50 protein-coding genes and 1 rRNA gene (1 of these 51 cut by a window edge) are annotated in these 56,659 nt (G+C 72.1%); 20 read left to right on the forward strand and 31 right to left on the reverse strand.

The features are described 5' to 3' along the window. Positions 1–2: 2 nt before the first annotated feature. Positions 3–119 (forward strand): 5S ribosomal RNA (gene rrf / locus ACFPM7_RS25055). A gap of 356 nt (positions 120–475) precedes the next feature. Here rrf and ACFPM7_RS25060 read toward each other — a convergent pair. After that, on the reverse strand, positions 476–940 hold the full coding sequence (locus ACFPM7_RS25060; RefSeq protein WP_378250221.1) for a MarR family winged helix-turn-helix transcriptional regulator: 465 nt from the start codon (positions 938–940) through the stop codon (positions 476–478). A 107-nt stretch (positions 941–1,047) separates the two neighbouring features. Here ACFPM7_RS25060 and ACFPM7_RS25065 point away from each other — a divergent pair, with 107 nt between their 5' ends. Then, positions 1,048–1,617 carry an isochorismatase family protein gene (locus ACFPM7_RS25065; RefSeq protein WP_378250222.1) on the forward strand — a complete coding sequence of 190 codons (570 nt, stop codon included), beginning with the start codon at positions 1,048–1,050 and terminating at the stop codon, positions 1,615–1,617. Positions 1,618–1,730: 113 nt separating this feature from the next. On the opposite strand, the gene ACFPM7_RS25070 is transcribed toward ACFPM7_RS25065, so the two are convergent. The 5 genes from ACFPM7_RS25070 to ACFPM7_RS25090 form a co-directional block, all read right to left on the reverse strand. Further along, positions 1,731–3,335, reverse strand: a complete 1,605-nt coding sequence (locus ACFPM7_RS25070) for a glycosyl hydrolase family 18 protein (RefSeq protein WP_378250223.1) — start codon at positions 3,333–3,335, stop codon at positions 1,731–1,733. A gap of 125 nt (positions 3,336–3,460) precedes the next feature. Further along, complete coding sequence (locus ACFPM7_RS25075) at positions 3,461–4,957, reverse strand: glycoside hydrolase family 3 N-terminal domain-containing protein (RefSeq protein ID WP_378250224.1); 1,497 nt, start codon at positions 4,955–4,957, stop codon at positions 3,461–3,463. Then, entirely contained in the window at positions 4,957–5,790 is an 834-nt protein-coding gene (locus tag ACFPM7_RS25080) for a carbohydrate ABC transporter permease (RefSeq protein WP_378250225.1), read from the reverse strand. Before ACFPM7_RS25080 ends, ACFPM7_RS25075 begins: the two co-directional genes overlap by 1 nt. Beyond that, complete coding sequence (locus ACFPM7_RS25085) at positions 5,791–6,777, reverse strand: carbohydrate ABC transporter permease (protein WP_378250226.1); 987 nt, start codon at positions 6,775–6,777, stop codon at positions 5,791–5,793. Then, complete coding sequence (locus ACFPM7_RS25090; RefSeq protein WP_378250227.1) at positions 6,774–8,072, reverse strand: sugar ABC transporter substrate-binding protein; 1,299 nt, start codon at positions 8,070–8,072, stop codon at positions 6,774–6,776. Before ACFPM7_RS25090 ends, ACFPM7_RS25085 begins: the two co-directional genes overlap by 4 nt. 174 nt (positions 8,073–8,246) lie before the next feature. Here ACFPM7_RS25090 and ACFPM7_RS25095 point away from each other — a divergent pair, with 174 nt between their 5' ends. Next, positions 8,247–8,993 carry a GntR family transcriptional regulator gene (locus tag ACFPM7_RS25095; RefSeq protein WP_378250228.1) on the forward strand — a complete coding sequence of 249 codons (747 nt, stop codon included), beginning with the start codon at positions 8,247–8,249 and terminating at the stop codon, positions 8,991–8,993. Between the two features lie 79 nt (positions 8,994–9,072). Here ACFPM7_RS25095 and ACFPM7_RS25100 read toward each other — a convergent pair whose 3' ends face one another. From ACFPM7_RS25100 to ACFPM7_RS25115, 4 genes are all read right to left on the reverse strand, one after another. Continuing rightward, complete coding sequence (locus ACFPM7_RS25100; RefSeq protein ID WP_378250229.1) at positions 9,073–10,557, reverse strand: beta-N-acetylhexosaminidase; 1,485 nt, start codon at positions 10,555–10,557, stop codon at positions 9,073–9,075. Between the two features lie 101 nt (positions 10,558–10,658). After that, positions 10,659–11,609, reverse strand: coding sequence for a lactonase family protein (locus ACFPM7_RS25105; protein ID WP_378250230.1), 951 nt, complete (start codon positions 11,607–11,609; stop codon positions 10,659–10,661). Continuing rightward, positions 11,606–13,162: an N-acyl-D-amino-acid deacylase family protein gene (locus ACFPM7_RS25110; RefSeq protein ID WP_378250231.1), complete on the reverse strand. Its 1,557-nt coding sequence runs from the start codon at positions 13,160–13,162 to the stop codon at positions 11,606–11,608. Before ACFPM7_RS25110 ends, ACFPM7_RS25105 begins: the two co-directional genes overlap by 4 nt. A gap of 10 nt (positions 13,163–13,172) precedes the next feature. Next, positions 13,173–14,444, reverse strand: a complete 1,272-nt coding sequence (locus ACFPM7_RS25115) for an alanine racemase (RefSeq protein ID WP_378250232.1) — start codon at positions 14,442–14,444, stop codon at positions 13,173–13,175. Between the two features lie 145 nt (positions 14,445–14,589). On the opposite strand from ACFPM7_RS25115, the gene ACFPM7_RS25120 reads away from it, so the two are divergent. The 5 genes from ACFPM7_RS25120 to ACFPM7_RS25140 all read left to right on the forward strand — a co-directional run bounded on the left by ACFPM7_RS25120 (position 14,590) and on the right by ACFPM7_RS25140 (position 18,075). Then, positions 14,590–15,558, forward strand: coding sequence for a sugar kinase (locus ACFPM7_RS25120; RefSeq protein WP_378250233.1), 969 nt, complete (start codon positions 14,590–14,592; stop codon positions 15,556–15,558). Then, positions 15,555–16,310, forward strand: a complete 756-nt coding sequence (locus ACFPM7_RS25125) for an IclR family transcriptional regulator (RefSeq protein WP_378250234.1) — start codon at positions 15,555–15,557, stop codon at positions 16,308–16,310. Before ACFPM7_RS25120 ends, ACFPM7_RS25125 begins: the two co-directional genes overlap by 4 nt. 1 nt (position 16,311) lies before the next feature. Further along, positions 16,312–16,713, forward strand: coding sequence for a RidA family protein (locus ACFPM7_RS25130; protein ID WP_378250235.1), 402 nt, complete (start codon positions 16,312–16,314; stop codon positions 16,711–16,713). Between the two features lie 146 nt (positions 16,714–16,859). Continuing rightward, positions 16,860–17,636 carry a sporulation protein gene (locus ACFPM7_RS25135; protein WP_378250236.1) on the forward strand — a complete coding sequence of 259 codons (777 nt, stop codon included), beginning with the start codon at positions 16,860–16,862 and terminating at the stop codon, positions 17,634–17,636. 49 nt (positions 17,637–17,685) lie between these two features. Continuing rightward, positions 17,686–18,075 carry a pyridoxamine 5'-phosphate oxidase family protein gene (locus tag ACFPM7_RS25140; protein WP_378250237.1) on the forward strand — a complete coding sequence of 130 codons (390 nt, stop codon included), beginning with the start codon at positions 17,686–17,688 and terminating at the stop codon, positions 18,073–18,075. Here the strand turns inward: ACFPM7_RS25140 and ACFPM7_RS25145 are convergent. Beyond that, entirely contained in the window at positions 18,059–19,894 is a 1,836-nt protein-coding gene (locus ACFPM7_RS25145) for a DNA/RNA non-specific endonuclease (protein ID WP_378250238.1), read from the reverse strand. The genes ACFPM7_RS25140 and ACFPM7_RS25145 overlap by 17 nt on opposite strands. Positions 19,895–20,186: 292 nt before the next feature. Here ACFPM7_RS25145 and ACFPM7_RS25150 point away from each other — a divergent pair, with 292 nt between their 5' ends. From ACFPM7_RS25150 to ACFPM7_RS25165, 4 genes are read left to right on the forward strand one after another with little or no spacing between them, the layout of a single operon-like run. Next, positions 20,187–22,670, forward strand: coding sequence for a sensor histidine kinase (locus ACFPM7_RS25150; protein ID WP_378250239.1), 2,484 nt, complete (start codon positions 20,187–20,189; stop codon positions 22,668–22,670). Between the two features lie 43 nt (positions 22,671–22,713). Then, the gene (locus tag ACFPM7_RS25155; protein WP_378250240.1) at positions 22,714–23,172 is read left to right on the forward strand and encodes a roadblock/LC7 domain-containing protein; all 459 of its coding nucleotides are present in this window, start codon (positions 22,714–22,716) and stop codon (positions 23,170–23,172) included. 9 nt (positions 23,173–23,181) lie between these two features. Beyond that, the gene (locus tag ACFPM7_RS25160) at positions 23,182–23,553 is read left to right on the forward strand and encodes a DUF742 domain-containing protein (protein ID WP_378250241.1); all 372 of its coding nucleotides are present in this window, start codon (positions 23,182–23,184) and stop codon (positions 23,551–23,553) included. Then, complete coding sequence (locus ACFPM7_RS25165; RefSeq protein WP_378250242.1) at positions 23,534–24,124, forward strand: GTP-binding protein; 591 nt, start codon at positions 23,534–23,536, stop codon at positions 24,122–24,124. Before ACFPM7_RS25160 ends, ACFPM7_RS25165 begins: the two co-directional genes overlap by 20 nt. A gap of 160 nt (positions 24,125–24,284) precedes the next feature. Here ACFPM7_RS25165 and ACFPM7_RS25170 read toward each other — a convergent pair whose 3' ends face one another. Beyond that, positions 24,285–25,646, reverse strand: coding sequence for a tryptophanase (locus ACFPM7_RS25170; protein ID WP_378250310.1), 1,362 nt, complete (start codon positions 25,644–25,646; stop codon positions 24,285–24,287). Positions 25,647–25,704: 58 nt separating this feature from the next. Continuing rightward, complete coding sequence (locus ACFPM7_RS25175) at positions 25,705–26,703, reverse strand: tryptophan dimethylallyltransferase family protein (RefSeq protein WP_378250243.1); 999 nt, start codon at positions 26,701–26,703, stop codon at positions 25,705–25,707. Between the two features lie 529 nt (positions 26,704–27,232). Here ACFPM7_RS25175 and ACFPM7_RS25180 point away from each other — a divergent pair. Continuing rightward, positions 27,233–27,874 carry a DUF998 domain-containing protein gene (locus ACFPM7_RS25180; RefSeq protein WP_378250244.1) on the forward strand — a complete coding sequence of 214 codons (642 nt, stop codon included), beginning with the start codon at positions 27,233–27,235 and terminating at the stop codon, positions 27,872–27,874. On the opposite strand, the gene ACFPM7_RS25185 is transcribed toward ACFPM7_RS25180, so the two are convergent. Further along, entirely contained in the window at positions 27,840–28,634 is a 795-nt protein-coding gene (locus ACFPM7_RS25185; protein WP_378250245.1) for an LmeA family phospholipid-binding protein, read from the reverse strand. The genes ACFPM7_RS25180 and ACFPM7_RS25185 overlap by 35 nt on opposite strands. Positions 28,635–28,766: 132 nt before the next feature. Between ACFPM7_RS25185 and ACFPM7_RS25190 the strand changes: the two genes are divergently transcribed. Genes ACFPM7_RS25190 through ACFPM7_RS25200 form a run of 3 tightly spaced genes read left to right on the forward strand, consistent with a single transcriptional unit; the run spans position 28,767 to position 31,973 of the window. Continuing rightward, entirely contained in the window at positions 28,767–29,966 is a 1,200-nt protein-coding gene (locus ACFPM7_RS25190; protein WP_378250246.1) for a PP2C family protein-serine/threonine phosphatase, read from the forward strand. Beyond that, complete coding sequence (locus tag ACFPM7_RS25195) at positions 29,959–31,539, forward strand: sensor histidine kinase (RefSeq protein WP_378250247.1); 1,581 nt, start codon at positions 29,959–29,961, stop codon at positions 31,537–31,539. Before ACFPM7_RS25190 ends, ACFPM7_RS25195 begins: the two co-directional genes overlap by 8 nt. Continuing rightward, on the forward strand, positions 31,536–31,973 hold the full coding sequence (locus ACFPM7_RS25200) for a response regulator (RefSeq protein WP_378250248.1): 438 nt from the start codon (positions 31,536–31,538) through the stop codon (positions 31,971–31,973). The genes ACFPM7_RS25195 and ACFPM7_RS25200 overlap by 4 nt, the downstream gene beginning before the upstream one ends. Here ACFPM7_RS25200 and ACFPM7_RS25205 read toward each other — a convergent pair whose 3' ends face one another. The 3 genes from ACFPM7_RS25205 to ACFPM7_RS25215 all read right to left on the reverse strand — a co-directional run bounded on the left by ACFPM7_RS25205 (position 31,974) and on the right by ACFPM7_RS25215 (position 34,703). After that, a complete protein-coding gene (locus ACFPM7_RS25205) occupies positions 31,974–33,377 on the reverse strand; it encodes an SDR family NAD(P)-dependent oxidoreductase (protein WP_378250249.1) in 1,404 nt (467 codons plus the stop codon). It lies immediately after the preceding gene. A 107-nt stretch (positions 33,378–33,484) separates the two neighbouring features. Next, a complete protein-coding gene (locus tag ACFPM7_RS25210) occupies positions 33,485–33,964 on the reverse strand; it encodes a DUF6319 family protein (RefSeq protein WP_378250250.1) in 480 nt (159 codons plus the stop codon). A 73-nt stretch (positions 33,965–34,037) separates the two neighbouring features. Then, on the reverse strand, positions 34,038–34,703 hold the full coding sequence (locus ACFPM7_RS25215; RefSeq protein WP_378250251.1) for a biliverdin-producing heme oxygenase: 666 nt from the start codon (positions 34,701–34,703) through the stop codon (positions 34,038–34,040). 93 nt (positions 34,704–34,796) lie between these two features. Between ACFPM7_RS25215 and hrpA the strand changes: the two genes are divergently transcribed. The 4 genes from hrpA to ACFPM7_RS25235 all read left to right on the forward strand — a co-directional run bounded on the left by hrpA (position 34,797) and on the right by ACFPM7_RS25235 (position 44,716). Further along, positions 34,797–38,687: an ATP-dependent RNA helicase HrpA gene (hrpA, locus tag ACFPM7_RS25220; RefSeq protein WP_378250252.1), complete on the forward strand. Its 3,891-nt coding sequence runs from the start codon at positions 34,797–34,799 to the stop codon at positions 38,685–38,687. A 107-nt stretch (positions 38,688–38,794) separates the two neighbouring features. Beyond that, complete coding sequence (locus tag ACFPM7_RS25225) at positions 38,795–40,783, forward strand: glycosyl hydrolase family 28-related protein (protein WP_378250253.1); 1,989 nt, start codon at positions 38,795–38,797, stop codon at positions 40,781–40,783. 96 nt (positions 40,784–40,879) lie between these two features. Then, positions 40,880–44,230, forward strand: coding sequence for a TM0106 family RecB-like putative nuclease (locus tag ACFPM7_RS25230; protein ID WP_378250254.1), 3,351 nt, complete (start codon positions 40,880–40,882; stop codon positions 44,228–44,230). Between the two features lie 228 nt (positions 44,231–44,458). Next, entirely contained in the window at positions 44,459–44,716 is a 258-nt protein-coding gene (locus tag ACFPM7_RS25235) for a hypothetical protein (protein WP_378250255.1), read from the forward strand. A 12-nt stretch (positions 44,717–44,728) separates the two neighbouring features. Here ACFPM7_RS25235 and ACFPM7_RS25240 read toward each other — a convergent pair whose 3' ends face one another. From ACFPM7_RS25240 to ACFPM7_RS25305, 14 genes are all read right to left on the reverse strand, one after another. Next, positions 44,729–45,127, reverse strand: coding sequence for a VOC family protein (locus ACFPM7_RS25240; RefSeq protein ID WP_378250256.1), 399 nt, complete (start codon positions 45,125–45,127; stop codon positions 44,729–44,731). A gap of 12 nt (positions 45,128–45,139) precedes the next feature. Next, the gene (locus ACFPM7_RS25245; protein ID WP_378250257.1) at positions 45,140–45,985 is read right to left on the reverse strand and encodes an ABC transporter permease; all 846 of its coding nucleotides are present in this window, start codon (positions 45,983–45,985) and stop codon (positions 45,140–45,142) included. Further along, positions 45,970–46,797: an ABC transporter permease gene (locus tag ACFPM7_RS25250; RefSeq protein ID WP_378250258.1), complete on the reverse strand. Its 828-nt coding sequence runs from the start codon at positions 46,795–46,797 to the stop codon at positions 45,970–45,972. The genes ACFPM7_RS25245 and ACFPM7_RS25250 overlap by 16 nt, the downstream gene beginning before the upstream one ends. Before the next feature lie 9 nt (positions 46,798–46,806). Beyond that, positions 46,807–47,850, reverse strand: a complete 1,044-nt coding sequence (locus tag ACFPM7_RS25255) for an ABC transporter substrate-binding protein (protein WP_378250259.1) — start codon at positions 47,848–47,850, stop codon at positions 46,807–46,809. Between the two features lie 15 nt (positions 47,851–47,865). After that, a complete protein-coding gene (locus ACFPM7_RS25260) occupies positions 47,866–48,750 on the reverse strand; it encodes an ABC transporter ATP-binding protein (protein WP_378250260.1) in 885 nt (294 codons plus the stop codon). A 96-nt stretch (positions 48,751–48,846) separates the two neighbouring features. Further along, complete coding sequence (locus ACFPM7_RS25265) at positions 48,847–49,284, reverse strand: GlcG/HbpS family heme-binding protein (RefSeq protein ID WP_378250261.1); 438 nt, start codon at positions 49,282–49,284, stop codon at positions 48,847–48,849. A gap of 1 nt (position 49,285) precedes the next feature. After that, positions 49,286–49,948, reverse strand: coding sequence for a GntR family transcriptional regulator (locus tag ACFPM7_RS25270; protein ID WP_378250262.1), 663 nt, complete (start codon positions 49,946–49,948; stop codon positions 49,286–49,288). 73 nt (positions 49,949–50,021) lie between these two features. Then, on the reverse strand, positions 50,022–51,431 hold the full coding sequence (locus tag ACFPM7_RS25275; protein ID WP_378250263.1) for an MmgE/PrpD family protein: 1,410 nt from the start codon (positions 51,429–51,431) through the stop codon (positions 50,022–50,024). Next, a complete protein-coding gene (locus tag ACFPM7_RS25280; RefSeq protein WP_378250264.1) occupies positions 51,428–52,288 on the reverse strand; it encodes an HpcH/HpaI aldolase/citrate lyase family protein in 861 nt (286 codons plus the stop codon). The genes ACFPM7_RS25275 and ACFPM7_RS25280 overlap by 4 nt, the downstream gene beginning before the upstream one ends. Next, the gene (locus tag ACFPM7_RS25285; protein WP_378250265.1) at positions 52,285–52,755 is read right to left on the reverse strand and encodes a MaoC family dehydratase; all 471 of its coding nucleotides are present in this window, start codon (positions 52,753–52,755) and stop codon (positions 52,285–52,287) included. The genes ACFPM7_RS25280 and ACFPM7_RS25285 overlap by 4 nt, the downstream gene beginning before the upstream one ends. Then, positions 52,745–53,542, reverse strand: coding sequence for an enoyl-CoA hydratase/isomerase family protein (locus tag ACFPM7_RS25290; RefSeq protein ID WP_378250266.1), 798 nt, complete (start codon positions 53,540–53,542; stop codon positions 52,745–52,747). The genes ACFPM7_RS25285 and ACFPM7_RS25290 overlap by 11 nt, the downstream gene beginning before the upstream one ends. Further along, a complete protein-coding gene (locus tag ACFPM7_RS25295; RefSeq protein WP_378250267.1) occupies positions 53,539–55,113 on the reverse strand; it encodes an AMP-binding protein in 1,575 nt (524 codons plus the stop codon). Before ACFPM7_RS25295 ends, ACFPM7_RS25290 begins: the two co-directional genes overlap by 4 nt. After that, a complete protein-coding gene (locus ACFPM7_RS25300) occupies positions 55,097–56,581 on the reverse strand; it encodes an AMP-binding protein (protein WP_378250268.1) in 1,485 nt (494 codons plus the stop codon). Before ACFPM7_RS25300 ends, ACFPM7_RS25295 begins: the two co-directional genes overlap by 17 nt. Further along, positions 56,578–56,659 carry the 3' end of a thiolase family protein gene (locus tag ACFPM7_RS25305; protein ID WP_378250269.1) on the reverse strand. The gene runs 1,049 nt beyond the window's last position, so the window shows 82 of its 1,131 coding nt (coding positions 1,050–1,131); its start codon lies beyond the right edge, outside the window; it ends in the stop codon at positions 56,578–56,580. Before ACFPM7_RS25305 ends, ACFPM7_RS25300 begins: the two co-directional genes overlap by 4 nt.

Here is a 56,659-nt window from a genome sequence, read left to right on the forward strand (position 1 = left end):
GTTTCGGTGGTTATAGCGGCAGGGAAACGCCCGGTCCCATTCCGAACCCGGAAGCTAAGCCTGCCAGCGCCGATGGTACTGCACTCGTGAGGGTGTGGGAGAGTAGGACACCGCCGGACTTCTTTACCAGAAGGCCCGTTCTCGTATTGATCTGAGTTGATCAGATTGGTACGAGGGCGGGTCTTCTGGTTTTTGCGTTGTGCAGGTCCGGTACTGGAGCAACTCCACCCCATCGGACAGATGGCAGAGGCGTGTGGCGTTGAGTGGGTGGTCGGCAGCCGAGGACCTGGAGAAGGGAGCCCGCTCGCGTGGGGCGAGCGGGCTCCCTGGTGTCTCGTCGGCTCTGTCGTCGGTCGCGAGGGACCGCCATGTGCGTCAAGTCAAACGTTGTCCACAGCTCGGCTGGCTGGCCTGGCTGCTCTCAGCTTCGCCTCAATAGCCTGGCGGCCGGGGGCCGGACAGTTCAGGCGGCGGGTCAGCGGCGGGCTGTGGCTCGGTCGCCGGTCATGGCTCGGGCGATCTCGTGGAGGACTCGGCGGGCTGCCAGGAGGTCTGCGGGGTCGCAGCGGGTTAGGGCGTCTAGGGCGTCTCGGGTGGTGTCGTCCACGGCTGAGCCGCCTAGGTCGACTGCTCGTTCGCGCACTGAGAGCAGGACTCGGCGGCGGTCGTGTTCGTCGCGGGAGCGGGTTACCAGGCCGGCGCGGACAAGGCGGTCTACCAGGGCGGTGACGGAGGCGGAGTTGAGGCCCAGGCGGCCGCAGAGCCAGCCGGGGGTGGCTGGGTAGTTGGTGCGGCGGGCTTCCAGGAGGTGGATGAGGGCGCGCAGGTCCGTGGGGTGCAGGTCGTGCTCCGCTGCGAACCGGGCGTCGAGGAGGTCGAGGCGTGCGGCGATGGTGCGCAGCAGGCGGACGGTGTGCAAGCGGGGGTCGAGGTCTTCCACCCGGGCCCTCCTTCGGGTCGGGATCGGCGGGGGCGTGAGCACGGCCACGTACTCCCGGGCCGCCAATGCAAGTTAGGCTAACCTAAGTTGAGTATGGAGGTGCCAGCATGGCCGTCCCCCTCGTCGAGCCGTATGACATGGCCGCCGCGGCGAAGCTGCCCCGCAACACCGTTGCCTGGCAGGTGTCCGCGGATCGGGCGGTGCTCGTCATCCACGACATGCAGGACCGGATCGTCGGGTCGTTCGACGGGAGCCGGTCGCCCGCGGTTGAGCTGGTGCACAACGTCGGCAAGCTGCGCGACACCTGCCGGGACCTGGGGGTGCCGATCGTCTTCACCGTGCGCGGCACCGCTGCCGGGCGGCCGACGGTCGAGCCGGGGGAGGGCGACCTGGTGGTCGACGCCGAGGTGGGGGAGCCGTACGCGGCGCTGCGCGATGTGCTCGACGCGCACGCGCGCGATCAGCTGGTCCTCGTCGGAGTCCGCGCGCACGCCGCCTGCCTGATGGCGGCGGGCGGGCCGTACCTGGCGGGTTCCCAGGTCTTCGCCGTCGCCGACGCGATCGCCGATCTCTCCCTCGACGAGCACCGCCAGGCGATCAGCTCGGCGGCCGAGTACGGCGCCATGACCACGACCGCAAGCAGGGTCATCGGCGAGCTGCTCGGCGTCCTGACCTGACGGCCGCCGCCCCGGACCGCGGCGGGGCGGACGCCATGCGGGTGAGCGGCCCGCCAGGAGAACCTGGCGGGCCGCCCACATCCGGCCCGTCCCGGCCGGAGTCGCGTGCACTACTAGCCGCGAACCGCGGTGATCAGCTCACCGTTGGTGGTGTCGCCGGACAGCTCCCAGAAGAACAGTCCGCCGAGACCCTGCTGGTTGGCGTAGCCGCGCTTGCCCGCGATGGTCGCCGGGGTGTCGTAGCTCCACCACTGGTTGCCGCAATGCGCGTACGCGGTCCCCGCCACGGTGCCGTTGGCCGGGCACCGCGACTTGAGCACCTTGTAGTCCTCGATGCCCGCCTCGTACTGGCCGGGCGCCGCGCCGGTCGCCGAGCCGCCGGGGGCGGACTGGGTGACCCCGGCCCATCCTCGGCCGTAGAAGCCGATGCCGAGCAGCAGCTTGTTCGCCGGGATGCCCTTCGACTTCAGCTTCTGGATCGCCGCGTCGGAGTTGAAGCCCTGCTGCGGGATGCCCGGGTACGACGTCAGCGGCGAGTGCGGGGCGGTCGGGCCCTGCGCGTTGAACGCGCCGAAGAAGTCGTAGGTCATGGGCATGTAGAAGTCGACGTACTGGGCGGCGCCCGCGTAGTCGGCCGCGTCGATCTTGCCGCCGTTGCTGCCGTCCGCGGTGATGGCGGCGGAGACCACGTTGCTCGGGCCGAAGCGGGCCCGCATGGCCTGCATCATGTTCTTGAACGCGGCCGGTCCGCTGGTGTCACAGGTCAGACCACAGGCGTTCGGGTACTCCCAGTCGATGTCGATGCCGTCGAAGACGTCGGCCCAGCGCGGGTCCTCGACCAGGTTGTAGCAGCTGTCGGCGAACGCGGCCGGGTTCTGCGCCGCCTGGCCGAAGCCGCCGGACCAGGTCCAGCCGCCGAACGACCAGATGATCTTGATGTTCGGGTACATCTTCTTCAGCTTGCGGAACTGGTTGAAGCTGCCGCGCAGCGGCTGGTCCCACGTGTCGGCGACGCCGTCGACGCTGTCCCCGGCGGTGTAGGCCTTCTCGTAGTCGGCGTAGGAGTCACCGATGACGCAGCGGCCGTTGGTCACGTTGCCGAACGCGTACATGACGTGCGTCAGCTTCGAGGCCGAGCCCGAGGTGTGGATGTTCTTCACGTGGTAGTTGCGCCCGTAGACGCCCCACTGCGCGAAGTAGCCGATGACCTTCTGCCCCGGCGGCGGCGGGGTGGTGGTGGTCGTGGTCGGCGGCCGGGTGGTGGTCGTCGTGGTCGTCGTGGTCGGCGGCCTGGTGGTCGTCGTGGTGGTGGGCGGGGTGCCGCCCTCGCACGACGCGCCGTTGAGCAGGCAGTTGCTCGGCGACGAGGAACCGGTGGCGTTGAAGCCGAAGGACACCGACGCGCCCGGCGCGATGGTGGCGTTCCAGCCCAGGTTGGAGAAGGTGTAGCGGTTCCCGGACTGGGTGCGCTGGGCGTCCCAGGACGAGTTGATGGAGCCGGAGGCCAGGGTGAACTCGACCCGCCAGTTCGTCAGGGCCGTGGTGCCGGTGTTGCGGATCGTGTACTTGCCTTCCCAGCCCGACCCCCAGTCCTGGGTCTTCTGGAACTCGGCCTTGGGCGCCGGGGAGCCGCTGGCGGGAGCCGCGACGAGCAGGCCGAGGGATACCGCGGCGGCGGCGACCAGGGCCGCCGTCACGTGCCATCGGGTTCTGGACAACGTTCACCTCGCAGGGAGAGGGGATCGGAGATGGTGAGTTGACTGTGGTCCAGACCAAAGATCCGAACAAGGTCTAGACCATTGGTCTCACTCGAATGGAGTAGTGCTCCGAGTGGGACCGGGGGTCATCGCGCGCAGGCGGCGGCCACCAGTTCGGCGGCGGCCAGCAGGCTCGGGCGGGACGACCCGAACGTGTCGATCCGGGCGGTGGCCCCGAGGTCGGGGCCGGGAACGCCGGTTTCCACGTGCACGGTCACCGGATTGGTACGAACCAATTCGGAGACCAGGGACCGCACGGCGGGGTGGCGGTGCGCGTCGCGGGTCACCACGACGACAGCCGACGCCGACCGGGCGGCCCCCAGCGCGTCCGCCGAGGCAGCGGCGTCCACGCGGAGGGTGGTGCTGTTCGGGACCAGGCGGGCGACGTGCTCGCCGAGGCCCCACGGCACGTACCCGGCGGCGATGGTCGGATCGACCTCGACGTCGAGCACCAAGGGGTCGTGCAGGTCGGGCACACCGGTGGCGCGGATCGCTCTGCGCGCCGCGGTGATGCCCAGCTCGGCGCGGTGGGCGGAGGACGGTGCGGTCGTCCTCCCCGGTGCCGTGCCGAGGGCTCTGGTGCGGGCGGCGGCCTCGGCGAGGCGCTCCTCGGCCAGCTCGCCAGCGGCCACCGCCGCGACGATCCGGTCGACGAGTCCGGCCACCACGCCCGCGTCGGCGACCTCGCCGCCGACGCACAGCGCGTCCGCCCCGGCCCGCAGGGCGCGCACGGCGGCGGCGGTGAGGCCGTCGGCGTCGCCCAGCGTCCCGGCGACCGCGCCCATCTCCAGCGCGTCTGTGATGACCGCGCCGGTGAAGCCCAGCTCCTCGCGCAGCACGCCGTTGATGGCGGCGGCGTTGAGCGTGACCGGGTCCTCGCCCCACTCCCGGACCACCAGGTGCCCGGTCATCACTGCCCGCACCCCGGCGGCCAGCGCGGCGCGGAACGGGACCAGTTCCGCGGCGCGCAGCTCGTCCGGGGTGCGGGGCAGGACCGGCAGCGCCACGTGCGAATCCGCCGTGGCCGCGCCGTGGCCGGGGAAGTGCTTGGCGCACGCGGCGACCCCGCCGCGCTGGTGCCCGCGCACGTACGCCGCGACGTGCGCGGCGGCGTCGTAGGGGTCCGAGCCGAAGGAGCGCACGCCGATGATCGGGTCGTCCTGGGTCAGGGTGAGGTCCGCGCACGGGGCGAGGTTCACCGTGACGCCGCAGGCGGCGAGCCGGGCGCCGAGCGCCGCGCCCACCTCGGCGGTCAGCCGCAGGTCGCCCGCCGCGCCCAGGGCGAGCGGGCCGGGCACGTCGCTGCCGGTGGCCGCGTCGAGGCGGGTGACGTCGCCGCCCTCCTCATCGATGCCGACGACCACGTCCGCGCGCTCGGCGCGCAGGGCCGCGGTCAGAGCCGCGACCTGCTCGTCGTCGACGACGTTGCGGCCGAACAGGACCACGCCGCCCAGTCCGGCCGCGACCCTGGCGCGTACCCAGTCCGGTGCCGTGGTGCCCGCGAAGCCGGGCAGCAGCACCGCTTCGGCGAGCGCGCGCAGCGAGCCGTCCACTCCGGACAGATGTGCTTCGGTCGCCGTCATCAGCCCTTCACCGCCCCCGCCGTCGCGCCGGAGACCAGCTTGCGCTGGACCAGCATGAAGAAGATCAGCGCGGGCACGGCGTAGATGACCGACGCGGCCATGATGCCGCCCCAGTCGGTGCCGAACGCCGTGCGGAACGACGACAGCCACACCGGCAGCGTCTGGTTGTCCTTGTCGCGGATGAACACCAGCGCGAACAGGAACTCGTTCCACGCGGTGACGAAGCTGAACACCGAGGTGGCCACCAGGCCGGGGCCCAGCAGCGGCAGCGTCACCCTGCGGAAGACGCCCCAGCGCCCGCAGCCGTCGACCATGGCGGCCTCTTCCAGCTCCACCGGGATGCCCTTGACGAACCCGCGCAGGGTCCAGATCGTGAACGGCAGGGTGAAGGCGACGTAGACCAGCAGCAGCGACGGCAGCTTGTCGAGCAGGTTGGCGTCGCGCATGATCAGGTACAGCGGGACGAACAGGGCCTCCAGCGGGGCCAGCTGGAAGATGAGCACCAGCAGCACGAAGCCCTTGCGGCCGCGGAAGCGCATGCGCGCCAGCGGGACCGCGGCCAGCAGGCCCGCGGTGAGCGCCACGGCGACCGCGCCGAGGGTCACGATGAGGCTGTTGGTGAGGAAGGTGGTGAAGCCTTCCTTGGAGAACGCCGACGTGAAGTTGTCGAAGGTGATCGACAGCGGGATCAGGTCGTAGTCGGGGGAGAGCACCTGCGCGGGGGTCTTCAGCGACGTGGTGATCATCCAGTAGGTCGGGAAGAAGAAGAACACGGTGGCCACGACGCCGAGCACCGCGAGCCAGATCCGCTGCGAGCGGGTCTTGTGCAGCATCTACAGCTCCGTTTCCTGCGAGCGGACCAGCAGCCGCATGTACCGCCACGTCACGATGACCAGCACGATGAGCATCAGCACGGCGACCGCGGCGGCGACGCCGAACCCGCTGCCGGAGATGCCCTTCAGGTACAGCAGCACGGGCAGCGTGGTGCTCTCCCCGTCCGGGCCGCCCTGGCGGATCGCCCAGACCTGGGTGAAGACCTTGAAGTCCCACAGCACCGACAGGAACGTCACGATCGCCAGCACCGGCTTGAGCGCGGGCCAGCTGACCGCGGTGAACGCCTGCCAGCCGGTCGCGCCATCGATGGAGGCGGCCTCGTAGAGGTCCTTGGACGCGCCGAGCAGACCGGCGTACAGGGTGAAGGCGATGAACGGCACGGCCTGCCACAGCACCAGCAGGCCGATCACCGTCAGGGTGCTGGGTCCGGTGCTGAACCAGGAGTGGCCCTGGAAGCTGTCGAAGCCCAGCAGCACCAGGGTCTTGTTGAGGATGCCGTACTGCTGGTCGAACATCCACTGGAAGACCGTGGTGGTGGCGATGATCGGCGTCGCCCAGGCCAGCACGAGGCTGATCTGCAGCGCCATGCGCACGCCCTTGCTCAGGTGGCGCATCAGCACCGCGATGCCCAGGCCGATGAGCACGGTGGCGGCGACGACCGCGGCGGTGAAGACCACCGTCCGCAGCACGATCGTCCAGAACTCAGGATCGGACAGCACCTCGACGTAGTTGTCGAAGCCGGTCCAGATGACCTCGCCGCGGACCAGCTCGCCGAGGTTGAGCTCCCGGAAGCTGATGGCGATCACCTGCAGGGCCGGCCAGCCCAGCAGGGCGATCAGGAACACCAGCGCGGGAGCGAGCATCAGGTAGGGGATGGCCCGCTCGCTCAGTCCCAGGAAGCCCTGGCGCTTGCGCGGGCCGGGCCGCCCGGCCCGCGGGGACTTCCCCGCGGGCCGAGCGGTCCGCTCCGAGGTCGTGGAGGTCATGACTCGGAGAAGGCCTTATCGAGCACGCCGTTGGCGTCGGCGGTGGCCTGCTCGATCGGCTTGGCGCCGGTCAGGTAGGCGGTGAGCATGTCCTTGAGCGGGTTCTGGCCCGCCTCGATGGTCGCCCAGCCCGGGGTCGCCGGGACGCCCTTGCCGTTGGCCGATGCCTTGGCCATCGCGGCGCTGACCGGGCCACTGGCCTCCAGGGCGGAGACGTCGGTGGAGGTGCCCGGGATCATGCCCGCCTTGGCGAACTGCGTCTGGTACTTGGTGCTGGACAGCATGGCCAGGTACTTCTTGGCCAGGTCCTGGTCCTTGCTGTTGGCCGGGACGGCCAGGTTGGAGCCACCCTGGAAGACCGGCGCGGAGCCCGCCTTGCCGGGGATCGGGAAGGCGCCGGTCAGGTCGGTCAGCTTCGGGTCGCTCTTGGCGGCCGTGGCGACCTCCCACGGGAGACCGATGAACATGGCGACCTTGCCGCCGCCGTAGATGCCCGCCTGCTCGGGGGTCTGCTCGTCGGCGTCCTTGGGCGCCTTGGTGCCCGAGGCCTCGACCAGCTGCTTGTAGAACTCCAGGCCGGCCTTCGCCTGCGGGCTGTCCAGCGACGCCTTGAAGGCGTTGCCGTCCTGGGTGGCGATGTCGCCGCCCTCGTCCCAGATGAAGGACAGCAGGGTGTACCAGTTCTGGCCGGGCAGGTACAGCGCCTGGAAGTCCTTGTCCGAGCCGAACTTGGCCTTCAGCTTGTCGATCGCGGCCAGCCACTCGGTGCGGTTGGCCGGGGGAGCGGTGATGCCCGCCTGCTCGAACATGTCCGTGCGGTAGAGCACGACGCGGTTGGCGGCGTAGAACGGCACGGCGTACTGCTTGCCGTCCCAGGTGGCCGAGCCGGTCAGACCGGAGAGCCACTGGTCCTTGTTGAAGCTGCCCGCGTCGGCGGAGACGTCCAGCAGCACGCCCTCGGCGGCGAACTTGGGCGACTGGGTGTTGCCGATCTCGATGACGTCAGGGGCGTCGTTGCTGGCCAGCGCGGTGGTCAGCTTGTCCTGGATGCCGTTCCACTGCTGGACCTCGTACTTGACGGTCACGCCGGGGTTGGCGGCCTCGAACTCCTTGTGCAGCTCGTTCGTGAGGGTCTCGGGGGCCGACCCGTTCATCAGCCACACGGTCAGCTCGCGGGGGCCGCTCGGCGCGGGGTTCTCGCCCCCGGTGTCCCCGCCCGAACCCGCGCAGCCCGCCAGCATCAGCGCTGCCGCGGCGACCGCACCCCCGACCACTGACTTCGACCAACTTCTCACTTGGGGTACTTCCTTTCGCACTGCCCGCCCCGCGAACGAAGGGGCTTGAGTGGTTTAGACCATTGCGGTTAGAGTGGTCGGTAGTTCTCGGGCTTGTCAAGATAAATGCGGAACCGTGACCTTCCGCCCCGCGGCGGCCCACCCTGCCCATCGGTGTGCGACAAGGAACTCCCCATGGCTGACATCCTCGGCGACAATGGCCGCAAAACGGCGCGTACGCCGAAGCACTGGGCGCTCAAGGACGGCCTGGTATCCCTCGTCGCCGACGCAGGCCCCGGCGGCCCGCTGCCCGGCGAGCGCGCCCTCGCCGAGCGCTTCGGCGTGTCGCGGACGACCGTCCGCAAGGCGCTCACCGAGCTGATGGCCGAGGGCAGGCTGACCCGCGTGCACGGCAGCGGCACCTTCGCGGGGGCCGGTAAGGTGACCCAGCGCCTGCAGCTGTCCTCCTACACCGAGGACATGCGCTCGCACGGGCTCAACCCGACATCCGCCCTGCTCGAAGCCACTGTGGAGATCGCGGAACCCGACGTCGCCGCCTTGCTGGCGGTGTCGGAGGGCAGTGCGGTCCTGCGCTTGCGGCGGCTGCGCAGCGCCGACGGCGAGCCCATGGCGATCGAGACATCGCGGCTGCCGCTGAGCCGCTTCCCCGGCCTGGAGGAGCGCGTCGGGGACACCTCGCTCTACGGCGTGCTGTGGGAGCACTACGGGGTGCAACTGGGCCACGCCGAGGAGACGATCGAGACGGCGCTGGCCACCCCGGCCGACGCCGCGCTGCTCGGGAATGAGGTCGGGGCGGTCATGCTTCGGTTGTCGAGGCATTCTTTCGACACCGACAATCGTCCGGTCGAATGGGTGAGATCGGTATACCGCGGCGACCGCTACAAGTTCGTCGCCACCCTTGTTTCGCCGCGTCCCCAGTAATGGGCTCAGCGATTTTCCGCCCGGTCGAATGCGGCCGGGCCACTTCTGCGCGAATCGATCGAAAGCCCCTCCTCTGCGCTCAGCGCCGCCTGCCGGGCACGCCCGGCCGCCGCTGCCACGGCCGCGGCCCGTCCGGCGCGCGGTACTCCACTCCTAGTGCGTCCAGCCTCGGCAGGTGGTGCTCGGCCAGTCGCCTCGGGAACCCCGCGGGGTCCCGCAGCTCCTTCGCCGACCAGACCACCTCGGCGAACGCGGCGAGCCGGGGGAAGGCGGCGTAGTCCACCCGGCGCGGCGAGTCGAGGTGCTCGGTCCAGATCTGCGCCTGTGCGCCCAGGACCCGGTGGTGGGCGTCCTCCGGCAGCTCGGCCGGGATGGGCTCGTAGGCGTAGACGTCTTCGGTGGTGCGGGCGAAACCGACCGGGATCGGCTCGTCGGGGTGCTCGGACTGGCGGTGGTCGAGGTAGACGTGCTGCTCGGGGCACATGACCACGTCGTGGCCCGCGACCGCGGCCGCGGTCCCCGCCTTCTCGCCGCGCCAGGACGCGACGAGGACCCCCGGGCTCAGCCCGGCGTGGTCCATCACGTCGTCCCAGCCCAGCGTGCGGCGGCCGTGCTCGGCCAGGTGCCCGCCCAGCGTGCGCAGGAACCAGCCCGGGATCGCCTCGACCGACTCCAGGCCGAGGGCGGCGGCCTGCTCGCCGCGCCAGCGGCCGGTCGGGACCTCGTCGCCGCCGAGGCAGACGACGGGGGAGTCGAAGACGTCGACGACGTGGTCGAGCACGGTCTTGTAGAAATCGATGACCGCCCGCGTCGGTGCGAGTGTGTGCTCACTCACTCCCCACGCGTGCCACACCTCGACTGGTTCACCGGTGGAGCCCAATTCCGGATAAGCGGCTATCGCGGCCTGGCTGTGGCCCGGGACATCGACTTCGGGAACGACGGTGATGTGCCGCTCGCGCGCGTAGGCGACGATCTCGCGGAGGTCGGCGGTGGAGTAGAAGCCGCCGTGCGGGCGGCCGTCGTGGGTCGGGTCCCCGTCGGGCTGCCTGCCCGTCCACGAGCCCTTGCGCCACGCGCCGACCTCGGTCAGCCGCGGGAACGCCGGGACCTCAAGGCGCCAGCCCTGGTCGTCGGTCAGGTGCAGGTGCAGGACGTTGAGCTTGTGCGCGGCCATCAGGTCGAGGAACCGCAGGACGGAGGACTTGGGCAGGAAGTGGCGGGCGACGTCGAGCAGCACTCCGCGCCAGGCGAAGCGCGGGTGGTCGGCCACCTCGCCGCAGGGCAGCTCCCACGAGCCGCGGATGTCGGCGGCGCGGAAGGCGTCCGGGCCCAGCAGTTGGCGCAGCGTGCGGGCCGCGTGCGCCGCGCCTGCCGCGTCGACGGCCACGGCCCGGACGCCGTCCGGTGTGATGGAAAGCCGGTATGCCTCAGAATGTGGTGACAGTCCCGGGTCGATGACCACAGTGGAGGGGGTGGCGACCGCCGACGGGCTCGCCACGGCCAGTGCCCCGCCGGTCGCCAGCGCGGTGACCGGGCGGGGGAGCAGGGTGTCGAAGGCGTTCATCTCCGATCCTCCCCGCTGTTGCGTCAGGCGCAACCAAAGTTTCACTGGCGGCAATGCAGAGGATGGTAGAACCTGCTCAACCCGGACACAAGGAGGCCGTCCTAGGCGAACTCCACCGCGCACGCTCCCCGCACCGCGAGGCTTCCGGCCGCGTCGCCGAGCACCCCGGTCGCCGGGTCGCGCGGCAGCCACGTGACTGTGTTCGAGCGCTGGTTCGCCACGTACAGCCACCTCCCCGTCGGGTCGATCGCGCAGTGCCTCGGCCAGTCGCCGCCCGTCGGGACGCTCTGGTCGAGCCGCCCGTCCAGGGTGAGGCGGGCGACCACGTTCTCGCCACGGTTCGTCGTATAGATGTGGTTGTCCGCGAGGACAATCTCGGCGGGGAAGGTCTCCGGCGCGCCGGGCGCGGTCACCAGGTCGTGGCCCACCGGGGTGAGAGCGCCGTCCCGCCAGTGCAACCGGGTCACCCCGGGCACGTACTCGCCCAGCAGGTAGGCACGCCCGCCCTGAAGGGCACTGTCCTGGAACGCGATGTGCCGGGGGCCGGTGCCCGCGGGCAGGTCGCAGCGGGCATGCTGGACCAGCTTCCCGCCGTCGACGCGGTGGGTGAACACCGCGTCGGCGCCGAGGTCGACCGCCACCAGCCAGCCGTCCTGGGACACCACTTGGTGCGCGTGCGGCTCGTCGGCCTCGTGGCGCAGCACGTCGGTGCGCTCGCCGGTGGCCAGCTCGTGCAGGGTGACCGTGCCGTCGCCGTAGTGGGCGACCGCCAGGTGCTCGCCGTGCACGCACAGGTGCGTCGGCCCGGACTGCCCGGTCGGGAAAGTCCGGCGGATGGACGGGTTCGCCGGGTCGCTGATGTCCAGCTCGGTGACCGCGCCCTCGGCCGCCTCCACCACGGCGTAGAGCGTGCGCCGGTCGGCGGAGAAGGCCAGGAAGGACGGCTCGCGGGCGGGGGCGGAGCCGACGGCGGTGAGCGCGCCGGTCTCGGGGTCGGCTGCGGCGACGGTCAGGCCGTCGCCCTCGATCGAGCCGATGTATGCGGTGGTCACGGGGTTCCTCGGCGGATGCTGTGGCCCGGAAGGGCGCCGGTGGGGCGGCCGTCGGCGATGACGGCGGTGCCGTTGACGAGGACGTGCGCGATGCCTGCCGCCGGGGTGCGGGGCTCGGCGAAGGTCGCGGCGTCGGTGATCGCGCCCGCGTCGAACAGCACGATGTCGGCGGCGCTGCCGACGCTGATCGTGCCCCGGTCGGTGAGGCCGAGGCGGCGGGCGGGGCGCCCGGTGAGGTGGTGCACGCAGTCGACCAGGTCGAGCACGCCTTCCTCGCGGACGTAATGGCCGAGGTAGCGGGGGAAGGTGCCCCACGCCCTCGGGTGCGGGCGGTCCCCGACCAGCAGGCCGTCGCTGCCGCCGGTGTGCGCCGGGTGGCGCATGATCGCCCGCACGTTCTCCTCGTGCCCCACGTGCATGAGGCAGGAGACGGCCAGGTGCTCATCGGCCAGCAGGTCGGCGAAGAAGCCGAACGGGTCGGGGTGCGCGCCGACGCGGGTGCCGACGTGGCGGCGGTTGCGGTCGAGCCGCACGCCGCTGACCTCGATCGCGGTCCAGTCCACCGGCACGCCGTGGCAGCCGTCGGAGCCGGTCACCTCCAGTTCGTGGCGGATGCGGGCGCGCTGGTCCGGGTCGCGCAGCCGGGCGACGGTGGCCTCGGGGCCGCCCGCCGACGCCCACCCCGGCAGCAGTGCGGCCAGCGTGGTCGCGCCCGGCAGGTACGGGTAGGTGTCGAGGGTGAGGTCGCAGTCGGCGGCGTCGATGAGGTCGATGAGCGCCTGGGCCCTGCCCGCGTTCTCGGGGAAGTTGAGGGTGGCGTGCGCCAGGTGCAGCGGGCAGCCCGACGCGGTGGCGACGGCGATCATGTCCGCGTACGCGGCCAGCGCGTCCTTGCCGTAGCTGCGGTGGTGCGGGCTGAAGTAGCCGCGGTGCTGGGCGACGACCTCGCAGAGCGCGACCAGCTCGGCGTCGTCGGCGTACATGCCGGGTGCGTAGGTCAGGCCGGCGGACAGTCCGTGCGCGCCCTGCGCCATCCCGGCGGCGACCTCGCGCCGCATGCGGTCCAGCTCGTCGGGGGTCGGCGGGCGGTCGTCGGCGCCCATGGCCAGCAGCCGCACCGTGCCGTGCGGGACGAGGTAGGCGGCGTTGACCGCGATGCCGGTGTCCAGGCGGTCCAGGTACTCCCCGACCGAGCGCCACGACCAGTCGAACCCCGGCGGGTCGTCGTTCCAGGCGGCCAGGCGCGCGCGCAGGTCCGCCAGGGTCGCCTCGTCGGCGGGGGCGTAGGACAGGCCGTCCTGGCCCAGCACCTCCAGGGTCACGCCCTGGGTGGTCTTCGCCTCGTGCGCCGGGGTGGCGAGCAGCTGGAGATCGGAGTGGGAGTGCATGTCGATGAAGCCCGGGGTCAGCGTCAGCCCGGAGCCGTCGATGACGGGCCCGCCGGTGAGGCCCGCGCCGATCTCGGCGATGCGGGTGCCCGCGACGCGCAGGTCGGCGCGGTAGGCCGGGGCGCCGGTCCCGTCGATGATCGTCGCGCCGCTGATGACCGTCATGAGACCGCCATCAGAAGAAGGTGCGGACGAAGTCGACCACGGTCTCGCCGTCGGGGGCGGTCACCGGCAGCAGCGGCCACTTGTCGAACGACGTGCACGGGTGCGACAGGCCCAGGCCGATCCAGTCGCCGACGGCGACGGCCTGGTCCTCCGGGAACCGCAGGTAGGTGTGCTGGTCGTTCATCGTCGGCACCTCGAACCCTGATACCGGCGCGACTGCGTTGCCCGTGCGGTGCAGGCGGGCGACGGGCATGCCCAGGTCGTAGGGGAGGTCGCGCTTGCCTGCGGCGAGCAGCGCCAGACCGGGCTCGGGGACCGAAGCCACCTGCGCCCAGCCCGTCAGGGCGGCGCGCAGCCGCGGGACGCCCGCCAGGCGCGGGGTCGCGCCGAGCGGGGAGAGATCGCGGTAGAAGCCGTCGTCGTGGGTGACGTACGCGCCGCTGCGCAGCACCGGCAGGACGTCCATGGGCCAGGAGCCGGTCAGCGAGGCGGCCACCACGTCGAAGTAGGAGCTGCCGCCCGCCGACACGATCGTCCGGTCGGTCTCGACGAGCCGGTGCAGGCTGACCGCCGCCGTGCGCAGGGTGTCCAGGTAGGACCAGACGGCGGCCAGGCCGTCGACGTCGGCGGTGCTCGCGGCCGGGCCCTCGTAGCCTGCCACGCCCGCGAGCCGCAGCGCCGGGGTCGCGGCCACCGCCTCGGCCACCGTGGTGGCCGTCGCCAGGTCGCGGGCCCCGGTGCGCCCGCCCGCCATGCCGATCTCGACCAAGACGTCGACCGGGCGCGGGGCCTCGGCAAGGCCGTCGGCCATCAGGCGGACGGCCTCGACCGAGTCGGCGAAGCACAGGAACTCGAAGCCGGGGTCGGCCAGCTCGGCGGCCAGCCAGGCCAGCCCGCCAGGGTCGGTGAACTCGTTGGCCACCAGGACCCGGCTGACGCCGAAGGCCCGGCACACCCGCGCCTGCCCGGCGTGGGCGACGGTGATCGCCCACGCGCCGAGGTCCAGCTGGCGCTGGAAGAGCGCGGGAGCCATCGTGGTCTTGCCGTGCGGGGCCAGTGCCAGGCCCTGGCGGGCCGACCAGTCGGCCATGGTGGTCAGGTTGTGCTCCAGCGCCTGCTGGTCGAGCACCACGAACGGGCCGAGGAAGCCGTCGCGGAAGAGGTTGGGGCGCGCGGCCGCCGCCTCGGCGAGGGTGCCGCCCGCGGGGACCTGGCGGAACCGCCAGTCCAGCCGCTCCTCGCGCAGACGAGCGACCGCCGCGGCGTCCATGGTGGCGTTCATGGCGTGGCGACCTCCCGGGTTCTCCCGATCCGACCAGATCGCCTACCAGTTGCGCAACCTGCAACGTGTAGTGCGTCTGACGCTATGGGCTGTGTAGCATGCGGCGCGAACCGGTTAAGTAAACCGGGGGACTGGGGGGTTCGCCGTGGAACAGGTCGGCCGTCCCGAAGTGCTGTGCGTCGGGGAGTCCATGGCCGTGTTCGTCCCCGGCGAGGACGGGCCCGCCGACGCGGTCACGACCTGGGTGCGCGGCGTCGGCGGCGCGGAGTCGAACGTGGCGTGCGCGCTGGCCGGGCTCGGGGTGCGGGCGGGCTGGGTGAGCGCGGTCGGCGACGACCCGTTCGGCCGGGCCGTGGTCGCCGCCGTCGCGGGCGCCGGGGTCGACGTGTCCGGGGTCGCGGTTGACCCGACGCGGCCGACCGGCGTCTACATCAAGGAAGCCAGCGCCACCGGCAGCCCCGTGCGCTACTACCGCTTCGGGTCGGCCGCCTCGGACATGGGCCCGGAGGTGCTCGACCGCGTCGACGTCGCCGCCGCGCGCCTGGTGCACCTGAGCGGCATCACCGCGGCCCTGTCGCCGCGCTGCCGCGCCCTCAGCGAACTGCTGCTCGACCGCGCCGCCCTGGTCTCCTTCGACGTCAACCACCGGCCCGCGCTCTGGACCTCCGGCGCGGGCGAGACCTTGCGCGGCCTGGCCGCCCGCGCCGACATCGTGTTCGTCGGCTCCGACGAGGCCGAGGCCCTGTGGGGCGTGTCCGACCCCGCCTCGGTCCGGGACGTGCTGCCCGAACCCGCCGTGCTGGTCGTCAAGCAGGGGCCCATCGGCGCGACGCTGTTCGAGGGCGGCGAGATGGTCTTCGAGCCCGCGCTGCGCGTGGACGTGGTCGAGCCGGTCGGCGCGGGCGACGCCTTCGCCGCCGGATTCCTCGCCGCGACCCTGGCCGGGCAGTCCCCGCGCAGGCGGCTGCGCGCCGGGCACCTGCAGGCCGTCGGCGCGCTGCGCACCCACCACGACGTCGCCATCCCGCTGCCCAGGGACGTCGTCGCCACCCTCCTCGACGCCGACCCCCAGACCTGGGCGACGACGCACGTGACCGCCCGGGGGGTCACATGAGCCAGAGCCTGGACCGGGCGCTGACCGTGCTCGCCGCGCTCGCCGACGGGCCGCGCACCCTCGACCAGCTCGCCGAGTCCGCCGGGGTGCACAAGACCACGGTCCTGCGCCTGCTGCGCACGCTGGAGGCGCACCGCTTCGTCCAGCGCACCGACGCCCGCCACTACCGCCTCGGCGCGACGCTTTTCGACCTCGCCTCGCGCGCCATCGACCAGCGCGACGTGCGCAGGCTGGCCGAGCCCGCGCTGCGCGAGCTGAACGAGCGCACCGGCCACACCGTGCACCTGGCCAGCTACGAGAGCGGCGAGGTCGTCTACATCGACAAGTACGAGAGCAAGCACCCCGTGCGCATGTACTCGCGCATCGGCAAACGGGCCGCGCTGCACTGCACCGCCGTCGCTAAGGTCCTTGTCGCCGCGTTCGACGAGGACCGCCGCGCCGAGGTCGCCGCGTCCATCACCTACACCCCGATGACCGCGAACACCATCACCACGCAGGCCGCCTACCTCGCGGAGCTGGCGGCCGTGGCCGAGCGCGGCCACGCCATCGATGACGCCGAGCACGAGGACTTCATCCACTGCGTGGCCGCGCCGATCCGCGACCAGGCGGGCACGGTGCTCGCCGCCGCGTCGGTGTCGGTGCCCAAGGTCCTGCTGGACCGCCCCGGCCTGCTCGCCCTCATCCCGGACCTGCTGGCCGCCACCGACACCGCCTCCCGCGCCTGCGGGTGGGTCCCGCCAGGAGAGGACTGACATGCCCGACAGCGCGAAGCCCAGGACCGCCATCACCCCGCCCGGCGCGCAGCCCCCGCCGGTGCCGCTCTCGCCGGGCATCCGCCGCGGCGGCATCGTGCAGGTCGCGGGCCAGATCGCCAACGACCCCGCGACCGGGGCGCTGGTCGGGGACACCGTCGCCGAGCAGACCAGGGCCTGCCTGCGCAACGTCCTGGCCGTGCTCGACGCCGCGGGCGCGACGGAGCAGGACATCGTCATGCTGCGCGTCTACCTCACCGACGTCGCCCACTTCGCCGAGATGAACACGGCGTACGCGGAACTGCTCAGCAGGCCCTACCCCGCCCGCACGACCGTCTACGTCGGCCTGCCGCCGGGCCTGCTGGTCGAGATCGACGCGCTCGCGGTGACCGAGTCCGCCTGACCGGGCGGGCGTGACCGAACTCGCCTGGGCGAGACCGACACGCCGGGGCGCCGACCGGCGATGACCGGGCGGAACCCCGATACGGTCCGCACGTCTCATGGGTGAGGCGGGCGCGGACCTGTCCAGGCGAAGGAGAGACATCGGCGATGGTGTTCAAGAAGATGCTGCGCGCGCTGGGCGTCGGCGGTCCGTCGGTGGACACCGTGCTGTCCGGCGGTGCGGTCCGCCCCGGCGGCGTGGTGTCCGGCGAGGTCAGGATGCAGGGCGGCGACGACCACGCCGACATCGACTACGTGGCGCTGTCGCTGGTCACCCGGGTGGAGCGCAGTGACGACACCCAGGGGTTCGTCGAGTTCGACCGCCACGTCGTCGCCGGGCGCTTCGGGCTGCCCGCCGGGCAGGCGCACTCCATCCCGTTCCAGATCCCGATCCCGTGGGAGACCCCGGTCACCGCGATCGGCGGGCACCGGCTGCACGGCATGTCGATCGGCCTGCGCACCGAGCTGGCCGTCGCCAAGGCGATCGACAAGGGCGACATGGACCCGCTGCACGTGGAGCCGCTGCCCTCGCAGGCCGCGGTGCTCGCCGCGTTCGAGCGCATGGGCTGCCAGTTCCACACCGCCGACCTGGAGATGGGCCGCATCCACGGGGTCAACCAGCACCTGCCGTTCTACCAGGAGATCGAGTACTACCCGCCGGCCCAGCTGGCCCGCGGGATCAGCCAGGTCGAGCTGACCTTCATCACCGACCCGCACGGGCTGGTCGTGGTGCTGGAGGCCGACAAGCGCGGCGGCATCTTCACCGAGGGCCGCGACGTCTACGGGCGCTTCCAGGTCAGCCACGCCGACGCCGAGCGGACCGACTGGACCGCGCGCATCGGCGAGTGGCTGGGCCAGACCGCCCAGCGGCGCGGCATCTTCTGACGGGTTCTCGCGGGGCGGGCGCGGCGCCCGCCCCGTAGGCTCGCCGCTTGTGTGGCGTCCCGATGATGAGTTCCTGGAGTTCTGGACCGAGCGGCACCTGTGCACGCTGACCACGCGGCGGGCCGACGGCACGCCGCACGTGGTGCCGGTGGGCGCGACGTTCGACCCCGACGCGCTGCTGGTGCGGGTCATCACCTCGCGCTCCTCCCGCAAGGTCCGCAACGCGATCGCCGACCCGGTGGTCGCGCTGTGCCAGGTGGACGGACGACGGTGGTCCACTGTGGAAGGGCTGGCCGTGGTGCGGGAGGACCGCGCCGCGGTGGCGGAGGCCGAGCGGCGCTACGCGCTGCGCTACCGCCGGCCCAGGGAGAACGCCGAGCGGGTCGTCGTGGAGATCGCGGTCCGGCGCGTGATGGGGACCGTCAGCGGCTCCAGGTGATGTCGGCCTGCCCGGTCAGCGGTCGCGGCGGCCCCGCCGCCTCGGGGCCGGTGGGGGCGGTGTCGGCGTCGGTGAGCGCCGCGGGGAACCGCAGGCCGGTGCGCTCACCGACCGCGGCGACCGGCACCTGGTAGACGGCGAACTCGTCCAGGTCCAGGGTTTCCAGCCGGTCCAGGTTCTGGGTCAGGACGAACGCGGCCGCGTGCGGGGCGCCGTCCACGGCGTAGGCGATGACCTTCCAGAACTCCCGGGGCACGGCCACTCCCCGGTACACCCGGTCGTCCTCGCCGAAGACCGGTCCCGCGATGACGCTGACGCGCAGGTCGTCCACTTCGACGTCTTCGTACAGGGCGTCCTCCAGCCTGCCCCACAAGCCGTCGCGGGCGGCCTGGTTGAACGCGTCCAGCTGCGGGGTGATGTTGGTGAAGAAGAAGGAATCGCGGTTCGCGCGGTCGGCTTCCTCCCGCGACCCCCACAGCAGGTCGGCCCGCCGGGCCAGGTGGCCGCGGTCGAGGCGGTTGCCCCGGTACAGCTCGTCGCCGTGCTGGGCGTCGGCGGGCAGGCGGGGGTCCTTGGTGAACGGGATGCCGGTGCGCGGCAGCTTGAGCAGGCCTGCGCCGTCGATGTTCCAGGCCACCCAGAAGGCGAACCGCCGCTGGGCCGAGAGCGCCAGCGAGAAGTGCGTGTAGTCGATGGTGGTCGAGCCGTCCAGCTCGACGGCGTCGGCGGCCGGGTCCAGGGCGGGGACGGCGACGTCGACGCCCAGGAAGCCCGGGTCGTAGCCGACGGCGGCGGCTTCGGCGCCCTCCGGCCTGGTCAGCGTGATGCCGAGCTTGTCGAACACCGACTTGGGCAGGCAGGCCAGCGCGTGCTCGTCGGGGTCGCCGGTGCCCTCGCCCGCGAAGTGCAGGCCCGCCAGCACACCGGAGGGCCTGCCGCCGCTCTTGGCCAGCCACGCCGAACCGGAGTCGCCGCCGCGGCTGATCTCGCCGTCGGCGGCGCGCCTGGCCGGGTCGGGGCCGATCTCGATGCCGCCGATCTCGCGGATGCCGACGCCGTCGCCGTAGTCGAGGCGGGCGAGCACGTCCACCCGGCGTACCACGCCGTGCGTGACGGCGGTGGTGCGACCGCTCTTGACCACCTTGTCGCCCAGCTCGGGGTCGCCGAGGTCGGTGGGCACGACGTCGAGGTCGAGCACCGACGGGTCGAGTCCGCGTCCGCTCACCGACACCACGGCGCAGTCGCCCGCCACACCCAGGTGTGAGCGGACCAGCGTGCCGAGCGCGTTGAGCGCGGTGCGGTTGTCGTCGTGGGCGCCCGGCTGGACGACGGTGTCGCCGAGCGCTCCGCCCGCGCCGTGCAGGACGTGCCAGTTGCTCAGCAGGTAGGGCTCGCCGGTCTCGCGGTCATAGACCACCGCGCCCGCCGTGCCGCAGGTGATCGTCGGGTGGCCGACGCTGACGCCGGGCCGCACGGGGTCGACGCGCGCTGTGCGCGGATCGGGTGATTCCGCTTCCACCACCCGGATCGCGGGGCGGTACGTGCGCTCGATCACATCGGTCGGCACCGCGACCCCCGCGACCTCGACCGATTCCGGCAGCGGGGCGGTGTCGAGGCCGCCGAGCGCCTCCGGCGCCGCCTTGGTCCCGACGGTGAACTGCACGCACAGCTCGGTGGTGCGCTTGCCGCCGCGCACCTTGTGCCCGATCCCGATCGACGTGACGTTCGGGTCCCGCAGGTAGCTGGAGCCGCGCAGGCGGACGAAGGAGCGCAGCGCGGCGGACAGGTCCGGGTCGGGGGTTTTCTTCTTGGCGGACATGGCGGTTCCTTCACTACAGTGGGGTGCGCCGACCATGCCCGCGCGCGTCGTCCGACGACAAGAGTCCGCGGTCATCGATCACCGGGTGTTGCCCTTTGGGCACCCCGCGCTGGCCCAAACGGGTGTCACGCGGTGCAATGGGGGCGTCACTTGCGCCAATGGGTGAACGGGTACGCTCCAAATGCGCGGACCGCAGGGGATCGCTGGCTCTCCGTAAGTTCGATCATGATGAGCCGGAGATGATCACTCGGTGGGGCGACGACCGGACAGTGGGATGGCTGGGAAGGGAAACGTGAAGCTGACAAGCGGTCCGCAGCAGCAGGCCGACACGCGTGCGACCACGACCATCCGCTCACGGTTGACCGGTGTGGTCGTCGTCCCCAGCGTGATCCTCCTGGTGATGTGGGCGGTGTTCTCCTCCTACACCGTTTTCGACGGCATCTACCTGAAGGCCGTCGCCAGCGGTGTGAAGGACGCCTCCATCCCCGGCCTGAACGCCTTCAACGCCCTGCAGCGCGAGCGGCAGCTGACCATGGCTGTCCTCAACACCAACAACCCGGACAGCGTCGGCCTGGAGAACCAGCAGCGCACCACCGACCGCGCCGTCGGCGAGCTGCAGACCGCGATGACCGAGCTGGCCGCCAACGCGCCCGCCGAGATCAGCGTCAAGGTCCAGGCCCTCAACGACGTGCTCGGCCCGCTGGAGCAGCGCCGCGCCCAGGTCTCCGGCGGCACCGCCAACGCCGACGACATCTACCGGTACTACAACAGCCTTCTGGACGCCGGTTCCCAGCTGTTCGACACGCAGGCCCGCATCACCCCGGACGCCGTCGTGCAGCAGGAGGCGATGGACGCCGTCGACCTCTTCCGCGCCAGCGACCAGATGTCACGCGCCTCCTCCATCGCCGCGGCCGCCATCGGCGCGGGCCAGTTCACCCCGGCCCAGCACGTCGAGTTCACCTCGCTGGTCGGTTCCTACCGCTCCACACTGGCCACCGCCGCGCCGACGACGGTCGACCCCGTCCGCGAGCAGCTGCGCGCGCTCACCACCGGTGAGACCTGGGAGCGCCTGGCCGCCGCGGAGAACCGGCTGGTCGGCGCCGCGCCGCCGCGCCAAGACCCCGACGGCGAGGAGAACACCGAGCCGCCCAGCCTGCCGGTCGGCGCCGCGGACTGGCAGAACGTCAGCAGCCGCGTCTCCGACGAACTGCTGAAGATCACCACCGAGCAGAGCATCGCGGCCGTGCAGCTCGGCCTCGACCGCGCCGACCAGCAGTTCACCGAGGTCATCGTCGGCAGCCTCATCGCGCTGCTCGCCGTCGTCGGCGGCATCGTGATGGCCGTGCGGATCTCCCGCAGGCTCGTCAACAAGGCGCTGGTGACCCGCCTGGAGCAGCTGAAGAACGACTCGCTGCGCCTGGCCCACGAACGCCTGCCCACCCTCGTCGACCGGCTCCGCCAGGGCGACCGCGTCGACGTCGCCGCCGAGGTCCCGCCGCTGGACTACGGCACCGACGAGATCGGCCAGGTGGCGGACGCGTTCAACGCCGCCCAGTACACCGCCGTCGCCGCCGCGGTGAAGGAGTCCCAGGCGCGCGAAGGTGTCAACCGCGTCTTCCTCGGCATCGCCCACCGCCACCAGGGGCTGGTGCACCGCCAGCTCAAGATCCTGGACCGGATGGAGCGCGAGGAGGAGAACCCCGAGCACCTCGACTCGCTCTTCCAGCTCGACCACCTGGCCACCCGCGCCCGGCGCAACGCCGAGAACCTGATCATCCTCGCCGGCGAGCAGCCGGGACGGCAGTGGCGCAAGCCGGTGCGGCTGCTGGACATCCTGCGCGCCGCCGTCGCCGAGACCGAGCAGTACGTGCGCGTGCGCGTCAACCAGGTGCCGGACGTGTCGCTGCACGGCGTCGCCGTCGCCGACACCATCCACCTGGTCGCCGAGCTGGTCGACAACGCCGCGTCGTTCTCCCCGCCGCGCTCGCAGGTCGAGGTGTACACCAGCCAGGTCTCCGGCGGCGTCGTCGTGGAGATCGAGGACCACGGCCTCGGCATGACGCCCGAGGACCGCGACCAGGCCAACCGGATGCTGGCCCACCCGCCGGAGTTCGACGCGATGGCGCTGCGCGGGGAATCCCGCCTCGGCCTGTTCGTCGTCGCCCGACTGGCCGCCCGCCGCTCGATCCGGGTGGAACTCCGCGAATCCCCGTACGGTGGAACCGTGGCCCTGGTCTTCCTCCCCGCCGACATCGTCGCCGACACGGTCGAGTCGACCAGCGAGCCCGAGCCGCCCAGCCCCCGGCCGCGCAAGCCCGTCGAGCGCAGGCAGGGCACCGTGCCCGCCGCGCGCGAGCCCTCGTCGGCAGCCGTGCTCACCCAGCACGCGCCGCCCGGGCGCTCGCACCGCTGGGCCGACGACGAGCAGGTCGAGGCCCAGTGGCCGGTCGAGGACGAGGAGCTCCCGGCACACCGCGTGGCCGCTGAGGAGAACGGAGCCGGTCTGTCCCCGTACCGGGCTGATCTGCCCAGTCACGAAGAACACCCGCCCAAGCCGGCCACCAATGGCAACGGCGGTCGACCCTCTCTGCCGCGCAGGCAACGCCAGCAGAACCTGGCGCCGCAGCTGCGCGGGGAGCCGCTGCTCCCCGACTGGTCCGACGCTGTCGGACCAGACGATGAGGAGGGCTCCGCCGAGCGGGTCCGCGACACCATGTCCGCGTTCCAGCGCGGCACCCGGCAGGCGCGCGACGCCGAGCCCGGGGTCGAGTCATGATCGTCGGCAGTTTGTCCTTTAACCCTGGGAAGGACCGCGCAAGGTGAACGACAAGATCGGCCAGGACCAGCAGCTGAACTGGCTTTTGGACGACCTGGTTCGCCGGGTCGTCGGCATCCGCCACTCGGTCGTGCTGTCCGCGGACGGCCTGCTGCTCGGGCGCTCCGCCGAATTGTCCAAAGACGACTCCGAGCACCTGTCCGCCATGGCCTCGGCGTTCCAGAGCCTGGCGCGCGGGACCGGCCGCCACTTCGGCGGCGGCCAAGTCCGCCAGACGATCGTCGAGATGGACCACGCCTTCCTTTTCGTCACCGCGGCGGGCCGAGGCGCCTGCCTCGCTGTCCTCGCCGAGGAGGACGCCGACGTCGGCATGATCGCCTACGAGATGAACATGCTGGTCAAGCGGGTCGGCGCCCACCTGGCGTCGGCTCCCCGCTCGGGCGCGGGACCCGCGGCGCCCGGCCAGCCACCCATGGCGGTGCCGGGCCGCAGGCCGTCGTAGGGCGGTGGGATGAACCCGGACCACGACTGGTGGTACGACGAAGCGGCCGGACCGCTGGTCAGACCGTACGCGATGACCCGCGGCCGCACCCGGGCGAACACGCCCAACCTGAATCTGGTCACCCAGGTCAGGGCGGCCGCACCCCCCACCGATCCGGGGTCGCTCAGCCCTGAGCACCTCCAGATCCTGGAGATCTGCACAGCCCCGCTTTCCGTCGCCGAGGTCGCGGCCTACCTCGACGTCCCGCTCGTGGTCGCCAAGGTCCTCCTCGGCGACCTCATCGAGCGCGGCCACATCGCCGCGGGCGCGCTGTTCCAGACCTCCGACATCAACGACACCACGTTCCTGCAGGCCGTACTCGATGGCATTCGGAGGATCTGAACAGGTGAGCGAGACGCCGCTGATCCCCACCTCGATCAAGATCGTGGTGGCGGGCGGATTCGGGGTCGGCAAGACCACATTGGTCAACACCGTCTCCGAGATCCCGCCGCTACGCACCGAAGAGGTGCTGACCGAGGCCAGCGTCGGAGTCGACGAGATGGTGGCGGGCAAGGAAACCACCACCGTCGCCCTGGACTTCGGCCGGATCACGATCAACGCCAGGGTGGTGCTGTACCTCTTCGGCACCCCAGGCCAGAACCGCTTCTGGTTCATGTGGGACGAACTGGCCCACGGCGCCCTGGGAGCCATCGTGCTGGTCGACACCCGCAGACTCGACTCCAGCTTCCCGTCGATCGACTTCTTCGAGCGGCGCGGCATCCCCTTCATCGTCGCGGTCAACGAGTTCGACGGCTCATGGCCCCACACGACAGAAGAAGTCCGCCTCGCTTTGGACATCGACCGAGGCATCCCGATCGTCCCCTGCGACGCCCGAGACCGGGAGTCGGCGAAGCGGGTCTTGGTGGAACTGGTCCAGCACACGATGCGCAGGTTGGAACGCGCGCCGGTATAGCTCCGGGCCTTGGCCGCCGACCACCCTCCCAACGCCACGCGCGTCTGCCTTGTGTCCGATGGCGCGGAGCGCGGGTATGTCGCGTGTGGAGGGTGGCCGGCGCGCCCTGTGTGGAGGGTTGCTGGTGTTGGTCGGTGGCGGAATGGTGCCGGGGTGCGGGCTACGGCGCCACTGGCTCGGTGCGGCAGTGGAAGTGGCGTAGGAGGGGTGGGGCTGAGACCAGGCGTTGGCCGGGGACTGACTCGGGGGACGTGGCGATCTCGGCGATCACTTCGGCCACGTACTCCAGGTGGCTCTGCGTGTACGTCCGCCTCGGGATCGCCAAGCGGACCAGTTCGTAAGGGGCGGGCTTGACCAGTGTGCCGGTTTCGTCTTCCACGCCGAGGTACAGCGACCCCAGTTCGGCGCACCGGATGCCGCCCGCCACGTACAGCTCGCACGCCAGCGCGTGACCCGGGTACTGCGCTGGGGTCAGGTGGGACAGGAGCCGTCCCGCGTTGAGGTACAGCGCGTGCATTCCCGGTGGACGCACGATGGAGACGCCCGCCTTCTCGATCAGCGACGCCAGGTGCTCGGCCTGCCCGGCCCGCGCGCGCAGATAGTCGGGTTGGACGACCTCCTCCAAGCCGACGGCGATCATCTCCAGGTCGCGGCCCGCCAGGCCGCCGTACGTGCGGAAGCCCTCGGTCGCGATCAGCACGGCCTCGCAGCGGGTGGCCAGGTCTGGATCGCGGAGGGCGAGGAAGCCGCCCATGTGCACGATCGCGTCCTTCTTCAGGCTGGCCACGGCGCCGTCGGCGAGGTCGAAGGCGGCGCGGGCGACCTCGGTGGGGGTCTTGTCGGACCAGCCGGGCTCGCGCTGGATGACGAGCCAGGCGTTCTCGGCGAAGCGGGCGGCGTCGAGGATGAAGGGGACGCCGTGGGCGCGGGTGATGGCGGCGGCGGCTTCGAGGTTGGCCATCGAGACCGGCTGGCCGCCGCCGCCGTTGTTGGTGATCGTCATGACGACCACCGCCACCTCGGTGGGGCCCTCCAGGGCCTCGGCCAGCGCGACGAGGTCGATGTCGCCCTTGAACGGCGTGTCGCTGTCGAGGTCGGCGGCCTCGGGGCAGGGCAGGTCGACGGCGGTGCCGCCGGAGAGGTGCACGTTGGCGCGGGTGGTGTCGAAATGGGTGTTCGACACGCTCAGCTGGCCCGGGGCGATGAGCGCGCCGAACAGGATTCGCTCGGCTGCCCTGCCCTGGTGCACCGGAAGAATGTGCTCGAATCCGGTGAGGGAGGCGACGGCGTCGCGGAATCGGTAATAGGAGCGTGCGCCCGCATATGTTTCGTCGCCGAGGGCGGCGGCCGCTTGCTGTGCGGCGGAAAGGGCGCCGGTTCCCGAATCGCTGAGCAGGTCAATGGTGATCTGGTCGGCGTTGAGGTTGAACGGGTTGTAACCCGCCGCCCGCATCGCGGCAGTGCGCTCGTCGCGGGTGAGCACCGGAATGGGCTCCACGACTTTGATGCGGTACGGCTCCATCAGCGGCACTTGCGCCCTCGTTCCCTGCTCGTCCTGCCACCGGCCCGTCTCGGGCCGGTCACGCCGCCCCGACGCGGTGGCGCGCTGTGGTGACCCCGTACGCCTCACTGGACAGGTACACCGTCATCCCGGGGTGCGGCGGACCCGTGCGCAGCGACAGGTGCGCGATCAGCCCGCGGCCGTCGGCCAGGTCGCGGCCGCGCACGGCGTCCACCGCCGCGCGCACCGCGGTGTCCGGCAGGCCGTAACGCTTGGCCAGCGACATGGTCCTGGCCAGCGCTTCGGCGTCGTCGCCGACGTAGTCGCGGATCGGGACGTAGAGGGAGTACCCGCTGGGCACCGCGCCGTCGCCGGGAAGGAAGGTGTAGGCCGAGACCAGCGGCCTGCCCTGGCACGGACCGTCGGTGCCCGCGGCGGCTGCGCAGAACTCGGCCACTTCGGCCGGGTCGCCGTCGCGGCTGACGGCCGCGGCGCGGCACGCGTCGGCGGTGGTGGCCGCGGTGTGCGAGACGTAGACCTTGGCCCGGGCGTCCGGGCGGTCGTCGAGGTCGAGTGCGAAGAACGAGTAGTCATCCACAGTGGAGAGCCCGCGCAGGGCGGCGCGGATGGTGCGCTCACCGCCGATGAACCCGATGCGGTCCAGCGCGGTGGCGACCAGGTCGCCGGCCTGCGCCCGGCCGCGGGCGTGCGGATTCAGGTACACCTTGAGCATCGGGCCTGTGTCCGGGCGCGCGACCAGGGAGAACCAGACGGAGAACGGCTCCGCGGGCGTGCTGGTCAGGAACGGGCCCGCGACGTCGGCGAGCCGCTCGATCGACAGCGGGACCTTCGCCGACAGCGCGTGCACGGCGCTCAGCGCCGCGATCTGGTTGCCCAGTGGGGACGGAGCGTCGGCCACGCACTCCACCAGCAGCCGCAGCGTGGGGACGCCGTGCTGGTCGAAGGCCACTGAGTACTCGACGGGGGAGTGGTCATCGGCGATCTCGGACGGCCACGGTGGACTGCCGAGCGGCCAGCCCGCCGCGGCGCCGAGCAGGTCGGGGAGCAGTGCGCACACCTGCGCCGTCGTCGTCGCCCCCAGGCCAATCGCCGCACCGAGCGATCGCAATTGGGCGTCCGCATATGCGCCGAGTGATTTCGCACTCATCCAGACTCCGAGTTTCCGCCCGCGATCAGCTGAGGTTCGCTGGCAAACGTACGGGTGATACTGAGCGGAAGCTACCCGCCAAGTTGGTGACATCCTCGGGCGGCTGCCCTCACACAGGGTAAGAGATTGGGCCGAACGAATGTCTCCTTGTCTGGTCCACATAGGGTGTGATAAGGACCCGTTTTCGTGACGCAGGGTGTCTGAACCCTAATTGATGGAATCTGGCAGCTATTTGTCGAATTGGTTACCGGCGGCCGTCCTGAACTGTACGGATCGGACTGTCCGGACAGGTGATGGCGAACCGGTCGCGCTCTGTCATGATCACGTGGCGTGGTCGTCCGGTCGCGGAAGCGATCTTCGTCACGTTCGTCCGGTGACCCGATGTTCCCGGGACGCGCTCACAGGTGCCTTTCAGCCTGTTTGCCTACTCTGTCTGGTTGTGGAGCCCGATCGCAGACTTCCCCTGGCCGGGCTGGTCGCGCTGGCGGGCGGCATCGGGATGTTCCTCGCCCTGCACGTGCTGCCGCCGACCAGCGACATCAGCCCTGTGCGGCGCACGCTGAGCGAGTACGCCCTCGGCACCAGCAAGTGGGCCTTCGACCTCGCGGTCGTGCTCATCGCCCTCGGCTCGGCGCTGGTGTTCGCCGAACTGCTGCGCCGCGGGCACGGCCGGGTCGCCGTCGCGCTCGGCGCGGTGTGGGTGGCCAGCCTCGTGCTGGTGGTCGTCTTCACCAAGACGAACTGGTCGGTCGGGCCGAGCATCGGCGGCACCATCCACCGCTACGCCAGCGTCACGGCCTTCCTGTCGCTGCCGCTGGCCGTGCTCGCCGCTGCCGGCGCGGTGTTCCCCGCCGCGGCGGCGTGGCGGTGGCTGGCCCGTCTCCTCAGCGCCGCGTCACTGCTCTGGTTCGGCACGATCGTGGTCGGGGTGGTCAACATGGCCATGGGCGGGGTGAGCTGGTGGCGGTTCGTCCCGCTCGGTCTGGTGGAGCGGATGATCGCGGGCTTCGGCGTCGCCGCGCTCGCGGTGCTCGTCGTCGGTCTGGTCAGGACTGGCCCGCGGGCAGCAATCCCACGGTGAACGTGGTCGCTGCCGCGGTCAGCAGCGAGACCAGCTCGGCCACCGGTGTGCCGGAGAGCCGGTCGCGCCAGTCCGTCGCCGCCGCCTCGACGTCCAGCCCGCCGTCGGACACCGCGACGGCGGAGATCCGCAGCCCCTTGGGCAGCGCGACGGGAATGTCCACGGGGGCCGGTGCGATCGCCCGGCTCCACCGGCCGAGGCGCACCGCCACCGGCCGGGCCCGCAGCCGGTCACCGTCCACTTCGGGCACCACCCGTAGCGCGCCCGGCCACGGCCGCCGCCGCACCCACACCTGCCCGCCCAGCACCCGCGCCGAGAGCCGCGCGTCGGCCGCGGCCACCGCCGCGGCGACCGCGTCCGGGGAGATCCGCGCCGCGAGCCGGATCTCGCCGACGACCACCTTCGTCGAGAGCGGACCGGCGAAGCGCACGTCGTGGCAGCGCACCTCCAGCCGCTCCAGCGGCAGTCCCGGCCACCCCACGTCCCGCGCGGAGAACAGCACCGACCCGACCCGGCCCTGAGCCAGGCCGACGGTGTCGCCGGACACCGCCAGGTCCACCACCGTCATCGGCACGGCGCGGTCGGCGGCGCGCACGGTCACCCGCCGGTCCCGGAGCCGCTCGGCCGCGACGCGCACCGCGGCTTCGAGCACCCCGGCGGGCGTCGTCGGCACCGGCAGGATCGCCCGGCCCGCCGACAGCAGCGCGTCGAGCCCGCGCAATGGCGACCAGTCGGGGAACACCGACCCAGTCTCACCCATCGGCGCGACGCCGACTCGGCCGGGCGGCCCAGCCGGTGGACATCCCGCGCGTCCGTGCGCCGGCCGTCACGCCCGGGCGACTAGGATCGCCAAGCCCTGTTCGAGCCGCGAGTTCACCATGGAGTCGGGTGCATGGACCTGTCCGTGACAGCACGCGACGTCGTCAACGTGCTGTTGGTCGAGGACGACGCCGGGGACGCCCTGCTCGTGGAGGAGCTGCTCTCCGACGGCGACGCCGAGGTGCGGCTCACCACGGTGCGGACCGTCGCTGAGGCCAGGCACTGCCTGGAAGGCCAGCACGGGCAGCACTGCGTGCTGCTCGACCTGGACCTGCCCGACGCCACCGGTCTTGAGGCGCTGCGCGTGCTGGACGGCCCGGAGGGCGTGGCCGTCGTCGTGCTGACCGGCCGCTCCGACGCCCAGCTCGGGGTCGCGGCCGTCGCGGCGGGCGCCCAGGACTACCTGCTCAAGGGTGAGGTCGACGGCGACCTGCTCGCCCGCGTCATCCGCTACGCCGTCGGCCGCGTCCGGGCCGAGGACATGCAGCGCCAGCTGCGCGAGGAGCGGCTGCTGGCGATGGAGAAGGCCCGCCTGGAGCGCGGCCTGCTGCCCTCCCCGCTGCTGGACGACCCCCGGCTGCAGGCCGACTTCCGCTACCAGCCGGGCCGCCAGCGCGCGCTGCTCGGCGGCGACTTCTACGACGTGGTCCAGTCCGCCGACGGCACCGTCCACGCCATGGTGGGCGACGTGTGCGGGCACGGCCCCGACGAGGCCGCGCTCGGGGTCTACCTGCGCGTCGCCTGGCGCACGATGGTGCTGGCCAGCAGACCGGTGGACGAGGTGTTCAACACGATGCAGCGCATCCTCGTCCACGAACGCCACCTCGACGGCCTCTTCGCCACCATCTGCACGCTGTCGGTCGCCCCGGACCGCGAGACCGCCGAGCTGCGCATGGCGGGCCACCCCGCGCCCGTGCTGCTCACCCCCGACGGCGCCACCCTGCTCAGCGCGCCCATCGGCATCCCGCTCGGCGTGGTCGAGTCCGCGTCCTGGGCGGCGCGCACGGTCGAACTGGGCCCCCAGTGGTCGGTGTTGATGTTCACCGACGGCCTGATCGAGGGCCGCGTCGGCGAGGGCCCCGAGCGCCTCGGCCCCGAGCGCCTGGCCGGGCTGGCGGGCCGCTTCGCCGCCGAGGGCGGGGACTGGCGGGCCACCCTGCTCGACGACCTGGTCAGAGCGGTGTGCGAGCTGAACCGCGGCGACCTGGTGGACGACGTCGCGGCGCTCATGCTCACCCGGGTCGCCGACGACGCCGGTTTCGCCGATGCCTAGGGCCGGGAAGAACCGCTGGTCGCTGCGCCGCTGGATCACCGTCACCATCGGCGCGGCCATCGCGCTGTGCGTGGCTGGCATCGTGCTCGGCGCCATCACCATCGCCCGCCTGTCGGACGCCCGAGTCGACCTGGTCGACCGGATCGACCCCGCATTGCAGCACGCGCTGCGCCTCGACGCCGCGCTCGTGGACCAGGAGACCGGGGTCCGCGGGTTCGCGCTCAGCCAGCACGCGGACTTCCTCGCCCCGTACACCCTCGGCCTTGAGCGGGCGGAGGCCGCCGAGGCCAGCCTGCGCGGCGTGGCCGGGGGCATGCCGGGTGTGCTCGACCGGCTGAACGAACTCGACAGGCTCGCGCAGCAGTGGCGCGACTTCTACGCCGAGCCGGTCGTCACCGCCGCCATACCGGGGGACGACAGCCTGATCGCGGATCGGGTGACCGCTGCCAAGGCGATGTTCGACCAGGTGCGGGCCACCTCGGCCGATCTCCAGCGCGAGCTGGAGTCGGTCAGGATCATCGGGCGCGATGTGCTGGACGACTCGGCGAGCCAGGTCACCTGGGTGTCCATCGGGCTCGCGGTCATGCTGCTGCTCGTCTTCGTCGTGCTCATCCTGGTGCTGCGCTCGGCTTTCGTCGGCCCGCTGACCAGCCTGGCAGGGCAGGTGCGCAAGGTCGCCGACGGCGACTTCCAGCACGCGCCGAAGGTGGGCGGGCCGCGCGAGATCGTCGTGCTCGCCCAAGACGTGGACTCCATGCGCCAGCGCATCGTCGACGAGCTGGCCGCCCAGCGCGACATCAACGCCGAGCTGGACCTGCGCACCGAGGACCTGGCCAGGTCCAACAGCGAGCTGGAGCAGTTCGCCTACGTCGCCTCGCACGACCTGCAGGAGCCGCTGCGCAAGGTCGCGAGCTTCTGCCAGCTGCTGGAGCGCCGCTACAAGGGCCAGCTGGACGAGCGCGCCGACCAGTACATCGGTTTCGCCGTCGACGGGGCGAAGCGGATGCAGATCCTGATCAACGACCTGCTCGCCTTCAGCCGCGTCGGCAGGCACGTCAACGACCACGTCTCGGTGCCCACTGGCGCTCTGGTCGACCAGGCGGTGGCCAACCTCAACCACGTGGTCGAGGAGTCCGGCGCGACGGTCGAGAAGGGCGAGCTGCCCGTGGTGCGCGGTGAGGCCGCGCTGCTGACCGCCGTCTTCCAGAACCTCGTCGGCAACGCCGTGAAGTTCCGCGGCGAGGACCCGCCGCGCATCGCCGTGGCCGCGGTGCGCGACGGCGAGTTCTGGGAGTTCACCTTCAGCGACAACGGGATCGGCATCCAGCCCGAGTACGCCGAGCGGGTCTTCGTCATCTTCCAGCGGCTGCACCCCAAGGACGAGTACCCGGGAACCGGCATCGGCCTGTCGATGTGCCGCAAGATCATCGAGTACCACGGTGGCCGGATCTGGCTCGACCCGGAGTACGCTCCCGGGACGCGGTTCCGCTTCACCCTCCCGGCGATCGATACCCTGGCCGGTGAGGACGCCGAGGCGCCCGAGACACCGGACGTGAGCGAGGAAACCCAGTGACCGGATCGAACCTGAAGGCCATCGACGTCCTGCTCGTCGAAGACGACGAGGGCGACGTGCTGATGACCCGGGAGGCGTTCGAGCACTACAAGATCCGCAACGAGCTGCACGTCGTCCGCGACGGCGAGCAGGCCGTGCAGTTCCTGCGCAAGGAGGGCCAGTTCTCCGACGCGCCGCGCCCGGACCTGGTCCTGCTCGACTTGAACCTGCCCCGCTTCGACGGCCGCCAGGTCCTCGCCGAGATCAAGGCCGACGACTCGCTGCGCTCGATCCCGATCGTGGTGCTGACGACGTCGGAGGCCGAGGAGGACATCGTCCGCAGCTACCAGCTGCACGCCAACGCCTACGTCACCAAGCCGGTGGACTTCGACCGCTTCATCGAGGTCATCCGCAAGATCGATGAGTTCTTCGTGACGGTCGTCAAGCTGCCGTGATCACCACGCGGCGGGCTGGAAGTCCTTGAGGAACACCCCGTACAGGTCCTCTCCGGCCTCGCCGCGCACGATCGGGTCGTAGACCCTGGCGGCTCCGTCGACCAGGTCCAGCGGGGCGTGGAAGCCTTCGGTGGCCAGGCGTTCCTTCGTCGGGGCGGGCCGCTCGTCGGTGATCCAGCCGGTGTCGACGGCGGTCATCAGGATGCCGTCGCGGTAGAGGTCCTCGGCGCTCGTGCGGGTCAGCATGTTGAGCGCGGCCTTGGCCATGTTCGTGTGCGGGTGTCCCGCCCCCTTGTAGCCGCGCGCGAACACGCCCTCCATCGCCGAGACGTTCACCACGTACTTGCGCCGCGCGGGGGAGCGCCGCATGGCCTCCCGCAGCCTGCTGACGAGGATGAACGGCGCGGTCTGGTTGCACAGCTGCACTTCCAGCAGCTCGACCGGGTCCACATCGTGCACTTTGTGCGTCCAGCTGTTCACCGCGTGCGGGTCGGGCACGAGCCCGCCCGCGTCGATGCCGTCCGCCGTGCCCGCGGTGAGCGCCTTGCGGGCGATGTCCATGGCGGCTAGCTGGTGCTCGGCGGTGACCATGCCGGTGATGGCGGCCGGGTGCGCCCGGTCGGCGCGGCCGAGCGAGACCAGCTCGGGCAGCGGCCCGCTGGGCAGCGGCGCCGACTCCGCGGCCAGCAGCGGCGCGTAGGCGGCCGAGCTGCGCCGCACGGTCTGCGCGGCGTTGTTGATGAGGATGTCCAGCGGCCCGGCGGCGCACAGCAGGTCGGCGAGCCCGACGACCTGGGCGGGGTCGCGCAGGTCGATGCCGACCACGCGCAGCCGGTGCAGCCAGTCGGCGCTGTCGTGCTCGGCGGTGAAGCGGCGCACCGCGTCGGCGGGGAAGCGCGTGGTGATCGTGGTGTGCGCGCCGTCGCGCAGCAGCCGCAGCGCGATGTACATGCCGATCTTGGCCCGCCCGCCGGTGAGCAGGGCCGCGCGTCCGGTGAGGTCGGCGCCCGCGTCGCGCTTGGCGCGGTTGACGGTGGCGCAGGCGGGGCAGAGCTGGTGGTAGAAGGCGTCGACCGCGGTGTAGCGCTGCTTGCAGACGTAGCAGGCGCCCGCCCTGATGAGCGTTCCGGCCGTCGCGCCGGGGGTGGCCGAGACCAGCGGAATGCCGCGGGTCTCGTCATCGATGCGCTGCGGCGAACCGGTGGCCGTCGCCGCGATCACGGCGCGGTCGGCGGCCAGTTCGGCGGCCCGCTTGGCGGCTTTGCGCTGCTTGCGGACGGCCTTGAAGATGCCCGCCGTGGCCCGCCGGACCGCGACGGCGTGCGGGTGGTCGTCGGGGAGCGACTCGACCTCGGAGAGGACCTGCAGGCAGGTCTGGAGGCGGTCGTCGTCAATGCCGGTCATGGGGTCCCCGTACTGAAGGCCGTGCTGTTCGTCGCCGCCCATCGTAGAAGCGGCGCGAACCCCGTCCTGCCGCGCCCAGGCCACCGGCGCGGCAGGACGGAAGACGCTCAGTCGCTCTGCAGCTCCGAGAGCGCGGCCTTGACCTTCTCCAGCTCCGCTTCCAGCTCGGCCATGCGGGCGCGGTGCTGCTCGCGGGCGGTCTCCAGGACCGACTCGATCGCGGTGGCGATGTCGGTGTGGAGTTCGGCGGCGGCGCGGGAGACGGCGGCGGCGGGGATCTCCAGGCCCTGCAGGACGCGCTTGCCGCCCTGGGTCAGCTCGGCCTGCCAGTCGCCGTCGGCGGTGCCGGTGACCGTCAGGGTCAGCTCGACGGTGCGGGTCTTCTTGGCGGTGCTGGCCACCTTCGGCGCGCGCGGCTTCTTCGCCGGGGCGGGGGGCTCCGGCTTCGCCTCGGGGGCCTTCCTCTCGGCGGCGGCCGGGGCCTCGGCAGGCTCGGCTGCCGGAGCCGGGTCCGGGGTCGCCTGCGGCTCGGTCGACCCCGTCGCTTGCGGGGCTGCCACGGGCACGGTCTCGGTATCGATGGACACCATCCACTCCCTCTCAGGACTCGCTGGACCGGAGTGAATTAGAACACCCGTTCGGATCGGGGCGTGCGCCGGGTCAGGCCGCCCGGAAGGTCGGCAGGTCGGCGGCCAGATCCGTCAGGACGGCCACGTTGTGGTCGAAGGCGGTGCCCGCCTCGGCGATCACCTCGGCCCGCTCGGCCGCCGACCACGGCGCGGTGTCCAGCAGCTCGCGGTAGCGCTTGCGGAAGGTCGGCACGGGGGCGATGGCGCTGAAGTCGTAGAAGCGGGCGCCCGCGTCGGTGAAGCCGTGCTGGGAGCGCAGCTGCGCGCGCACCACCTGGCCGCCCGCGATGTCGCCCAGGTACCGGGTGTAGTGGTGCGCCACGAACGCGGTGGGGGAGACCGCCGCGACCTCCGTGAGCCTCGCCACATACGCCGCGGTGGACGGGCGCTGCTCGACGCGGTCGCGCCAGTCGGGGCCGATCAGCTCGGCGAGGTCGTCGGCGAGCGCGGGCACCCGGCGCAGGCCGTCGACGACGAAGCGGCCCGCCACGGGGTGCTCGGCCATCGCCTCGCCCGCGGCTTCCAGCGCGGTGTAGATGAAGTAGTGCTGGCTGGCCAGCGCGGTGTACCCGGCCAGGTTCAGCCGACCCTCCACCAGCGCCTCGACGAACACCGAGCCCTGCGCGCGGGCGTGCCCGTCCTCGATCGCCATCCGCAGGCCCCGCGAGAACGGCTCGGCCACCTGGTCGGTCGTCATGCTGCCCCTTCCCGCTGAGCTGCTTAGGCGATGCTAACCAAAATGGCTGACGGCGGAAACCGTGATGACGGGCCCATTACCCTTGGCGCTGAGATGAGCACCGACCTCGACGCCTCCCCCGGCGAGCTGCGCGACCGCCTGGGCGGGCTGATGGCCCACGACTCCGACCGCCTCGCCCGCAGGCTCGACGGCGTCCGCAGGCTGCGCGACAAGCACAAGCGCCGCGCCGTGCTGGCCCGGATCGGGGCCGACGTGGCCTCCGCCGAGGCCAGGGTGGCCGCCCGCCGGGCCGCCGTGCCGGTTCCGGAGTACCCGGAGGAGCTGCCGGTCAGCGCCAAGCGCGCCGACATCATGGCCGCCATCCGCGAGCACCAGGTGGTGATCGTCGCGGGCGAGACGGGCTCGGGGAAGACCACGCAGATCCCCAAGATGTGCCTGGAGCTGGGGCGGGGTGTCACCGGTCACATCGGGCACACGCAGCCGCGCCGCATCGCCGCGCGCACGGTGGCCGAGCGCGTCGCCGAGGAGCTCAAGACCGAGCTGGGCGGGGTCGTCGGCTGGAAGGTCAGGTTCACCGACCAGGTCGGGCCGACCACGCTGGTGAAGCTGATGACCGACGGCATCCTGCTCGCCGAGATCCAGCACGACCGGCTGCTGCGCCAGTACGACACGATCATCATCGACGAGGCGCACGAGCGCAGCCTCAACATCGATTTCCTGCTGGGCTACCTCTCGCGCCTGCTGCCCGAGCGCCCGGACCTCAAGGTCGTCATCACCTCGGCGACGATCGACCCGGAGCGCTTCTCCCGGCACTTCGGCGACGCGCCGATCGTGGAGGTCTCCGGCCGCACCTACCCCGTGGAGGTGCGCTACCGGCCGCTGGTCGACCCCGAGGACCCCGACGCCGACCCCGACCGCGACCAGGTGCAGGGCATCCTCGACGCGGTGGACGAGCTGCAGGCCGAAGGCCCCGGCGACATCCTGGTGTTCCTCTCCGGCGAGCGCGAGATCCGCGACGCCGCCGAGGCGCTGGCGGCCCGCAAGCTGCGCGACACCGAGATCCTGCCGCTCTACGCGCGCCTGTCCTCCGCCGAGCAGCACCGGGTGTTCCAGGCGCACCGGGGCAGGCGGGTCGTGCTGGCCACCAACGTCGCCGAGACATCGCTGACGGTGCCGGGCATCAAGTACGTCATCGACCCCGGCACCGCGCGCGTCTCCCGCTACAGCAACCGGCTCAAGGTGCAGCGCCTGCCGATCGAGCCGGTGTCGCAGGCCTCGGCCAACCAGCGCAAGGGCCGCTGCGGACGCACCTCCGACGGCGTGTGCGTGCGGCTGTACACCGAGGACGACTTCCTGGCCCGCCCGGAGTTCACCGATCCGGAGATCCTGCGCACGAACCTGGCCTCGGTCATCCTGCAGATGACCGCCGCCGACCTCGGCGACATGGCCGACTTCCCGTTCATCGAGCCCCCCGACCGCCGCCACGTCGCCGACGGCGTGAACCTGCTGCACGAGCTGGGCGCGCTCACCAAGGACGGCAAGTCGCTCACCGCCCTCGGCCGCACGCTCGCCCAGCTGCCCGTCGACCCCCGGCTCGGCCGCATGGTCGTGGAGGCGGGCAACACCGGCGCGGTGGCCGAGGTCATGGTGATCGCCGCGGCGCTGTCGATCCAGGACCCGCGCGAGCGCCCGCAGGAGCAGCAGCAGGCCGCGACCGAGAAGCACGCCCGCTTCGCCGACCCCGACTCGGACTTCCTGTCCTACCTCAACCTGTGGAACCACCTGCGCGAGCAGCAGAAGGAGCTGTCCGGCAACCGGTTCAGGAAGACGTGCAAGGCGGAGTTCCTGAACTACCTGAGAATCCGCGAGTGGCAGGACATCCACGCGCAGCTCAAGCAGATCACCCGCCAGCTGGGCATCACCGTCAACGACTCCCCGGCCGAGCCGCGCAACGTCCACATAGCACTGCTGTCCGGGCTGCTCTCGCACGTGGGCTACCGCGACCCGCAGGGCCGGGAGTTCTTCGGCGCGCGCAACGCGAAGTTCGCGGTGTTCCCCGGCTCGACGCTGGCGAAGAAGCCGCCGCGCTGGGTGATGAGCGCCGAGCTGGTGGAGACGACCCGGCTCTGGGGGCGCATCTGCGCGCGCATCGAGCCGGAGTGGATCGAGCCGCTGGCCGGGCACGTCGTCAAGCGCACCTACAGCGAGCCGCACTGGGAGGCCAAGCAGGGCTCGGTGGTCGCGCTGGAGCGGGTGACGCTCTTCGGCCTGCCGATCGTCGTCTCGCGCAAGGTCCAGTACGGCCGCATCGATCCGGAGATGGCGCGCGAGCTGTTCATCCGGCACGCGCTGGTCGAAGGCGACTGGCAGACCCGGCACCGCTTCTTCCACGCCAACCGCGAGCTGCTGGCCGAGGTCGAGGAGCTGGAGCACCGGGCGCGCAGGCGCGACATCCTGGTCGACGACGAGGCGCTGTTCACCTTCTACGACCAGCGCGTCCCCGCCGACGTGGTCTCCGCGCGCCACTTCGACTCGTGGTGGAAGAAGGCCCGCCACAGCGAGCCGGAGCTGCTGACCTACCCCAGGACCCTGCTGGTCAACGACTCCGCGCGCGACCTCACCCCGGAGGCGTTCCCGGACACCATGACCCAGCGCGGCCTGACGCTGCCGCTGACCTACCGCTTCGAGCCCGGCCGCGCCGACGACGGGGTGACCGCGCGGGTGCCGATCGCGGTGCTCAACCAGCTCACCGGCGACGGCTTCTCCCTCACCGTGCCCGGACTGCGCACCGACGCGGTGACGGCGCTGATCCGCTCGCTGCCCAAGCCGCTGCGCCGCGCGTTCGTGCCCGTGCCGGACTTCGCCAAGGCGGTCGTGGCCCGGCTGGCCCCGGACGAGCCGTCGTTGCCCGAGGCGGTGGCCCGCGAGCTGAAGGCGCTGACCGGCGTGGTGATCCCGCGCGAGGCATGGAACCTCGCGGCGGTGCCCGACCACCTGCGCACGACGTTCGAGGTGGTCGACGCCGAGCGGACGCTGGCCACCGGCAAGGACCTGGAGAAGCTCAAGCAGCAGCTCAAGGCCCAGCTGCGCGAGTCGCTGACCGCCGCGACCGACCTGGCCCGCTCCGGGCTCACCGAGTGGAGCGTCGGCGCGCTGCCGAAGGTGGCCAGGACGGCGCAGAACGGCATGTCGGTGACGGCGTACCCGGCGCTGGTCGACGAGGGCAAGACGGTGGCGGTGCGGCTGTTCGACACCGAGCCCGAGCAGCGGCAGGCGATGTGGCTGGGCACGCGGCGGCTGGTGCTGCTGGGGGTGCCCTCGCCGGTCAAGCAGGTGGTGCGGTCGCTGTCCAACCAGGCCAAGCTGACGCTCTCGCACAACCCGCACAACAGTGTCAACGGCCTGCTGGCCGACTGCGTCGAGGCCGCCGCCGACCACCTGATCACCGCCGCGGGCGGCCCGGCGTGGGACGAGGCCGGGTTCGCCCGGCTGCGCGAGTCGGTCCGCAAGGAGCTGGTCCCCACCACGGTGGAGACGCTGGACCGGGTCCGGCGGGTCATCGCGGCGTGGCAGGCGGTGACGTCGCGGCTGGCGGCCACCAAGGGCCCGATCTTCACCGAGCCGCTGGCCGACATCCGCGAGCAGCTCGCCGGGCTGGTGTTCCCCGGGTTCGCCACGGCCACCGGCCACGCCAGGCTGGAGGACGTCGAGCGGTACCTGCGCGGCATCGAGCGGCGCCTGGACAAGCTGCCCGAGCGGCCCGACCGCGACCGCACCTGGATGCACATCGTGCAGGACCTGGAAGACGCCTACCACGAGGCGCTGAACGCGCTGCCCGCCTGGGAGCTGGACTCCGAGGGGGTCCGGTCGGTGAAGTGGATGATCGAGGAGCTGCGGATCAGCTACTTCGCCCAGACCCTCGGCACCGCGGGCTCGGTGTCGGACAAGCGGGTGCACACCGCCATCGCCGCATTGCGGAGCTGAAAGAGTGCGACGAAAGTCGCGCAAGAAATCGACTTTACCTTGTGGGATTGCCGGCCGGCGGCCTATGGTTCCCGTCACATCCGGTCCCGGGCGAGTGAGGTCGAGCGATGGAATCCAGGAGAAGGAGCGCGGTGGTGGCGATGGCCGCCGCGCTGGCGGCAGGCGCGGCGGTCCTCCCCGGCCCGGTGGCGTCCGCGACGCCCGCGCCGGTCGTGACCAGGGCGGCACTCGACCCGGCGCTGGTCGCCGGGCGCGGCGCGCAGGTGCCGTTCCTGGAGCAGGAGGCCGAGAACGCCCGCACGACCGGGACCGTCATCGGCCCCGACCGCACCGCCTACACGCTGCCGTCGGAGGCCTCCGGCCGCACAGCCGTCCGGCTGACGGCGGGCCAGTACGTGGAGTTCACCCTCCCCGCGGCCGCGAACGCGATCACCGTGCGCTACAGCATTCCCGACGCCCCGCGCGGCGGCGGCATCCGCGCCCCGCTGGCGGTCTCGGCGGGCGGCGAGCGCAAGACGATGACGCTGACCTCGGAGTACGCCTGGCTCTACAACCAGTACCCGTTCAGCAACGACCCGCAGGCCGACCTGCTGCACCCGGACTGGTGGATCACCGAGTGCGCCTGCGTGCCCGCCGACACCACCCCGGCCCCGGTGATCACCAAGCCGTTTCGGCCGACGAAGTTCTACGACGAGCAGCGCCTGAAGCTGGGCCGCACGCACAAGGCCGGGACCGTCGTGCGCCTGACGATGCCCGCGGGCAGCGGTGCCGCGTGGACCGTCATCGACCTGATGGACTCCGAGCTGGTGGGCAAGCCGCGCATCGTCGGCTGGGCGGCCAACGTCCTGCTCTTCGGCGCCGACCCCACCGGCAGGCGCGACTCCGCCGCCGCCTTCGACCGGGCGATCGCCTTCGCCAAGCGCCACCGGCTCACCGTGTACGTCCCGCCCGGGGTGTTCCAGGTCAACCGCCACATCATCGTCGACAAGGTGACCATCGCGGGCGCGGGCAACTGGCACACCACCATCAAGGGCAGGGAAGTCGCGCTCGACAAGCCCGCGCCCGACGGCTCGGTGCACACCGGGGTCGGCTTCTACGGCAAGCCCGCCGCCGAGGGCGGCAGCCGCGACGTGCACCTGTCCGGGTTCGCCATCGAGGGCGATGTCCGCGAGCGCATCGACACCGACCAGGTCAACGGCATCGGCGGCGCGCTGAGCGACTCCACCATCACCGGCCTGCACATCCGCCACACCAAGGTCGGCATGTGGTTCGACGGGCCGATGTCGAACACCCGCATCTCCGACACGATCATCGTGGACCAGATCGCCGACGCGGTGAACTTCCACCGGGGCGTCACCGGCTCGTCGGTCACCAACACCTTCGTCCGCAACACCGGTGACGACGGCCTGGCCATGTGGGCGATGAGCGAGCAGAACAGCGGCAACACCTTCTCCCGCAACACGGTCCAGTCGCCGACGCTGGCCAACGGCATCGCCGTCTACGGCGGCGAGGACATCACCGTCGCGGGCAACCTGGTCGCCGACCCGGTGCGCGAGGGCAGCGGCCTGCACGCGGGCGCCCGCTTCGGCGCGCTGCCGTTCCAGGGCACGCTGCGCTTCACCGACAACACCACCGCCCGGGCGGGCACCTTCGAGCTGAACTGGCGGATCGGCCTCGGCGCGATCTGGCTCTACGCCCTCGACCGCGACATCGCCGCCGACATCCGCGCCACCGGGAACCACTTCCTGGACAACGGGTACAACGCGATCATGATGGTGAGCGAGTGGGCGGTGAAGGACCTCTACTCGATCACCGGCGTGCACTTCAAGGACACCAGGGTCGACGGGGCGGGCACCTCGGTGCTCAGCGCCAGGGTGGCGGGCTCGGCGACCTTCGAGAACGTCGACGCGCGCAACGTCGGCGCGGTCGGGGCCAACAACTGCGGCAGCTTCGGCTTCGGACCGGCGGGCTCGGAGTTCACCGTGGTCGACCGCGGCGGCAACGACGGCTGGCTGCAACCGTGGATGCTGCCCAACACCATCACCTGCGACGACCGCCCGCCGGTCGTCGTGCCCCCGGCGCCGTCCCCCTGGTAGGGGACCCGGCCGCCCACCCGTTCCCCCGCGGCGGGTGGGCGGCCTTCGGGCGTGTCGGGGCCGCCGCGCCGCGCCGCGGTGGGAGACTGCCCGGCGATGCACACGCCATCGGACCTCGCCGACCTGCTCGAGTGCGAGCACCGCAGCGTCCTGGCGCAGGCGCACGCCGCCGGGCTCCCGGACGCGCCGCGGCCGGGGGCCGGGCCCGACCAGATCACCGTCAAGCACGGCCGCGCCCACGAGCAGGCCACGCTGACCAAGGTCGGCGCCCAGCGCACGGTCATCCGCATCGATGACCGCGACCCGGTCGTCGGCGCCGCCGAGACCGCCGAGGCGCTGCGCTCCGGTGCTCCCGTGGTCTACCAGGCGGTCTTCCACGACGCGGAGTTCAGCGGCCGCGCCGACTTCCTCATGCGCACCGACGACGGCCGCTACGAGGTCTACGACACCAAGCTCGCCCGCCACGCCCGCCCCTCGGCGGTGATCCAGCTCGCCGCCTACGCCGACGCGCTGGCCGAGGCGGGCTGGCCGGTCGGGCCGCACATGCACCTGCTGCTCGGCGACGGCAGCAAGGTCAGCCTCCGCGTGGACGACTTCCTCCCGCTGCTGCGCAGGCTGCGCGCTCGGCTGGTCGGCAGGCCCGCCCGGCTGCCCCAGCGGTTGTGGGGCGATGAGCGGGCGTCGTGCTCGGGCTGCCGCTTCGCCGAGCACTGCGCCTCCGGACGCGAAGCCGACCGCGACCTCGCGCTGGTCGCCGGCATGCGCTCCGACCAGCGCCGCAAGCTGGTGGACGTCGGGATCTCCACCATCGACGCCCTCGCGCGCGCCGAGCAGGCCGACCGGCCGCCCGCGCTGTCCACGGCGTCGTTCACGGCGCTGCGCGCCCAGGCCGCCATCCAGGTCCGCCAGGACGCCACCGGGCAGGTCGAGTACGAGGTGGTCGACCCCGACGCGCTGGCCGAGCTGCCGCCGCCGAGCCCGGGTGATGTGTTCTTCGACATGGAGGGCGACCCGTACGTCGCCTCCGGCGCCGGCCTGGAGTACCTGTTCGGCCTGGTCGCCGACGGCGAGTTCACCGCGCTGTGGGCCCACAACCACGGCGAGGAGCGGCGCGCGTTCGAGCGGTTCGTCGACATCGCCGTCGCCCGCATCGCCGAGCACCCCGACGCACACGTCTACCACTACGCGCCGTACGAGGCGACCGCGCTCAAGCGCCTGGCCGCGCTGCACGGCACCCGGGAGGCGGCCGTGGACGACCTGCTGCGCCGTGGCGCGCTGGTCGACCTGTACGCGGTGGTGCGCAAGGCTTTGCGGGTCTCGCAGCGCTCGTACTCGATCAAGGCGCTGGAACCGCTGTACATGCCCGATGCCCGCGAGGGCGAGGTGAAGAACGCGGTCTCCAGCATCGAGGCCTACGAGCGCTATCTCCAGCACACCGCCGAAGGCGAGGTCGACAGCGCCGAGGAGGTGCTGCGCGGCATCGCCGACTACAACGAGTACGACTGCGTCTCCACCGAGAAGCTGTTCGGCTTCCTGCACGGCGTTCGCGCCGAGAACGGCATCGAGACCCGGGTCGCCGAGGTCGAGGCGGCGCCGGAGGCCGACGAGCGCTCGGAGAAGCAGATCGAGAAGGCGGCCCGGCTGGAGCGGATCGTCACCGCGCTGGTCGACGGCGTGCCCGACGACCCGGCCGAGCAGTCCGACGACGAGCGCGCCAGGGTGCTGCTCGCCGCCCTGGTCGGCTACCACCGCCGGGAGACGAACCCGGCGTGGTGGGAGTTCTTCCGCCAGCTCGCCGCCCCGCTGGGCGAGCTGGAGTCCGACGCCTCCTGCGCCGTCCCGGTCGAGGTCGACGCGGGGGAGTGGGAGCAGCCGAGCGGCCGGGCGCGCCTGGCCCGCCGCACCGTGGTCCTGCGCTGCGACCCCGACCGCCCGCACCCGTTCGAGAAGGGCGACAAGGTCCGTCTGCGCTACGGCGGCGACGCCCGCAACGCCGAGGTGGCCGCGGCCGGGCCCGACCGCATCGAGCTGGTGGAGAAGTGCAAGCCGGACGAGACGGCCCCGGGAGCACCCGACGCCGTGCTGCCCGGCGAGCCGGTCCGGCCCTCGCCCAAGGACGAGGCGATCGCCGACCTGGCCGAGGCGGTGGCCGAGCGCCTGCCGAGGCTGCCCGCGCACCCCGGCATCGACCTGCTGCGCCGCGTCAAGCCCCGCATGCGCGACCGCACCGCGCTGAGCGAACCGGGCCTGGACCTCATCGAGACCGTGCTGCACAGCGTCGACATGCTCGACGGGTCCACCCTCGCCGTGCAGGGCCCGCCGGGTGCGGGCAAGACCTACCTGGCCGCGAATCTCATCCGCCACCTCGTCGGCACCGGCCGCACCGTGGGCGTCACCTCCAACAGCCACAAGGCCGTGGAGAACGTCCTCACCGCCGCCCTGGCCATCGACCCCGGCCTACCGACGGCCAAGCGCGCCCGCGCCGCCGCGGACCCCGAGCTGCCCTGGGACCAGCCCAAGACCAACGCCGCGCTGGCGGGCTGGCGCGCCGACCACCCGGACGGCCACCTCGTCGGCGGCACCGCATGGCAGTTCACCAGCGCCGAACTGCGCGCCGACCCGGTCGACGTGCTGATCGTCGACGAGGCGGGCCAGTTCTCCCTCGCCGACGCCCTCGCCGTCTCGACGTGCGCGCGCAACCTGGTGCTCCTGGGCGACCCGCAGCAGCTCCCGCAGGTCGTGCAGGGCACCCACCCGCACGGCGCGGACGCCTCCGCGCTCGGCCACCTCATCGGCGACGCCGACATCGTGCACCCCGACCTGGGCTACTTCCTCGACCAGACCCGCCGCATGCACCCCGCCGTGTGCGCGCCGGTCTCCCGCCTGTCCTACGCGGGCAAACTCACCGCCCACACCACGGCCGCCCGCCGCGCCGTCGATGGCGTCACCCCCGGCCTCTACGTCGCCGAGATCGCCCACGACGGCAACACCACCCGTTCCCCGGAGGAGGCCGCCGCGGTCGTGGACCTCGTCGCGGGCCTGCACGGCCGCCAGTGGCGCGACGGGGACACCGCCCGGCCGCTGTCCGATGAGGACATCCTGGTCGTCGCGCCGTACAACCTCCAGACGCGCGTGGTCGGCCGGGCGCTGGCGCAGGCGGGCTTCCCCGGCGTGCGGGTCGGCACGGTGGACCGCTTCCAGGGCCAGGAGGCACCGGTGGTCATCGCCACGATGACCTCGTCCTCGGCCACCGACCTGCCGCGCGGCCTGGACTTCCTGCTCTCGCGCAACCGCTTGAACGTCGCCCTGTCCCGCGCCCAGGCCCTCGCCGTCCTCGTCTGCTCGCCCCGGCTGGTCGAGGCCGACATGCGCACGGTCGACCAGATGCGCCTGGTCTCCGGCATGATCGGCCTGCTCGACACCGCCGAGCCGTGGCCCGGGGCCTGAGGGGCAGCTCCCCACCCCTGGGCTCGGTCACCTCCACCCCCTGCCTCGGCAGGGGTACCTGCGTCGAGACGCCGTTGAGCTGCCTGCTGCCACACTGTGGGCAGTGGCGGTGGACAGCCGCCTCCGAACACGAGGACAGAGATGGGACTGTTCCGGCGACGACGGTCGGACGACGCGTGCGAACTCGCTGGGTCCAGCCGGAAGAAGCACCCGAAGAAGGTGTCTCTCATGGCCAGGTGGGACTTCGACGTGCGCGACCCGGACAAGGTCATCGCCACCGCCATCGCCCGGCTCGTGGCGAAGGGCTACGAGCCCGATGACGCCGCCGACCACGTCAAGGATGTCGAGCAGGCTCTCCTCATGCTGCACGAACTCGACGGCTGGGAGCCCGAGTACGAGGCCATCGGCCTGGAGTTCGCCGGGTCGGTCGCGAGCGGCCGGGCGATCAAGAAGACCATCGAGGACGGCGACGACGAGGACTTCTGAGCGCTCGGCCGCTCACAGGTGCTGGTTGACCTCCACGCAGTTCATCGACGGGTCCAGGAAGTAGATCTGGCGGTAGTCGCGCAGGGCCCAGTTGCCCGGGTCGGCGAAGTACAGGCCGCGGGCGCGCAGGCGCTCCTTGACCGCGTCCAGGTCGTCCACCTCGATCGCCACGTGCCCGTTGATGGTCGGGTTCACGTGCATCCCGTTGCGCTGGGCGAAGTTCGGGTCCGGCTTGGCCAGGTGCAGCTGGGCCGAGCCCTCGGTCTCGAACCAGCCGATCTTGCGGCCGGGGTCGTAGTCCGAGCGGAACGGGGGCATGCTCGGGGTCATGCCCAGGACGTGCTCGTAGAACTCTGCCGAGGCCTCGACGTCGTGGGCGGGGATGTTCATGTGGTGCATGCGCCAAGTCATGGGGCTCCTTTGTCAGACGTGGGCGGACCAGCGGGACATCCGCCGTTCCGCGGTGCGCAGCAGGACGTCGAGCAGGCCCGCCACCACGATCGTCACGGTGATCGAGGCGTACACGCCCGCGGAACGGAAGGTGTTGGTGGAGGAGGAGGCCAGGTAGCCGATGCCGGTCGCGCCGCCGACGAACTCCGAGACGATCGCCGCGCTCAGCGCCAGGCCGATGCTCATCCGCAGCGAGCTGAGCACCCAGACGCCGATCGCGGGCAGCCGCACGGTGCGCCAGGTCTGCCGGCCGGAGGCGCCGAGAGCGCGCGCCCACATCAGGTTCCCCTCGTCCACAGCGGACAGACCACCGTAGGCGGCGAAGAAGTTGACGAACATGACGACGAGCACGACCAGCGCGATGTTGGAGGCGATGCCGAAGCCGAACCACGCCACCAACAGCGGCGCGAACGCGATCCTCGGCATGGCGTTGATCATCGTCAGGAACGGGATGAAGATCCCGCCCAGCCGCGGCGACGCGGTGAACAGCACCGCCAGCCCGACCCCGACCGCCAGGCCGATGAAGTAGCCGAGGAAGGCGTTCATCAGCGTGAAGGACGCGTGCTCCAGGATCGTGCCGTTGCCCAGCCAGCGGGTCAGCTGATCCCACACCGCGCTGGGCGAGGAGAACAGGAACCGCGGGATGGAACCGTTGTCCGACAGCGCCTGCCACACGAACAGCGGCACCACCACGACCAGCGCCCGGCACACCCACACCAGTCCGGTGACGGCGGCGGTCCTGCGCCGCTGCCCGCCCAGCCCCTCGACCTCGAACTCGGCGGCGCGCCCGCGCGAGGCGACCATCAGGCCAGCTTCCACTGCGAGTACCTCCTTTCGACCCCGACCAGGAGCCGGTCGACCAGCGCGGCGATCAGCCCGAGGGTGATCAGCGCGCCGAGCAGCCGCTCCGGCTCGGCCAGCTCGCCGGCGAGCCGGATGTTCCAGCCGACGCCCTGGTTGGACCCGACGAACTCGCCCACGACCACGCCCAGCAGCGCGAAGGCGATGCCGACCCGCAGTGTCGAGATGGTCCACGCCACCAGCGCCGGCACGTAGAGCGAGGTGGCCATCTGCGGCGTGGACGCGCCCATCGCCCTGGTGTTGTCGATCAGCACCTGGTTGACGCTGCGCAGGCCGCCGGAGAAGTTGAAGTACGAGGCGAAGAACACCAGCAGCCCGGCGGTGGCGATCTTCGACTCAAGGCCGAGACCGAACACCAGGACCAGCAGCGGCGCCAGCACGATCTTCGGGATGCCGTTGACCAGGGCCATGAACGGGTTGAACACCCGGCCGAGGAACGGCACGAAGAAGAACAGCACCGCGATCGTGGAGCCCAGGGCGATGCCGACCAGGTAGCCCATCGCCGCCGCGGACAGGGTGAAGCCAAGGTGCGGCAGGCTCTCCCCGGTGGAGTGCCACTCCCACATCCAGGCCAGCACCTGCCCCGGCTCCGCGAACGACCGGCGGGACAGCCACCCGGCCTGCACGCCCACGTGCCACACGGCGAGGAAGGCGGCGAAGACCACCAGCTGCCACGGCCACGACCGGGGCGCCTTGGCCACGGTGGGCTCGTCGGTGGACGGCCCCCCTGGCTCGCCGGGGGATGCGTTGCGCTCGGCCGTTCGCGTCACCACGGCGGCCTACCGGTGCTTGTTGTCGGCGAAGGCGGCCACGTCGATCTCCGCGCCCGGGTCGATCAGCTCGCCCGCCTTGCTGACGGTCACCACCCGCTCCAGCGCCGTCGCGTCGACCTCGCCGCTGGGGGAGTAGCCGGGCAGCACCCGCTTGAGCAGCGCCAGGGTGGCGTCCTTGCGCAGCTCCTCGGGCAGCATCGCCATCACCGCGGCGGGGTCGTCGATGTTGGCCTGGATGGCCTCCATCGCCCTGGTGTGCGCCTTGACCACCGCGGTGGCCACCGTCGGGTTGGCCTGGACGTACTCCGGCAGGGCGAACAGCCCGGCCGTGGCGTACGTGCCGCCGTAGTACTTCTCGGTGGTGGCCGGGTCGAAGAAGTCCAGGACCATGTTCACCGTGCCGTCGGCGATCAGGCCCTCGGCGACGGTGCCCAGCCAGTAGTAGTCCGCCAGCTGCTGCTCGACCGCCGCGGCCGAGCTGGCCACGTGCCCGATCGGCACGAACTCGACGTCGCTCGGGCTGTAGCCCCACTTGACCAGCGCCGCCAGCGCCGTCAGGTGGGCGGTGGAGCCGAAGCCGGGGATGCCCCACTTGCGGCCTTCCACGATCTGCTTCGGGTCGGCGTCGGTGTCCGGCAGGCCCGGGGTCGCGGTCAGGAACACCATGTCGGTGGTGAGGAACTGCGAGACCTGCACGATCTCGCCGCCCTCGGCGACCGCGGCCAGCCCGGCCGAGGAGACGCTGGTGATGAAGTCGGCCTGTTCGGTCGCCAGCGCCTGCACGGCGGCGACGGAGCCCTCCAGGTCGATGTAGGCGGGGGAACTGCCGATGGCCTTGAGCTCCTCGTCGAGGAAGCCCTCCTGCTGGGCCACGTAGGTCGCGGCGTAGGCGATCACGCCCGCGCCGCCGATGCCGATGGTGACCTTCTCGGGGACGGGGGCCGGGCCGCCGCCCGCGGTGTCACCGCCGCCGCAGGCCGCGGTGGCGGTGAGCGCGGCGACCGCGCCGATGGCCAGGACTTTCCTGAGTTGCGAAGGTGATGTCCACATCGTTGTGTCTGCTCCTCATGCGGGTGAGTGGCTGTGGTCCGGGGCGGCGGGCCGGTCGGCCGCTCGCGCCTCGGGGGCGGCTCCCCCCGCGGAGCCGGATTCCGCCTCGTAGGCGGTCATGACCTCGGTGCGCAGGTCGTTCCACAAGGTCTCGTACTGAGCCTGGAAGCCGCTGTCGAATCGGATCTCGGTGAGCTGCCGCGGGCGCGGCAGGTCGACCTCGTAGTCGGACTTGATCCGGCCCGGCCCCGCGGTGAAGACCACCACGCGGTCGGACAGGCCGAGCGCCTCTTCGAGGTCGTGGGTCACGAACAGCACGGTCGGCCTGGTCTCCTGCCAGATGTCGAGCAGCTCGTTCTCCATCAGGTTTCGGGTCTGCACGTCCAGCGCGCTGAACGGCTCGTCCATGAGCAGGACCCGCGGCTCGTAGCAGAAGACGGTGGCCAGGGCGACGCGCTTGCGCATGCCGCCGGAGAGCTGGTGGGGGTAGTGGTCCTCGTACCCGGCCAGCTTCACCCGACCGACCCAGTCCCGGGCGCGGGCCTCGGCCTCCTTGCGGCGCACACCGCGGTACTGCAGCGGCAGCATCACGTTGGACAGCACGGAGCGCCAGGGCAGCAGCGCGTCCCGCTGGAACAGGTAGCCGACACCCCTGTCCACACCGGACACCGGCAGGCCGTCGATGCTGACCTGCCCCGCCGACGGCGTGCGCAGGCCGGCGATCGCGTTGAGCAGGGTGGACTTGCCGCAGCCGGACGGTCCGACGACGGACACGAACTGCCCGGCCGGGATGTCCAGGCTGACGTCGCGGGTCGCCCAGCGGGCGGTCCCGCCGCTGCGGAACCACTGGGAGAACCCGGACAGCGCCACGTGCGCGCCGGACGCACTCGTCGAAGCCATGCGGTCAACCACCTCTCCGTCTGTCAGGCGACGGTGATACTTTTTATGCCTCAAGATCAACCGATGGTCGGATGATCAATAGTGGTGCGCGGGGGGTCAGCCCCGCCGGGTCAGCCAGTGCTCGATGGCGCCGCGGGCGCACGCGAGGTCCTGCTCCGCCGACGCCCCGCTGACGCCGATCGCGCCGAGCAGCTCGCCGTCGCGGACGACGGGGCAGCCGCCGTCGATGAACAGCAGGCGCCCGTCGGCCTGCGTGATGTGGATGGCCCGCTCGACCGAGGCCAGCGCCTGGCCCATGGCCCCGGACTCGCGGCCGAAGTTGGCCGAGGTCAGCGCCTTGGACTTCGCGATGGCGTAGGCCGACGGATAGGCGTCGCTCTGCCGCTGGGCGGCGAGCAGCTGTCCCGCGTCGTCCACGACGACCGCGGCCACCCGCAGCCCGTCGGCCTTGGCCAGCTCGATCGCCGCGGCGGCCAGGGTGGCCGCGTCCCGGTCGTCCAGTCCGCCCGTGCGGCGGCGTGCCGGTGCGCTCATGTCATCCCGCTTCCCGTGAAGCGGCTTCGATGCGCTCCACCATCTGCTCGCCCGCGTGCCGGATGTGGTGCTCGGCGAGGAACCGCGCGCCCGCGGCGTCGCCGCGGCCGATCGCGTTGATCAGGTCCTGGTGCTCCCGCTGGCTGATCTCCACCTGCTCGGGGATCAGCGTGAAGTAGGTGGCGGGCATGGTGGAGGAGAGCTGGCCGATCAGCGCGATGAGCCGGTCGGAGCCGCAGGCGCGGTTGATCTCGCGGTGCAGCCGCCAGTTCACCTTGATCAGCTGCTCGTCGGTGGAGTCGGGGCCCACCTCGGCGTGCACGGCGTTGAGCCGGGCGATCAGGTCCGGGGTGGCCCGCATCGTGGCCCACTCCGCCGCCAGGCCGGACAGGCCGCCGAAGACGTTGAAGTTGTCCCGCACGGTCTCGATCGACATGCCGGTCACCCGGGCGCCGCGCCGGGGGATGATCTCCACCAGCCCCTGGTGCGACAGCTCGATGAGCGCCTCGCGCACCGGGGTGCGGCTGCTGCCGAACTCCGCGGCCAGCTCGTCGATCTCGATCTTGCTGTTGTTGGGCAGCACCCCGCTGAGGATGCGGTCGCGCACCTGCTGGGCGATGCGGTCCCGCAGGGTCGCCGCGAACGGGCTCCGTGTCGACGCCATGACCTCTCCTCGCACTGTCCTTCGCCGTGGTCCACCTGAAACCGGCGTGATCTTGCCGCTGGTCGGGGGCATGTTAGTCCTTCACCGCATCGCGGACCTCCACTCCGAGAGCGCGGACGTCGTCGAGTTGCGGCACGCGCCGCACGGCGTCGAACAGCCGCTGGGCGCCCGCCCGGGTCAGGTGCGGGGCGCCGTGCGCGGCGCAGTCCCACCACTTGGCTTCCTGCTGCTCGGCCGAGAGCGGGTTCTCTGGATGCCCCAACCCGCGCTCGGCCGAGCCCTCCGCGACCCGGCCGTCGGCGAACTCGACCCGGACGCGGCCGGGTTCGATGGTGCCGAGGCGGTCGTGCGCGGGGTCCAGCTCCCAGGCCACCCGTCCGGCCGCGGCGCGCACCGCGGGGTCCTCACGGCCCTCGGTCTCGAAGGCGCGCAGCGGCACCGCGCGGTGCACCGTCGCCGCGGCGAGCACGAACGGCAGGTGGCACAGGGCGTCGATGTGGTTGGCGGGCCAGGGCTTGCCCTCGGCGAGGCGAAGGTTGCCGTTGCCGACGAACGCGGTCACCCGCGCGACCTCGGCGTCGGCGAACTCGGGCCGGGTGAGCACGTCGAGGTAGGCGGTGATGGTGGCGTGGGTGTGCCTGCACGACGGCCACGGCTTCAGCGAGACCTCTTCGCCGGTGTAGCGCGCGCCGAGCCCGTCGAGCAGGTGCTCGGGGCGGTACCTGCCCTGGAAGTAGGCGCCGAAGAGCCCGTAGGGCCCGTCGAAGACGCGGTCGTCGCCGCGCATGCCCGCCTGCGCCAGCCGGGCGGCGGCGACGGCGTCCTTGTAGGCCAGTCCGTCGCGCATCGAGCGGACCATCGAACGGTGCCCGGTGACCGACTCCAGGGTGCCCGCCGCCTGCGGCAGCGCGATGCCGAGCGCGGCGTGCATCTGCTCGGCGTCGAGGCCCAGCACCACACCCGCCGCGGCGGTCGCGCCGAAGATCCCGACGACCGGGGCGCGCACCCACGGGAAGTCCCACAGGCCGCCGTCGATGGCGCCCGCGAGCCTGCACGACAGGTCGTTGCCCGCCACCACGGCCTTGACCAGCAGCTCGCCGCTGACCCCGCCCTCGGCCTCGGCGACCGCCAGCGCCGCGGTCAGCGACGCGCTCGTCGGGTGGCAGACGGCGGTGTCGTGGGTGTCGTCGAAGTCGTACTGGTGCACCATCGACGCGTTGGCGAAGGCCGCGGCGTAGTCGCTGGTCATGAGGTCGGTGCCCCACACGGTCGCCTGCTCCGCGCCGCCCCAGGCCCGCACCACCGACAGCACCTTCTGCATCACCGGCGTGTCGCAGCCCGCGGTGAGCACCGAGAAGGTGTCGAGCATCCCGGTGCGCGCGGCCGCGATCGCCGAGTCCGGCAAGGTGGCCCCGCGCACCGAGGCGAGGTGCTCGGCGATCGCGATCGCGGTGTTCTGGGCGTCATCGGTCTTGCCGGTCATGCGTGCGCTCCCCACGTCGCCGCCCTGGCCAGCACCCGGCGGGCGCTGCGCAGGTGCGGTTGGTCCACCATCGAATCGGCCACTCGGTAGGCCCCGCCGTCGGTGCCGCCGAACGCGGCGACCACTGCCTCGGCACGGGCCACTTCCGCATCGGTCGGCAGGAAAGCGGCGTTGACGCCGTCCACATGCGACGGGTGGATGACCTGCTTCCCGCTGAACCCCAGCCTGCTCGCCCTGCGTGAGTCCCGGGCGACCGCGTCGAGGTCGCCGATGCCCAGGCACGGCGTGTCCACCGCGGCGATCCCGGCCGCGGCGCAGTGGACGAGGAACAGCGCGCGCACGACCCGGAACGGGTCCAGCAGGCCGTCCTCGTCGCTGACGACGGCGGTGCCGAGGTCGGCGTGCAGGTCCTCGGTGCCCCAGAACGCGGTCGTGATCTTCGGTGACGCGCTCAGCGTGGACGGCATCGCCAGCACTCCCGCCGCGGTCTCGGTGACGATCGGCGCGACGCGCAGGCCCACCGCCCGCTCGGCGGCGGCGGCCACCCGCGCGGCGGTGTCCGCCTTCGGGACCACCACCCCGACGGCGCGGGTGCCGACCACGACGGCGATGTCGTCGGCCCACCCGGTGCCGTCCTCGACGGCGTTGATCCGCACCCAGTACTCCGCCGAGGCGGGCGCGGGCCGCGCCAGCTCGGCGGCGACGACATCGCGCGCGGCCTGCTTGCGGTCGGCCGGGGTGCCGTCTTCCATGTCCAGGATGATCGCGTCGGCGGTGAGCCCGCGCGCCTTCTCCACCTTGCGGGAGTCGTGCGCGGGGACGTACAGCCAGGAGCGCGGCGCCTGCCGGGGGGTCATGACGCCGCCTCGGAGGTGGCCGGGGCGCGCATCATCATGCCCGCGCGGCGGCAGGTGATCACCAGGTCGCCGCGCTGGTTGCGGGCCCGGTGCTCGAACTCCACGACCCCCCGGTCGGACTTGCTGCGCGAGGCCCGCGCCCCCACGACCTCGGTCTCTGCGGTCAGCGTGTCCCCGGCGAACACCGGGGCGTGGTAGGTGATCGAGGAGAAGCCCAGGTTGCCCAGCGTCGTGCCGAGCGTGGTGTCGTGGACGGTCAGGCCCATCATCAGCGCGAGGGTGAACATCCCGTTCACCACCGGCCTGCCGTGCTCGGTGCCGCGGGCGAACTCGACGTCGAGGTGCAGCGGCTGCGGGTTCATCGTCATCGTGGAGAAGATGACGTTGTCGGCCTCGGTCACGGTCCTGGACGGGACGTGCACGTAGACATCGCCGACGGCGAACTGCTCGAAGTACCTACCTGGCACCGTCCACACCCGCCTTCTGCGATCCGTTGCGGCGCAGGAATCCGTCGAGGGCCTCGCGCTGGTCCCGGGTGCCGAACAGGTAGGACTGCCCCAGCAGCTCGCTGAGCAGGACCTCCTCCATGGACTGCTCCGTCGAGCGGTTGAGCACCATCTTCGTGAGCGCCATCGTGTGCCGGGGCTTGGCCGCGAGCCTGCCCGCCAGCTCCAGCGCCGCGGGCAGCAGCTCCTCGTGCGGCACCACCCGGTTGACCAGGCCAAGCTCGGCCATCTCCTCGGCGCTGAGCAGATCGCCGAGCAGGCACAGCTCCTTGGCCCGGCGCAGGCCCACGATCCTGGGCAGCGTGTAGAGCCCGCCGAGGTCGGGCATCAGCCCCACCTTGGCGAAGGTCTCGCCGAAGCGCGCCCGGTCCGAGGCGATGGCGAGGTCGGTGGCCAGCACGAGGTTCGCCCCGCCGCCCGCCGCCGTGCCGTTGACCGCGGCCACCGTCGGCTGGGGCAGGTGCCAGAGCCGCTGGAACCAGTGGTGGCTGCGACCGCGCATGAGGTCGTGCATCTGCTCGGCCGCGGTGCCGTCGAAGTCGTTGACGTCCCCGCCCGCGCAGAACGCCGTGCCCGCGCCGGTGATGACGACCGCGCGCACGTCGTCGACCCGGGTGCGCAGGTGCTCGAAGCAGTGGCCCAGCTCGTCGCGCATGGTCATGTTCATGACGTTGAGCCGGTCGGGCCGGTTCAGCGTGAGGACCGCGACCGCGTCGGCGACGGTCAGATCCAGCGTCTGGTAGCTCATGAGCCCTCCCGGACAGCGGAGCGCTGGACCTTGCCGGTGGTCGTCCTGGGCAGCGCGTCCCGGAACTCCACGATCCTCGGCACCTCGTAGGTGGCCAGCCGCGCGCGGACCCGGCCGCGCAGCTCGTCGGCCAGCGCGTCGGAGCCGGCCACCCCCGGGGCGGGCACGACCAGCGCGCACACCACCTGCCCGCGTTCGGCGTCCGGCCTGCCGACGACGGCGACCTCCGACACCCGCGCGTCCCCGGCGATGCAGTGCTCGATCTCCGTGGGGCCGATGCGGTAGCCGCTGCTGATGATCAGGTCGTCGGCGCGGGCGACGAACCAGTAGTAGCCCTCGGCGTCGCGCTTGCCGAGGTCCCCGGTGCGCAGCCAGCCGTCGCGCACCTTCGCCGCGGTGTCGGCGGGCTTGCCCCAGTAGCCGAGCATCACCGCGGGGCCGTCGGCGCGCACCGCGATCTCGCCCAGCTCGTCCGGACCGCACTCGCGGCCGGTCTCCTGGTCGATGACGGCGATCTCGCTGCCCGGGTAGGGCAGGCCCAGCGCGCCCGGCCGCTGCGGGGCGATCCCCTGGGAGTTGCCGATCACGCAGGAGGCCTCGGTCTGGCCGAACACCACGTTCGGCGCCGCGCCCAGCTCCCGGGTCGACCACGCCACGATGTCGTCGTCAACTGGCTCGCCACCGGTCATGATGCTGCGCAACCGGGCGCTTCTGCCCGAGCGGCGCAGCAGGCGCAGCGCGGTCGCGGGCAGGAAGGCGTTGCGCACGCCGTGCTCGGCGAGCAGGTCGAAGGTCTCGTCCGGGTCGAACTTGCGGGCCCGGTGCGCCAGGACCGGCACGCCCGCGTGCCAGGCCGAGAGCAGGCAGTCGATGAGTCCGCCCGCCCACGCCCAGTCCGCCGGGCTCCACAGGAGATCGCCGTCCTGCGGGAAGCCGTCGTGCGCCAGGGAGATCGGGGCGGCGTGCGCGGCGACGACGCGGTGCGCGTGCACCACGCCCTTCGGCGCGCCGGTGGTGCCGGAGGTGTAGACGATGACGGCGGGCGTGTCCTTGGTGAGGCGCACCGCGGGCAGCTCCACCGGGCCGCTGTCGATCAGCGCGGCGTACTCCGGCGTGCCGGTCAGCGCCCAGTGCACCGAGTCGGCGACCGAGCTTCCCGCGATGACCTCGTACCAGTGCTCCGCCGAGGTGATCCCCACCGCCGCGGCGCTGTCGGAGAGCCGCTGCTCGATCGCCTCCTCGCGGTGCATCAGGCTGATCGGCACCGCGATCGCGCCCAGCCGGTAGACCGCGATGTGCGCGACGGCGGCGGCGGCGCTCTGCGGCAGCGCGATCGCCACCCGGTCGCCGGGGCCGACCCCGCGCCGCGACAGCGCCGTCGCCAGGCGCAGCGAGGCGTCGCGCACCTCGGCGAAGGTCCACCAGCGGCCGTCGGCCAGGTCCAGCAGCGCGCGGCGGGCCGGGTCGGTGGCCCAGCGGTCGCAGGCCGCGTGCGCGATGGCGTAGTCGTCGGGGATCTCCACCCGCGCGGGCCAGCCGAGCACGCCCGGCCTCTCAGATGACTCGATCACGGCCACTCCAGTAGTGAGCGCGCAGCTCGCGCTTGAGAACCTTGCCGTAGGGGCTCTTGGGCAGCTGGGAAACCCAGTCCAGCGCCCTGGGCACCTTGTAGCCGGACAACCGCTCGCGGCACAGCGCGATGACCTCCTCGCCGAGACGGTCGCGGTCCGCGCCGTCCTCGGCGCCGACGACGGCGACGACCCGCTCACCCCACTCCGGGTCGGGCGCGCCGATCACCGCGACCTCGCGCACCAGCGGGTGCAGCAGGATCGCCTCCTCCACCTCGCGCGGGTAGATGTTCGCCCCGCCGCTGATGATCACGTCCTTGTTCCGGTCCAGCAGTCGGATCACGCCGTCGGCCTCGATCCGGCCGACGTCGCCGGTGCGCAGCCAGCCGTCGATGAGCGCCGCGGCGCTCGCCTCCGGCGCGTTCCAGTACCCGGCGGTCACCACCGCGCCGCGCACCGCGATCTCGCCGTCGCCGCGCGGGCGGACCTCGCCGTCCTCGCCCACGACGCCGACCTCGACGCTGGTGTACGGCCTGCCGACGGTCCCCAGCAGGTCCGGCGTGTGCTCGTGCCTGCGCAGGGTGGCAATGGTGACGGGAGCCTCGGCCTGCCCGTAGATCTGGGTGAACACCGGCCCCAGGACGCTGAGCGCCCTGGTCATGTCCGTCGGGTAGCTGGGCGCGCCGCCGTAGACCACGTTCACCAGCGACGCGGTGTCCCTCGGCCGGTCCTCCTGCGCGCGCACCAGCCGGTTGACCATGGTCGGGGCCAGGAAGGCGATGTCGCTGACCCGGTGCTCCTGCACCAGTCCCAGCACCTCGTGCGGGTCGTAGCTGCGCGATGAGGTGATCAGCTGGCCCGCGCCGCGCGCCACGGCGGGCAGCGCGTACAGGCCGGAGCCGTGGGTCAGCGGCGCGGCGTGCAGCACCAGGTCCGCCGGGCAGAGGGGGCGGATGTCGGCCAGGTAGGCCATCGTCATCGCCATCAGGTTGCCGTGGCTGAGGATCGCGCCCTTGGGCCTGCCGGTCGTGCCCGAGGTGTAGAACAGCCAGGCGGGGTCGTCGGCGGACACCGGGTTCGCTTCCCCGGCGGGGGCATCGTGGCCGCCGGGCAGGAGCACGTTCGGCAGGCCGCGGACGTGGTCGGTGTACTCGGCGGTGACCAGCCATGCGCGGGCGGCGGAGTCCTCGGCGACGACGCCCACCTCCACCGGCGTGCTGCGCGCGTTCACCGGCACAGCGGCGAAACCGCCGTGGAAGCACGCGTACAGCGACTCCAGCAGCGCGGACCCGTTGCGCTGCAGGATGCCCACGCGGTCACCGGGCTCCAGGCCGAGTGCCGAGAGCGCCCCGGCGAGCCGGGCGACGCGCTCGGACAGACCCGCGTAGGTCAGGGAGTGCTCGCCCTGGGCGACGGCGAGGCGGTCCCCGGCGTCGCGGGCGTGGCGGTGCAGCGGCGCGGCGAGGTTCACGGGAGCCTCCCGCGGAGCACGACGACCACGCACGCGTTGCCGTCGATGCCGGTGACGCCGCCGCCCATCGTCTCGACC

Origin of the sequence: Actinokineospora guangxiensis, assembly GCF_042657845.1 — a bacterium.
In the GTDB taxonomy this organism is placed as follows: Bacteria; Actinomycetota; Actinomycetes; order Mycobacteriales; family Pseudonocardiaceae; genus Actinokineospora; species Actinokineospora guangxiensis.

Excerpts from the sequence above, each read along its gene's own strand:
- ACFPM7_RS25080 (WP_378250225.1), bottom strand. The coding sequence starts at position 5,790 with ATGCTGCACAAGACCCGCTCGCAGCGGATCTGGCTCGCGGTGCTCGGC.
- ACFPM7_RS25260 (WP_378250260.1), bottom strand. The coding sequence starts at position 48,750 with ATGGCTTCGACGAGTGCGTCCGGCGCGCACGTGGCGCTGTCCGGGTTC.
- ACFPM7_RS25255 (WP_378250259.1), bottom strand. The coding sequence starts at position 47,850 with ATGTGGACATCACCTTCGCAACTCAGGAAAGTCCTGGCCATCGGCGCG.
- ACFPM7_RS25130 (WP_378250235.1), top strand. The coding sequence starts at position 16,312 with ATGCCCGACAGCGCGAAGCCCAGGACCGCCATCACCCCGCCCGGCGCG.
- ACFPM7_RS25170 (WP_378250310.1), bottom strand. The coding sequence starts at position 25,646 with ATGGAGCCGTACCGCATCAAAGTCGTGGAGCCCATTCCGGTGCTCACC.
- ACFPM7_RS25085 (WP_378250226.1), bottom strand. The coding sequence starts at position 6,777 with ATGACCTCCACGACCTCGGAGCGGACCGCTCGGCCCGCGGGGAAGTCC.
- ACFPM7_RS25190 (WP_378250246.1), top strand. The coding sequence starts at position 28,767 with ATGGACCTGTCCGTGACAGCACGCGACGTCGTCAACGTGCTGTTGGTC.
- ACFPM7_RS25135 (WP_378250236.1), top strand. The coding sequence starts at position 16,860 with ATGGTGTTCAAGAAGATGCTGCGCGCGCTGGGCGTCGGCGGTCCGTCG.
- ACFPM7_RS25290 (WP_378250266.1), bottom strand. The coding sequence starts at position 53,542 with ATGAGCTACCAGACGCTGGATCTGACCGTCGCCGACGCGGTCGCGGTC.
- ACFPM7_RS25065 (WP_378250222.1), top strand. The coding sequence starts at position 1,048 with ATGGCCGTCCCCCTCGTCGAGCCGTATGACATGGCCGCCGCGGCGAAG.
- ACFPM7_RS25110 (WP_378250231.1), bottom strand. The coding sequence starts at position 13,162 with ATGACGGTCATCAGCGGCGCGACGATCATCGACGGGACCGGCGCCCCG.
- ACFPM7_RS25195 (WP_378250247.1), top strand. The coding sequence starts at position 29,959 with ATGCCTAGGGCCGGGAAGAACCGCTGGTCGCTGCGCCGCTGGATCACC.
- ACFPM7_RS25205 (WP_378250249.1), bottom strand. The coding sequence starts at position 33,377 with ATGACCGGCATTGACGACGACCGCCTCCAGACCTGCCTGCAGGTCCTC.
- hrpA (WP_378250252.1), top strand. The coding sequence starts at position 34,797 with ATGAGCACCGACCTCGACGCCTCCCCCGGCGAGCTGCGCGACCGCCTG.
- ACFPM7_RS25095 (WP_378250228.1), top strand. The coding sequence starts at position 8,247 with ATGGCTGACATCCTCGGCGACAATGGCCGCAAAACGGCGCGTACGCCG.
- ACFPM7_RS25160 (WP_378250241.1), top strand. The coding sequence starts at position 23,182 with ATGAACCCGGACCACGACTGGTGGTACGACGAAGCGGCCGGACCGCTG.
- ACFPM7_RS25185 (WP_378250245.1), bottom strand. The coding sequence starts at position 28,634 with ATGGGTGAGACTGGGTCGGTGTTCCCCGACTGGTCGCCATTGCGCGGG.
- ACFPM7_RS25235 (WP_378250255.1), top strand. The coding sequence starts at position 44,459 with ATGGCCAGGTGGGACTTCGACGTGCGCGACCCGGACAAGGTCATCGCC.
- ACFPM7_RS25265 (WP_378250261.1), bottom strand. The coding sequence starts at position 49,284 with ATGAGCGCACCGGCACGCCGCCGCACGGGCGGACTGGACGACCGGGAC.
- ACFPM7_RS25230 (WP_378250254.1), top strand. The coding sequence starts at position 40,880 with ATGCACACGCCATCGGACCTCGCCGACCTGCTCGAGTGCGAGCACCGC.
- ACFPM7_RS25280 (WP_378250264.1), bottom strand. The coding sequence starts at position 52,288 with ATGACCCCCCGGCAGGCGCCGCGCTCCTGGCTGTACGTCCCCGCGCAC.
- ACFPM7_RS25165 (WP_378250242.1), top strand. The coding sequence starts at position 23,534 with ATGGCATTCGGAGGATCTGAACAGGTGAGCGAGACGCCGCTGATCCCC.
- ACFPM7_RS25145 (WP_378250238.1), bottom strand. The coding sequence starts at position 19,894 with ATGTCCGCCAAGAAGAAAACCCCCGACCCGGACCTGTCCGCCGCGCTG.
- ACFPM7_RS25275 (WP_378250263.1), bottom strand. The coding sequence starts at position 51,431 with ATGACCGGCAAGACCGATGACGCCCAGAACACCGCGATCGCGATCGCC.
- ACFPM7_RS25075 (WP_378250224.1), bottom strand. The coding sequence starts at position 4,957 with ATGACGGCGACCGAAGCACATCTGTCCGGAGTGGACGGCTCGCTGCGC.
- ACFPM7_RS25125 (WP_378250234.1), top strand. The coding sequence starts at position 15,555 with ATGAGCCAGAGCCTGGACCGGGCGCTGACCGTGCTCGCCGCGCTCGCC.
- ACFPM7_RS25270 (WP_378250262.1), bottom strand. The coding sequence starts at position 49,948 with ATGGCGTCGACACGGAGCCCGTTCGCGGCGACCCTGCGGGACCGCATC.
- ACFPM7_RS25100 (WP_378250229.1), bottom strand. The coding sequence starts at position 10,557 with ATGAACGCCTTCGACACCCTGCTCCCCCGCCCGGTCACCGCGCTGGCG.
- ACFPM7_RS25215 (WP_378250251.1), bottom strand. The coding sequence starts at position 34,703 with ATGACGACCGACCAGGTGGCCGAGCCGTTCTCGCGGGGCCTGCGGATG.
- ACFPM7_RS25225 (WP_378250253.1), top strand. The coding sequence starts at position 38,795 with ATGGAATCCAGGAGAAGGAGCGCGGTGGTGGCGATGGCCGCCGCGCTG.
- ACFPM7_RS25240 (WP_378250256.1), bottom strand. The coding sequence starts at position 45,127 with ATGACTTGGCGCATGCACCACATGAACATCCCCGCCCACGACGTCGAG.
- ACFPM7_RS25115 (WP_378250232.1), bottom strand. The coding sequence starts at position 14,444 with ATGAACGCCACCATGGACGCCGCGGCGGTCGCTCGTCTGCGCGAGGAG.